50 protein-coding genes, 1 rRNA gene and 1 pseudogene (1 of these 52 only partly in view) are annotated in these 56,916 nt (G+C 67.6%); 24 read left to right on the top strand and 28 right to left on the bottom strand.

Going from position 1 to position 56,916, the window contains the following annotated elements; translation table 11 throughout:
• The 4 genes in view from VMT40_RS14835 to VMT40_RS14820 are tightly spaced (at most 20 nt apart) and all read left to right on the top strand, a layout consistent with a single transcriptional unit that may run on beyond the window.
• A protein-coding gene (locus VMT40_RS14835) for a sugar ABC transporter ATP-binding protein (RefSeq protein WP_326358689.1) crosses the window boundary here: on the top strand, positions 1 to 1,101 show its 3' portion. Its footprint begins 417 nt before the window's first position; only the last 1,101 of its 1,518 coding nucleotides appear in the window; its start codon lies beyond the left edge, outside the window; it ends in the stop codon at positions 1,099 to 1,101.
• 20 nt (positions 1,102 to 1,121) lie between these two features.
• Positions 1,122 to 2,162 carry an ABC transporter permease gene (locus VMT40_RS14830; RefSeq protein WP_326358688.1) on the top strand — a complete coding sequence of 347 codons (1,041 nt, stop codon included), beginning with the start codon at positions 1,122 to 1,124 and terminating at the stop codon, positions 2,160 to 2,162.
• Position 2,163: 1 nt separating this feature from the next.
• Positions 2,164 to 2,490: an L-rhamnose mutarotase gene (locus VMT40_RS14825; RefSeq protein WP_326358686.1), complete on the top strand. Its 327-nt coding sequence runs from the start codon at positions 2,164 to 2,166 to the stop codon at positions 2,488 to 2,490.
• Positions 2,471 to 3,439, top strand: a complete 969-nt coding sequence (locus VMT40_RS14820; RefSeq protein WP_326358685.1) for an aldo/keto reductase — start codon at positions 2,471 to 2,473, stop codon at positions 3,437 to 3,439. The genes VMT40_RS14825 and VMT40_RS14820 overlap by 20 nt, the downstream gene beginning before the upstream one ends.
• 134 nt (positions 3,440 to 3,573) lie before the next feature.
• Here VMT40_RS14820 and VMT40_RS14815 read toward each other — a convergent pair whose 3' ends face one another.
• Positions 3,574 to 4,245, bottom strand: a complete 672-nt coding sequence (locus VMT40_RS14815; protein WP_326358684.1) for a FadR/GntR family transcriptional regulator — start codon at positions 4,243 to 4,245, stop codon at positions 3,574 to 3,576.
• A 41-nt stretch (positions 4,246 to 4,286) separates the two neighbouring features.
• Here VMT40_RS14815 and VMT40_RS14810 point away from each other — a divergent pair, with 41 nt between their 5' ends.
• The 3 genes from VMT40_RS14810 (at position 4,287) to VMT40_RS14800 (ending at position 9,155) form a co-directional block, all read left to right on the top strand.
• A complete protein-coding gene (locus VMT40_RS14810) occupies positions 4,287 to 5,129 on the top strand; it encodes an amidohydrolase family protein (protein ID WP_326358683.1) in 843 nt (280 codons plus the stop codon).
• 27 nt (positions 5,130 to 5,156) lie between these two features.
• The gene (locus VMT40_RS14805) at positions 5,157 to 6,011 is read left to right on the top strand and encodes a fumarylacetoacetate hydrolase family protein (RefSeq protein WP_326358682.1); all 855 of its coding nucleotides are present in this window, start codon (positions 5,157 to 5,159) and stop codon (positions 6,009 to 6,011) included.
• A 129-nt stretch (positions 6,012 to 6,140) separates the two neighbouring features.
• Entirely contained in the window at positions 6,141 to 9,155 is a 3,015-nt protein-coding gene (locus VMT40_RS14800; protein WP_326358680.1) for a bifunctional [glutamine synthetase] adenylyltransferase/[glutamine synthetase]-adenylyl-L-tyrosine phosphorylase, read from the top strand.
• 10 nt (positions 9,156 to 9,165) lie between these two features.
• On the opposite strand, the gene VMT40_RS14795 is transcribed toward VMT40_RS14800, so the two are convergent.
• Both VMT40_RS14795 and VMT40_RS14790 read right to left on the bottom strand, forming a co-directional pair.
• On the bottom strand, positions 9,166 to 10,179 hold the full coding sequence (locus VMT40_RS14795) for a hypothetical protein (protein WP_326358679.1): 1,014 nt from the start codon (positions 10,177 to 10,179) through the stop codon (positions 9,166 to 9,168).
• Between the two features lie 298 nt (positions 10,180 to 10,477).
• Positions 10,478 to 11,302, bottom strand: a complete 825-nt coding sequence (locus VMT40_RS14790; RefSeq protein WP_326360191.1) for a class I SAM-dependent methyltransferase — start codon at positions 11,300 to 11,302, stop codon at positions 10,478 to 10,480.
• A gap of 99 nt (positions 11,303 to 11,401) precedes the next feature.
• Here VMT40_RS14790 and VMT40_RS14785 point away from each other — a divergent pair.
• A pseudogene (locus VMT40_RS14785) lies at positions 11,402 to 11,614 on the top strand (metallopeptidase); the annotation flags it as partial.
• A gap of 10 nt (positions 11,615 to 11,624) precedes the next feature.
• Here VMT40_RS14785 and VMT40_RS14780 read toward each other — a convergent pair.
• From VMT40_RS14780 to VMT40_RS14770, 3 genes are all read right to left on the bottom strand, one after another.
• Positions 11,625 to 12,461, bottom strand: a complete 837-nt coding sequence (locus tag VMT40_RS14780) for an alpha/beta hydrolase (RefSeq protein WP_326358678.1) — start codon at positions 12,459 to 12,461, stop codon at positions 11,625 to 11,627.
• A 156-nt stretch (positions 12,462 to 12,617) separates the two neighbouring features.
• On the bottom strand, positions 12,618 to 13,988 hold the full coding sequence (locus VMT40_RS14775) for a M20/M25/M40 family metallo-hydrolase (RefSeq protein WP_326358676.1): 1,371 nt from the start codon (positions 13,986 to 13,988) through the stop codon (positions 12,618 to 12,620).
• Between the two features lie 4 nt (positions 13,989 to 13,992).
• A complete protein-coding gene (locus tag VMT40_RS14770) occupies positions 13,993 to 15,651 on the bottom strand; it encodes a CocE/NonD family hydrolase (protein ID WP_326358675.1) in 1,659 nt (552 codons plus the stop codon).
• A 177-nt stretch (positions 15,652 to 15,828) separates the two neighbouring features.
• Here VMT40_RS14770 and VMT40_RS14765 point away from each other — a divergent pair, with 177 nt between their 5' ends.
• A complete protein-coding gene (locus VMT40_RS14765; protein ID WP_326358674.1) occupies positions 15,829 to 16,503 on the top strand; it encodes a GNAT family N-acetyltransferase in 675 nt (224 codons plus the stop codon).
• Here VMT40_RS14765 and VMT40_RS14760 read toward each other — a convergent pair whose 3' ends face one another.
• The 9 genes from VMT40_RS14760 to VMT40_RS14720 all read right to left on the bottom strand — a co-directional run bounded on the left by VMT40_RS14760 (position 16,504) and on the right by VMT40_RS14720 (position 26,205).
• A complete protein-coding gene (locus tag VMT40_RS14760; RefSeq protein WP_326358673.1) occupies positions 16,504 to 17,406 on the bottom strand; it encodes an oxygenase MpaB family protein in 903 nt (300 codons plus the stop codon).
• 301 nt (positions 17,407 to 17,707) lie between these two features.
• Positions 17,708 to 18,985, bottom strand: a complete 1,278-nt coding sequence (locus tag VMT40_RS14755; RefSeq protein ID WP_326358672.1) for a dihydrolipoamide acetyltransferase family protein — start codon at positions 18,983 to 18,985, stop codon at positions 17,708 to 17,710.
• Between the two features lie 15 nt (positions 18,986 to 19,000).
• Positions 19,001 to 19,984, bottom strand: coding sequence for an alpha-ketoacid dehydrogenase subunit beta (locus VMT40_RS14750; RefSeq protein ID WP_326307352.1), 984 nt, complete (start codon positions 19,982 to 19,984; stop codon positions 19,001 to 19,003).
• A gap of 19 nt (positions 19,985 to 20,003) precedes the next feature.
• Positions 20,004 to 21,125 carry a pyruvate dehydrogenase (acetyl-transferring) E1 component subunit alpha gene (gene pdhA / locus VMT40_RS14745; protein ID WP_326358671.1) on the bottom strand — a complete coding sequence of 374 codons (1,122 nt, stop codon included), beginning with the start codon at positions 21,123 to 21,125 and terminating at the stop codon, positions 20,004 to 20,006.
• Positions 21,126 to 21,136: 11 nt separating this feature from the next.
• Positions 21,137 to 22,594 carry a dihydrolipoyl dehydrogenase gene (gene lpdA, locus VMT40_RS14740; protein WP_326358669.1) on the bottom strand — a complete coding sequence of 486 codons (1,458 nt, stop codon included), beginning with the start codon at positions 22,592 to 22,594 and terminating at the stop codon, positions 21,137 to 21,139.
• Positions 22,595 to 22,772: 178 nt separating this feature from the next.
• On the bottom strand, positions 22,773 to 23,978 hold the full coding sequence (locus VMT40_RS14735; protein ID WP_326358668.1) for a PucR family transcriptional regulator: 1,206 nt from the start codon (positions 23,976 to 23,978) through the stop codon (positions 22,773 to 22,775).
• A 37-nt stretch (positions 23,979 to 24,015) separates the two neighbouring features.
• Entirely contained in the window at positions 24,016 to 24,486 is a 471-nt protein-coding gene (gene tsaA / locus VMT40_RS14730; protein WP_326358667.1) for a tRNA (N6-threonylcarbamoyladenosine(37)-N6)-methyltransferase TrmO, read from the bottom strand.
• A 10-nt stretch (positions 24,487 to 24,496) separates the two neighbouring features.
• Positions 24,497 to 25,267, bottom strand: a complete 771-nt coding sequence (locus VMT40_RS14725; RefSeq protein WP_326358666.1) for a helix-turn-helix domain-containing protein — start codon at positions 25,265 to 25,267, stop codon at positions 24,497 to 24,499.
• A 272-nt stretch (positions 25,268 to 25,539) separates the two neighbouring features.
• A complete protein-coding gene (locus VMT40_RS14720; RefSeq protein ID WP_326358664.1) occupies positions 25,540 to 26,205 on the bottom strand; it encodes a hypothetical protein in 666 nt (221 codons plus the stop codon).
• A 235-nt stretch (positions 26,206 to 26,440) separates the two neighbouring features.
• On the opposite strand from VMT40_RS14720, the gene VMT40_RS14715 reads away from it, so the two are divergent.
• Positions 26,441 to 26,569: a hypothetical protein gene (locus tag VMT40_RS14715; RefSeq protein ID WP_326358663.1), complete on the top strand. Its 129-nt coding sequence runs from the start codon at positions 26,441 to 26,443 to the stop codon at positions 26,567 to 26,569.
• A 163-nt stretch (positions 26,570 to 26,732) separates the two neighbouring features.
• Complete coding sequence (locus tag VMT40_RS14710; RefSeq protein ID WP_326358661.1) at positions 26,733 to 27,194, top strand: TY-Chap domain-containing protein; 462 nt, start codon at positions 26,733 to 26,735, stop codon at positions 27,192 to 27,194.
• A gap of 3 nt (positions 27,195 to 27,197) precedes the next feature.
• Here VMT40_RS14710 and VMT40_RS14705 read toward each other — a convergent pair whose 3' ends face one another.
• From VMT40_RS14705 to glnA, 3 genes are all read right to left on the bottom strand, one after another.
• Positions 27,198 to 28,058: a tyrosine-protein phosphatase gene (locus VMT40_RS14705; RefSeq protein WP_326358660.1), complete on the bottom strand. Its 861-nt coding sequence runs from the start codon at positions 28,056 to 28,058 to the stop codon at positions 27,198 to 27,200.
• Between the two features lie 85 nt (positions 28,059 to 28,143).
• The gene (locus VMT40_RS14700; RefSeq protein ID WP_326358658.1) at positions 28,144 to 29,205 is read right to left on the bottom strand and encodes a hypothetical protein; all 1,062 of its coding nucleotides are present in this window, start codon (positions 29,203 to 29,205) and stop codon (positions 28,144 to 28,146) included.
• A 169-nt stretch (positions 29,206 to 29,374) separates the two neighbouring features.
• On the bottom strand, positions 29,375 to 30,811 hold the full coding sequence (gene glnA / locus VMT40_RS14695) for a type I glutamate--ammonia ligase (RefSeq protein WP_326358657.1): 1,437 nt from the start codon (positions 30,809 to 30,811) through the stop codon (positions 29,375 to 29,377).
• A 795-nt stretch (positions 30,812 to 31,606) separates the two neighbouring features.
• Between glnA and VMT40_RS14690 the strand changes: the two genes are divergently transcribed.
• The 5 genes from VMT40_RS14690 to VMT40_RS14670 all read left to right on the top strand — a co-directional run bounded on the left by VMT40_RS14690 (position 31,607) and on the right by VMT40_RS14670 (position 35,175).
• A complete protein-coding gene (locus tag VMT40_RS14690; RefSeq protein ID WP_326358655.1) occupies positions 31,607 to 32,137 on the top strand; it encodes an RDD family protein in 531 nt (176 codons plus the stop codon).
• Between the two features lie 287 nt (positions 32,138 to 32,424).
• A complete protein-coding gene (locus VMT40_RS14685) occupies positions 32,425 to 33,339 on the top strand; it encodes an alpha/beta hydrolase (RefSeq protein WP_326358654.1) in 915 nt (304 codons plus the stop codon).
• A 146-nt stretch (positions 33,340 to 33,485) separates the two neighbouring features.
• The gene (locus tag VMT40_RS14680) at positions 33,486 to 34,085 is read left to right on the top strand and encodes a sulfite oxidase-like oxidoreductase (protein ID WP_326358652.1); all 600 of its coding nucleotides are present in this window, start codon (positions 33,486 to 33,488) and stop codon (positions 34,083 to 34,085) included.
• Entirely contained in the window at positions 34,085 to 34,873 is a 789-nt protein-coding gene (locus VMT40_RS14675) for a ferredoxin reductase (RefSeq protein WP_326358651.1), read from the top strand. The genes VMT40_RS14680 and VMT40_RS14675 overlap by 1 nt, the downstream gene beginning before the upstream one ends.
• A gap of 2 nt (positions 34,874 to 34,875) precedes the next feature.
• On the top strand, positions 34,876 to 35,175 hold the full coding sequence (locus tag VMT40_RS14670; protein ID WP_326358650.1) for a DUF6510 family protein: 300 nt from the start codon (positions 34,876 to 34,878) through the stop codon (positions 35,173 to 35,175).
• A gap of 61 nt (positions 35,176 to 35,236) precedes the next feature.
• Here VMT40_RS14670 and VMT40_RS14665 read toward each other — a convergent pair whose 3' ends face one another.
• Entirely contained in the window at positions 35,237 to 35,980 is a 744-nt protein-coding gene (locus tag VMT40_RS14665) for a DUF4191 domain-containing protein (protein WP_326358649.1), read from the bottom strand.
• A 199-nt stretch (positions 35,981 to 36,179) separates the two neighbouring features.
• Here VMT40_RS14665 and VMT40_RS14660 point away from each other — a divergent pair, with 199 nt between their 5' ends.
• Both VMT40_RS14660 and VMT40_RS14655 read left to right on the top strand, forming a co-directional pair.
• Complete coding sequence (locus VMT40_RS14660) at positions 36,180 to 36,968, top strand: HNH endonuclease family protein (RefSeq protein ID WP_326358647.1); 789 nt, start codon at positions 36,180 to 36,182, stop codon at positions 36,966 to 36,968.
• Positions 36,969 to 37,003: 35 nt separating this feature from the next.
• Positions 37,004 to 37,342 carry an excalibur calcium-binding domain-containing protein gene (locus tag VMT40_RS14655; RefSeq protein WP_326358645.1) on the top strand — a complete coding sequence of 113 codons (339 nt, stop codon included), beginning with the start codon at positions 37,004 to 37,006 and terminating at the stop codon, positions 37,340 to 37,342.
• 6 nt (positions 37,343 to 37,348) lie between these two features.
• Here the strand turns inward: VMT40_RS14655 and VMT40_RS14650 are convergent, their stop codons facing one another.
• From VMT40_RS14650 to sucB, 6 genes are all read right to left on the bottom strand, one after another.
• On the bottom strand, positions 37,349 to 39,544 hold the full coding sequence (locus tag VMT40_RS14650) for an elongation factor G-like protein EF-G2 (protein WP_326358644.1): 2,196 nt from the start codon (positions 39,542 to 39,544) through the stop codon (positions 37,349 to 37,351).
• Between the two features lie 198 nt (positions 39,545 to 39,742).
• Entirely contained in the window at positions 39,743 to 40,786 is a 1,044-nt protein-coding gene (gene lipA / locus VMT40_RS14645) for a lipoyl synthase (protein ID WP_326358643.1), read from the bottom strand.
• 10 nt (positions 40,787 to 40,796) lie between these two features.
• Positions 40,797 to 41,630, bottom strand: coding sequence for a lipoyl(octanoyl) transferase LipB (gene lipB / locus VMT40_RS14640; RefSeq protein WP_442790019.1), 834 nt, complete (start codon positions 41,628 to 41,630; stop codon positions 40,797 to 40,799).
• Complete coding sequence (locus VMT40_RS14635) at positions 41,624 to 42,136, bottom strand: GNAT family N-acetyltransferase (protein WP_326360189.1); 513 nt, start codon at positions 42,134 to 42,136, stop codon at positions 41,624 to 41,626. Before VMT40_RS14635 ends, lipB begins: the two co-directional genes overlap by 7 nt.
• Positions 42,137 to 42,283: 147 nt before the next feature.
• Complete coding sequence (locus tag VMT40_RS14630; RefSeq protein WP_326358641.1) at positions 42,284 to 43,183, bottom strand: TIGR01777 family oxidoreductase; 900 nt, start codon at positions 43,181 to 43,183, stop codon at positions 42,284 to 42,286.
• 24 nt (positions 43,184 to 43,207) lie between these two features.
• The gene (sucB, locus tag VMT40_RS14625) at positions 43,208 to 44,965 is read right to left on the bottom strand and encodes a 2-oxoglutarate dehydrogenase, E2 component, dihydrolipoamide succinyltransferase (RefSeq protein ID WP_326358639.1); all 1,758 of its coding nucleotides are present in this window, start codon (positions 44,963 to 44,965) and stop codon (positions 43,208 to 43,210) included.
• A gap of 485 nt (positions 44,966 to 45,450) precedes the next feature.
• Here sucB and VMT40_RS14620 point away from each other — a divergent pair, with 485 nt between their 5' ends.
• Positions 45,451 to 45,807, top strand: coding sequence for an oxidoreductase (locus VMT40_RS14620; RefSeq protein WP_326358638.1), 357 nt, complete (start codon positions 45,451 to 45,453; stop codon positions 45,805 to 45,807).
• Positions 45,808 to 46,024: 217 nt separating this feature from the next.
• On the opposite strand, the gene VMT40_RS14615 is transcribed toward VMT40_RS14620, so the two are convergent.
• The gene (locus VMT40_RS14615; RefSeq protein ID WP_326358637.1) at positions 46,025 to 47,530 is read right to left on the bottom strand and encodes a leucyl aminopeptidase; all 1,506 of its coding nucleotides are present in this window, start codon (positions 47,528 to 47,530) and stop codon (positions 46,025 to 46,027) included.
• 172 nt (positions 47,531 to 47,702) lie between these two features.
• Between VMT40_RS14615 and VMT40_RS14610 the strand changes: the two genes are divergently transcribed.
• Positions 47,703 to 48,338 (top strand): hypothetical protein, encoded by a 636-nt coding sequence (locus tag VMT40_RS14610; RefSeq protein WP_326358636.1) that lies wholly within the window; start codon positions 47,703 to 47,705, stop codon positions 48,336 to 48,338.
• 313 nt (positions 48,339 to 48,651) lie between these two features.
• Positions 48,652 to 49,848 (top strand): elongation factor Tu, encoded by a 1,197-nt coding sequence (gene tuf / locus VMT40_RS14605; RefSeq protein ID WP_326307378.1) that lies wholly within the window; start codon positions 48,652 to 48,654, stop codon positions 49,846 to 49,848.
• A 3-nt stretch (positions 49,849 to 49,851) separates the two neighbouring features.
• On the opposite strand, the gene VMT40_RS14600 is transcribed toward tuf, so the two are convergent.
• Both VMT40_RS14600 and VMT40_RS14595 read right to left on the bottom strand, forming a co-directional pair.
• Positions 49,852 to 51,279, bottom strand: a complete 1,428-nt coding sequence (locus VMT40_RS14600; protein WP_326358635.1) for a sugar porter family MFS transporter — start codon at positions 51,277 to 51,279, stop codon at positions 49,852 to 49,854.
• 202 nt (positions 51,280 to 51,481) lie between these two features.
• On the bottom strand, positions 51,482 to 52,087 hold the full coding sequence (locus VMT40_RS14595; RefSeq protein ID WP_326358634.1) for a restriction endonuclease: 606 nt from the start codon (positions 52,085 to 52,087) through the stop codon (positions 51,482 to 51,484).
• 112 nt (positions 52,088 to 52,199) lie between these two features.
• Between VMT40_RS14595 and VMT40_RS14590 the strand changes: the two genes are divergently transcribed.
• The 3 genes from VMT40_RS14590 to VMT40_RS14580 all read left to right on the top strand — a co-directional run.
• Positions 52,200 to 52,670, top strand: coding sequence for an effector-associated constant component EACC1 (locus VMT40_RS14590; protein ID WP_326358633.1), 471 nt, complete (start codon positions 52,200 to 52,202; stop codon positions 52,668 to 52,670).
• Positions 52,667 to 56,338 (top strand): caspase, EACC1-associated type, encoded by a 3,672-nt coding sequence (locus VMT40_RS14585; RefSeq protein ID WP_326358631.1) that lies wholly within the window; start codon positions 52,667 to 52,669, stop codon positions 56,336 to 56,338. Before VMT40_RS14590 ends, VMT40_RS14585 begins: the two co-directional genes overlap by 4 nt.
• A 458-nt stretch (positions 56,339 to 56,796) precedes the next feature.
• Positions 56,797 to 56,916 (top strand): 16S ribosomal RNA (locus VMT40_RS14580); the annotation flags it as partial.

Here is a 56,916-nt window from a genome sequence, read left to right as displayed (position 1 = left end):
GTGCCGATCGCGGAGGACACACCCGCTCGCGACCTGTCGGTGGAGCACCGGCAGCTGGTGGAGATCGCGCGCTCGCTGTCCTACGGGGCGCGGTTCATCATTCTGGACGAGCCGACCGCGCAATTGGACGGTCCGGCCATCCGCAGGCTCTTCGAGCGCATGCGGGATCTGCAGCACCAGGGCGTGACGTTCCTGTTCATCTCGCATCACCTGGACGAAACCTACGAAATCTGTTCCGACGTCACGGTTTTCCGGGACGCGCGGCACATTGTCACCGCGCCGGTGGCCGAGCTCGGCAAGCGGGAATTGATCGCCGCCATGACCGGCGAATCGGCGGAGCTGGATCGGGCGGTCCCGCGCTCGCCCGCGGATACGGCCGCACCGCTGGTGCTGGCAGTCGAAAAGCTCACCCGGCCCGGCGAATTCGCCGATGTCAGCTTCGAGGTGCGGCCGGGGGAGATGGTCGGCCTAGCGGGCGGCGGTTCCAGCGGGCGCGTCGAGGTCGCGGAGACCATCGTCGGATTGCGTCCCGCCACCGCCGGTTCCGTGCGCTCCGGCGGGCGCACGCTGCGTCGTGGCGGAGTTCCGGCCGCCCTGGCCGCGGGCATCGGCTTCGTGCCCCGCGACCGCCACGACGAGGGCCTGGTCCTGTCGATGAGCGTGGCCGACAACGCCACCCTCACCGTGCCGCGCCGCCTGGGCCGCCTCGGTCTGCTGTCCCGGCGCACCCGAGACACGCTGGTACGCACCGCGATAGCCGATCTCGACATCAAAGCCGACAGCCCCGGACAGGGCATCGCCGAACTCTCCGGCGGCAACCAGCAGAAGGTGGTCTTCGCCCGCGCCCTCGCCACCACCCCGAAGGTGCTGGTCCTCATCACCCCCACCGCCGGAGTGGACGTGCGCTCCAAACAAACACTGCGTGCGGTCGTCCGAGCCGCCGCCGACCGCGGCACCGCCATCCTCGTGGTGTCCGACGAGCTCGACGACCTACGTGACTGCGACCGCGTGCTGGTCATGGTGCAGGGCACCGTGACCGGCGAATTCGGAAAAGGCTGGAGCGACAGGGAACTCGTCGCAGCCATGGAGGGATTGATGTGAGCGCGAGCAGACCTGAATCAATGACCGACACCCCGGCCCCCGCCGTCAATACCCCGCCTGCCCAGACCACCGCCGGGTCGACCATGAGGACGCGAAGGGTGGTGCGGTGGAGTGCGTTTCGCGATTTGTTGCTGGTGCCGCCGATTCTGTTGGTGCTGGTGGTCGGGTATTTCATCAACCACAGCTTCGTGTCGCACGACAACCTGGTGAATGTGCTGACCACCATGAGTGGGATCTCGCTGCTGGTGCTGGCCGAGGTGTTGGTGTTGGTGGTGGGGCGGATGGATCTGTCGCTGGAGTCGACCTTTGGGCTCGCGCCGGGCGTGGCTATTTGGGTGACCATGGGCACTTCCAAAGTTGGTGCGTTCACGTGGGCTTCGCCGTGGATGACCATTCCGCTCGCGCTGCTCACGGGACTGGCGGTGGGTGTGGTCAACGGGCTGCTCATCGTGCGGTTCGGGCTCAATGGATTCATCGTGACGCTGGCCATGTTGATCGCGCTGCGCGGGCTGCTCACCTTCCTCACGGGCGGGTTTACGCTCACCAAGATTCCGGATTCGGTGGAGTGGCTGGGCAATACGCGGGTGGCCGGGGTGCCGGTGAACATCGTCGTGTGCCTGTTGCTGTTCGCGATCGGGTATCTGGTGCTGAATTACACGACCGCTGGCCGGGCGCTGTACGCCGTGGGCGGTAACGAGGCGGCGGCGCGGGCGGCGGGCATCCGCACCGACCGTGTCGTCATCGCGGTGCTGGTGATCGCGAGCGGGCTGGCCGCGATCGGCGGGCTGATCTACACCGGGCAGTTCGCCAGCGTCCAGGTCAGCCAGGGCGACGGCATGATCTTCAATGTCTTCGCCGCCTGCGTGATCGGCGGGGTGTCGCTCAATGGCGGGCGCGGATCGGTGCTGGGCGCGTTCTTCGGCATCACCATTCTCACCCTCATCCAGAAGCTGCTGTCCTACGGCGGGGTCAGCGCGGACTCGCTGAAGTTCATCAATGGCGCGCTCATCCTGGTGGCGCTCGTCATCACCCGGATCGCCGGTGGGCGCCGACAGGAGTGATATGCGAATCGCCTTGCACACCAGGCTGAAACCCGGCAGCGAAGCCGAGTACGAGGCCGCGCACCGGGCGGTGCCCGCGGAACTCGTGGCCGCCATCCGCGCGGCCGGTGCCACCGAGTGGACGATCTGGCGCAGCGGGACGGACCTGTTCCACGTCATCGACTGCGAGAGCTACGACAAACTGCTCGGCGAGCTCGCCGGACTGCCGGTGAACATCGAGTGGCAGCGACACATGGCGACGTTTCTCGCTGTGCCGCACGACTATTCGGACGGTGACGCCGGACTTCCGGTGGTCTGGGAGCTCGCGCATGAGCCGGGCGATGCGTAGCCGGTTCGCCGCCCGGTCCGCGACCATCACGATTCCCGGTCTGCCCGGCATCGTGCTCGGCGGGGCGGGATACGCGGGATTGTTCCGGCCGGTGCCGACGGCCGCCGCGCGCGCGGCGCTGAACACCGCCTGGCAGACGGGAATTCGCGCGTTCGATACCGCGCCGCACTACGGGGCGGGGTTGGGGGAGGAGCGGCTGCGGCCGTTCCTCCGCGGCCGGGAGCGGTCCGACTACTGGGTGTGCACCAAGGTCGGTCGGCTGCTGAGTGAGGATCCACGAGCCGTGGACGGCACGGACGGGTTCTACGGGGCTCCGAAACGGTCACGGCGACGGGACTATTCGGCCTGCGGCGTGCGGGCGTCGCTGACGGATTCACTGCTGCGGCTGGGCCTCGACCACGTGGACATGCTGCTCGTGCACGACCCCGAGGACCATCTGGAACAGGCGCTGAAATCGGCCGTGCCGGAAATGATCCGGATGCGTGAGCAGGGACTGACCGCCGGAATCGGCGTGGGTGTCAATACGGTCGACACCGCGCTGCGCTTCGTGCGCGAGGCCCCGATCGACTGTGTGCTCATCGCCGGTCGCTACACCCTGCTCGACCGGCGCGCCGAGGCCGAACTGCTGCCCGAATGCGCGCGCCGCGGCATCGCGGTGCTGGTCGGCGGCGTCCTCAACAGCGGAATTCTCGCGGATCCCCTGCGCCACACCACCTTCGACTACCGCGACGCCGACGAACCGGTCCTCGCCCGCGCCCGGGCCATGGCCCGGCTCTGCGCCGAGCACGGCGTTCCGCTGCGGGCCGCCGCCCTGCAGTTCCCCCGCCGCCACCCCGCGGTCACCGCCACCGTCCTGGGCGCGGGCACCGCCGCCGAGATCACCGACAGCATCACGATGCTGAATACGCCCGTGCCCGAACAACTCTGGCGCGACCTGGGATGCGCGTGACCGCAGGCCGGGATGCGCCCGGCAGCGCCTACCCGCGCCCAACCGGCCGTGTCCACTCGCGCCCAACCGGTAGGGTCGGTCGGAGCCGAATCGGCTGTGTCCGCCCGAGCTCGATCGGTAAGTTCGGTCAGCGTTCAACCGGCCGCGCGCGCAAGCCATTCCATGACCCCCGCCACGTGGGCGAGGGCGCGGGCGTGCGCGAGATCCGGATCGTGGGCGGCGATGGCATCGCAGATGGCGCGGTGTTCGGCGACGGTGCGCTCGAACGCGCCCTCCTCGGTGATGCCGCGCCAGATGCGGGCGCGGGTGGTGGGCATGGACAGCGAATCCAGCAGGGAGGCAAGGACCTTGTTGCCGGAGGCGGTGGCGATGGCCGCGTGGAAGCTCAGGTCCAGCGCCAGCAGATCGGTGACCGAGGAACTGGGCGGCGGCTCGGCCAGCGCCCGCAGATGCTCGATCTCGGCCTCGGACATGCGCTGTGCGGCCAGGGCCGTCGCGGCGGGTTCCAGGATGCGGCGCACCCCGAGGATGTCGAGCACCGAATCGTCCTGATGGAATTCCAGCAGGAAGCTCATGGCGTCCAGCAGCGAATTCGGTTCCAGGCTGGCCACATACGTGCCGTCGCCCTGGCGCACGTCCAGGATGCGCACCAGCGACAGCGCGCGCACCGCCTCCCGCAGCGAATTGCGCGAGACCCCCAGTTCGGCGGCGAGATCGGCCTCCCGGGGCAGCCGCGAACCCGGCCGCAGATCGCCCGAGACGATCATGGCCTTGATTCGCGCTATCGCATCGTCGGTGACCGACAAGACCGATTCCCCACTCTCCAGGATGAGACTGTATGCCTCCGATGACTGTAGACGCTCACGTTCATATTTGGGACATCGAAGGCGGGAAGTTCGACGTCGACTACGACTGGCTCGATGAAACATCGGATGTCTTGTATCGGACCTACACCCTCGACGATCTGAAGCCGCAGCTGTCGGAGTTCGACGTCGGTGCGCTCGTGCTGGTGCAGGCCGCCGACTCGCTCGCCGAGACCCGCACCCTGCTCGATGCCGCCGAGCGCGCGCCACTGCCGACCGTCGTCGTCGGCTGGCTGCCGCTGGTCGATCCGGCCCGCACCGCCGTGGAACTGGCCCGGCCGCCGCATCCGGCACTGGTCGGCGTCCGGCACCTGATCCATCGCGACCCCGACCCGACATGGCTGCTGCGCCCATCGGTTTCGGAAAGCCTGGCGCTGCTTGCCGCCGCCGGGTTGAGCTTCGACGCGGTCGCCGAACGGCCCGATCTGGTGGCGCAGGTGCCGGTGATCGCGGCGGCCCACCCGACGCTCACCATCGTCCTCGACCATTTGGGCAAGCCGCCGATCGCCGAGCGGGGCTGGCAGCCGTGGGCCGATCGGCTGGCGGAGGCCGCGGCCTATCCGAATGTGGTGGCCAAACTCTCCGGCCTGGCCACCGTCTCCGCGCCGGGGTTCAGCGCCGCGGACTGGCAGCCCTACGTGGATCACGCGCTATCGGTGTTCGGGCCGGAGCGCGTCCTCACCGGCGGCGACTGGCCGTTCACGCTCACCGCCGCGTCCTATCGCACGGTGTGGCGGACCACGCTCGACACCCTGACCGCACTGTCTCCCGCCGAACGCGCCGCGGTGCTGTCGGACAATGCCCGCCGGATCTACCGGCTGCCCTGATCGACCCGAGAGAATCCGAGGACCCGAATGAAACTGCAGCGCGTGGGCGAGCCCGGCCGGGAGCGGCCGATCCTTCTCGACGCGGACGGCCAGGCCCACGACCTGACGCCGCTGACCCACGATATCGACGGCGACTTCCTCGCCGCCGACGGAATCGCCAGGGCCGCAACCGCGCTCGCGGACGGACGGCTGCCCCGCATCGATGTGACGGGCCGCCGGATCGGCGCACCGATCGCGCGGCCGGGGGCGGTGTGGTGCATCGGCATGAACTACGCCGCGCACGCCGCCGAATCCGGGTCCGCGCCACCCGAGCAGCCCGTGGTGTTCTTCAAGACGCCGAACACGGTCGTGGGTCCCTACGACGACGTCCGCATCCCGCGCGGGTCGGATCGCACCGACTGGGAAGTGGAACTCGCGGTGGTGATCGGCGCTCGCGCCCGGTACCTCGACTCACCGGAGGACGCCTGGCGCTGCGTCGCGGGCTACACCATTTCCAACGATGTCTCCGAGCGCCGCTTCCAACTCGAGGAGTCCGGCGGGCAGTGGTCCAAGGGCAAGTGCTGCGAGACCTTCAACCCGCTCGGCCCGACCCTGGTCCCGGCCTCCGAACTCGATGCCAAGGATTTGCGGCTGCGGTCCTTCGTCAATGGCGAGCCACGGCAGGACTCCAGCACCGTCGATCTGATCTTCGACGTCGGGTATCTGATCTGGCATCTGTCCCAGTTCGCGGTCCTCGAACCCGGTGACCTGCTCAATACCGGCACCCCGGAGGGTGTCGCCCTGTCCGGCCGCTTCCCCTACCTGCGGCCCGGCGATGTGGTCGAGCTCGAGATCGAGGGGATCGGCCGGATGCGGCAGCGGATAGCGGCGTCGGACGGGTGAGCGCCGCGGACGGTGGCGGGCGAATCGGCGGGATCGCGCAGGAATCGGTGTGGTGGCGGGCAGGCAACGATGTCTTGTTTGGGAGGGTTGGGCGGCATGTCGGGTCGACGTGACATGTAATTTGGGGGCATGGTTCGGCCACCGACTGCGCGTTCCGCTGTGCCGGGTGTTGGGCGGCTCGGGTTGCTCGAGCCCTCGGCTGCCGCCTCTCTGCGAGAGTTGGCCTGGGACAATGTGGACAGCGTTCCGCTGCTCTGGGCGCTGTCGCGTTCGCCCGACGCCGATTTGGCGTTGCTCACGCTCATCCGTTTGCGTGAGCAGCTCGGGAGCGACTGGGCCGCTTTGGATTCGGAATTGCGGCGCAATACCTCGCTGCGTGGGCGGCTGTTCGCGCTGATCGGGTCGTCGAGCGCGTTCGCCGATCATCTGGTGGCCGATCCGCTGGCCTGGCAGTTGTTGAAGCGGCCCAGGCTGCCCGGGCGCGACGAGTTGCTCGCGAGTCTGCTCGAGGTGGTGAAGGCCGAACCGGAGATCGGGCCGCACGGCGGGCCCATGCTGTTCCGCGCGCAGGTGGCGGGGCCGGAGGCGATCGCCCTGCTGCGCAAGCGGTATCGCGATCAGCTCATGCTGCTGGCCGCCATCGACCTGGCCGCCACCGTCGAGAACGAGCCGGTGCTGCCGTATCAGGAGGTGGGGCAGCATCTCACCGATCTGGCCGATGCGGCGTTGACCGCGGCGCTGTCGGTGGCGGTGGCGCGAGTGTGCGTCGATCGCGAGGTGCCGGTCCGGCTGGCCGTCATCGCCATGGGCAAATGCGGTGCGCGGGAACTCAATTACGTCTCCGACGTGGATGTCATCTTCGTCGCCGAACCGGCCGACACCACCGCCACCCGGCTGGCCGCCGAGATGATGAGCGTGGGCAGCGCGGCCTTCTTCGAGATCGACGCGGCGCTGCGGCCGGAGGGCAAGGCGGGTGCGCTGGTGCGCACCCTGGACTCGCATATCGCCTACTACAAGCGGTGGGCGCGCACCTGGGAATTCCAGGCGCTGCTCAAGATGCGGCCCGCCACCGGCGATCTGGAACTGGGTAGGCAGTACCGTGACGCGCTCATGCCCATGGTGTGGGCGGCCTCCGAGCGACCGGACTTCGTGGCCGATGTGCAGGCCATGCGGCGGCGGGTGGAGGATCTGGTGCCCGCGGACCTGCGCGAACGCGAGCTGAAGCTGGGGCACGGCAGTCTGCGCGATGTCGAATTCGCCGTCCAGCTGCTGCAATTGGTGCACGGCAAGGCCGATGAGTCGCTGCATGTGCAGGGGACCGTCGAGGCATTGACCGCGCTGGCGGCGGGTGGGTACGTGGGTCGCGACGACGCCGCGAATCTCACCGCCTCCTACGAGTTCCTGCGACTGCTCGAACACCGTTTGCAGCTGCAGAAACTCAAGCGCACTCACACTCTGCCCGCCCCCGAGGACGAGGAGGGCATGCGGTGGCTGGCGCGGGCCGCGCACATGCGGCCCGATGGGCGGCAGGACGCGGTCGGGGTGTTGACCAGCGAGATCAAGCGCAATGCCGTGCGGGTGCGGCGCTTGCACGCCAAGCTGTTCTATCGGCCGCTGCTGGAATCGGTGGCGCGCATCGACGCCGACAATCTGCGGCTGTCCCCGCAGGCGGCGGTGCGGCAGCTGGCCGCGCTCGGCTACGGTGCGCCGGAGAACGCGCTCGGACACCTGAAGGCGCTCACCGGGGAGGTCGGGCGCAAGGGGCGGATTCAGGCGCTGCTGCTGCCGACGCTGCTCGAATGGCTCGGCGAGACACCGAATCCCGATGCCGGACTGCTCGCGTATCGGCGGGTCTCGGAGGGGCTCGACAATGAGATCTGGTTCCTGCGCGAACTGCGTGACGAGGGGGCCATCGCGCAGCGGCTGATGATCGTGCTCGGGTCCTCGGCGTATCTGCCGGATCTGCTGATCAACGCGCCCGAGACCATTCGCATGTACGCCGACGGGCCGGATGGCCCGCTGCTGCTGGCCACCCAGCCGTCCGATGTGGCGCGTGGAATCCTTTCCGGGGCTGGACGTTACGACGATCCCCGGCGGGCCGTCGCCACCGCCCGCTCGCTGCGCCGTCACGAGCTGGCCCGCGTGGCCTCGGCCGATGTGCTCGGCATGCTCGATGTGCCGCAGGTGTGCGAGGCGCTGTCCTCGGTGTGGATCGCGACGCTGGAAGCCGCGCTGCAGGCCGTGATTCGCGCCAGCGAGGCCGAACTCGGCAGGCCCGCGCCCGCCGACTTCGCGGTCATCGGGATGGGTCGACTCGGCGGCATGGAGCTCGGCTACGGCTCCGACGCCGATGTGCTGTTCGTCTGCGATCCGCGTCCCGGCGCGGACGAGACGGTCGCGGTGAAATGGGCCATCGGCATTGCCGAACAGGTGCAGCGGCTGCTCGGCGCGCCCAGCACCGACCCGCCGCTGCAGGTCGACGCCGGGCTGCGTCCCGAGGGGCGCAATGGGGCACTGGTCCGCACGCTCGCCGCGTACTCGGCCTACTACGAGCAGTGGGCGCAGCCGTGGGAGGTACAGGCCCTGCTGCGCGCCCACCAGGTGGCGGGCGACCGCGAGCTGGGAATCCGCTTCCTGCGCACCATCGATCCCATCCGCTACCCCGAGGGCGGCATGTCCCCCGAGGGTGTCCGCGAGATCCGCCGCATCAAGGCCCGCGTCGACTCCGAACGCCTCCCGCGCGGCGCGAACCCGGCCACCCACACCAAACTCGGTCGCGGCGGCCTCGCCGACATCGAATGGACCGTCCAACTCCTGCAACTCCTGCACGCCCATGAGGTGCCCGAACTCCACAACACCTCCACCCTGGAATCCCTGGACGCCATCGAACGAGCCGAACTCATCGACTCCGCCGACGCCGCCCTCCTCCGCGACGCCTGGCTCACCGCCACCAAGGCCCGCAACGCCCTGGTCCTCGTCCGCGGCAAACCCGCCGACCAACTCCCCGGCCCCGGCACCCTCCTCTCCGCCATAGCCCGCGTAGCAGGCTGGCCCACCGACGACGGCAGCGAATTCCTCGACCACTACATGCGCGTCACCCGCCGCGCGAAAACGGTGGTGGAGCGCGTCTTCGGCGGCGAATGACAGATCGCCTTCACGCGAGATCGTCCTCGGAGAACGCGAGATCGTTTCGGGCGGCCAGGATTTCGGCTCCAATGGTTTGCGGGACGTAAGGGAGGGGATCGCCGAGCAGTTCGTCTTGGCGGTCCCGAATGAGCCAGTCCGGGGTGCGGTGAGTTGATTCGTCATCCCGGTTGGCTCGACCGCCCGGGGCGACCATGCCGGGCAGCATTCCCGTGCTGGGTGTCGGCGGGATCGGGGAGCCGGGAATCCGTGATTGGGAGGGGTTTTCGGGGCTCGCCGGTCCCGGGTAGCTGCGGCCAGGATCGGGTGCCGTCGGAAAGGCGCGTGGCCGGTTCGGGTTGCCGGTGGGTGTCGGTGCCCCACTCGGGAGGGTGGGGGCCAGTGGATCGCCACCGGGGTCGACCGTGGCTGGCTTGGTGACGATATCGGCGTCGGGTTCGGCGGAGGGGGTGAGCCTGCCAGTGTCTGCGGTGGAGGCACTGTTCGGGAGGGTCTGCGAGCTCCGCGGATTCGCGGAATCGGGTGTGAATCCGACGGATTGCGTCTCCACACCACGGGGATCGCTCCGATCGGCTTCATGATCGGGTGTGGCCGAGCCGATCCGGGAACTGCCGCCCATGAATGCGGTCGGAGCGGAATCCCCTGTACCGCTGTCACTCCGGCCGAGGCCTTCCCCGTCCGCCACCCCATCACCCGGCGTCATCACAGTGAAGAAGGCCGGAATCCCCGCTCCAGCAGGCGGGTATATCGGCGTGTAATTGGCATCCAGCGCGGCGACGGCAATGAGCCGTTGCTCCTCCCGAGCATTCGGCGACCCGTGGATCATGGGTGGCGGCACGGTCTTTCGGACAGCCTCGGCCCCGTAGGCGGCCGCGGTCATACGTCGTCCGGTGCTATGGATGATCTCAGCGGTGTCGGTGGCGTCGGCCACGAACCGACGCGCGGCGACCTCGGCCGCATCCGCGATGTGCCCCGCCATCCCATCCGCCAGCGCCCCCTGCACCGCAGCATGTAACACGGTCAACGCGCCAAACATCCCATCCGCGATACTCACCCAAGTCGCCGCAGCCCGATGCATCTCCCCGGGATCCATTGCCTGGGCATGCCGATAAATCCGCTCATGCGAAAACCCCTCGAACCGCTCGACCTCCCGAATGTAATCCGGGTCGACGCCCCGCACGGTCATGCGTGTCTGCTGATGGTCAGCATCCGCTTGATTCAAACGAGCCCTGCGGCGCAAGGCTTCCGGTTCCATTCCGACCTCCTGTCGACCACCCTTCGACCGCTTGGACGCGGCGGGCGGGCGACAGGTTCCACCGACTTCAGGACTTGCGGGCCTGGAGGGTGTAGGTGAGGGGGAGGCGCTCGCGGTGTTCGGTTAGGCGCCATTCGCCGTTGGGGTCGCAGGTCATGCGGCCGGGGAGGGCTTCCCAGGGGACGGTGTCGTGTTCGAGGAGTTGGGTGAGGGTCAGGTCGGATTGGAGGAGGGCTTCTACTATTTCGCCGAGGCCGTGGTTCCACTCGTGGGTGGTGGGGTGGGCTACGACGGAATCGGTTGTTACGTAGGTGGTTTCGTCGGTGAATTCGGTGGGGTCGGGGGTTTCGAAGTAGGGGTAGCCGATGGTGAGGGCGTCGGTGCGGGTTTCGTCGATGGACCAGAGGACGGGGTGGCCGTCGCGGATAAAGAGGCGGCCGCCGGGGCGGAGGAGGGCGGCGACCGTGTCGGCCCAGCGGCGGATGTCGGGGAGCCAGCAGAGGGCGCCGATTCCCGTGTAGACGAGGTCGAATTGGGCTGGGCCGAGGAGGGTTACGGCGTCGTAGACGTCGCCCTCGACGAAATCGATTGGGGTGGAGGTGGCTTCGGCCAGTTTGCGGGCCTCGGAGAGGGAGGCGGGGGAGAAGTCCAGGCCGGTCATGGTGGCGCCGAGGCGGGCCAGGGAGAGAGTGTCGGTGCCGATGTGGCATTGCAGGTGGACTGCGCGGAGGCCGCGGATGTCGCCGAGGCGGGGAAGATCGAAGCGGACCACCTGGCTCAGGTAGGACGGGTCGGTCCGGAAGGCGTCCAGGGCGTAGTCGGTGGAACCGGCGTGCAGGGGAGCTCGGTCGTCCCAGTTGGCGCGATTGAGGCGGCGGTAGTCGCTCATGATGCTCGACTGTGCCACGACCGCGCGGGTGGGTTCAGCTGATTTTCCGGCTGCGTGTCGCGGGCGGCACGCCGAGGACTTGGCGTTTCGCGCGTGCCGTCGTCCGGCGCGTACAGCACCGAACTCAGCCTCCACGGCACCGAAATCCAGCTCTCCGCAACCGATCTCGACGCCGCCATCTCCGGCCTCCTCTCCGACGGACTAGCCGCCGCCGACCTCAACGGCGCGGTCGTCCCCAGCGGCTTCGTCCGCCTGGAAGCCTTCCGCACCGGCGTCCTCGACGGCGACACCGCGTGCCTCACCACCTATAAGTGACAGGTCGCGGTCAGCTCGGCAGGTGGGCTTCGAGCCAGTGGGTGAGGTCGGAGAGGACCTTGTCTTGTTCGGGCTCGTTGTAGATCTCGTGGAAGAGGCCGTCGTAGCGGATGACCGTTTTGTCGTCTGCGGCGGCTTGCTTTTCGAGGATGTCGGAGCCGGTGGGGGAGGCGAGGCCGTCGGCGGTGCCGTGTTGGACCAGCAGGGGTGAGGTCAGGCGGTCGAGGTGGGATTTCACGTATTCGCCCGCGCGGAGCATTTCACCGGCGGTGCGGGCGGGGACGCCGCCGTGGTGGACCAGCGGGTCCTCGTCGTAGGCGCGGACCACCTCCGGATCGCGGCTGACCAGCGTCGAATCCAGTTTCACCACAGGAAGATTCGGGAGGTACTTCGAGACCAGGGGAGCGGCGGCGCGCTGGATCGCATTGCCCGCCTCGATATCGATGGCCGGACCGGACAGGACGATGCCGGTCACCTCGGGCTGGTCGCGGACGGCGAAGTAGGCGACGGTGAGGCCGCCCATGCTGTGGCCGATGAGGAAACTCGGCAGGCCGGGGTGACGGCCGGTCGCCGTCGCGAGCATGGTGCGGACATTGTCGGCGGCGGTGTCGAGGGAGCCGATATTCGCCCGCGCGCCCTCCGACTTGCCGTGCCCGGTGTGGTCCAGCGCGTGCACCGCGAACCCGGATTCGGTCAGCCGCCGCGCCACATGCGCGTACCGACCCGAATGCTCGGCATACCCGTGCACGATCACGGCGACGGCACGCGGGTCGCCGTCCGGCAGCCACGCCTGCCAGAACACGCGGCCGCCCGCCCCCTGGAATTCGCCGGTCTCGTTGCGGGTCATCGCCGCTCCCTTCGGATCGAGGTGCTCACGCTGCCGGGATGCTGCGGCCATCGCGGCGTCCGCCCGAATTGTCGCGTACCGGCGCGGTCATTCTCGCGCATCCGCCGCGCGGCGGGGCGGATCGATCCGAAATCGCGTCCCGGGCGGGACATCGGCTCAGAAGCGAGCGACTCGATCGAGGAGCAAACGATTGAAGCGGATCAATCGGGCGTAGTCGGCGCGGGAGATGCGTTCGTCGGTGCCGTGGATGCGTTCCAGGTCGGCGGCGGTGAGGACGATGGGGGCGAAATTGCAGCGGGTGGCGGCCAGGTCGTCGTAGTAGCGGGAGTCGGTGGCGCCGGGGACGACGCCCACCGTGACGGCGATGCCCGGCACCACCTCGCGCGCGATATCGGCGACCAGCTCGAAGTCCGGGCCCGCGGCGGGATTGTCCGAGGGCTCGGAGGTGGTGCCGTCGAGTTCGATGGTCACACCCTTGTCGCGCACCACTTTTCGACAGTGCTTCACCACATCGGCGACCGAATCCCCGGGCAGGATACGGAAGTTCACGAACGCCTCGGCCTTCTGCGGCAGCACATTGGGTTTCACGCCGCCCCGGATCACGGTCGGCGCGGTCGTGGTGCGCACCAGGGCCTCGGTCTGCGGCCGGGCCGCCAGCACCCGCGCCACCACCGGGCCCGCCGAATTCACCAGTCCGACCAGCGTTCGCCGCGGTTCGGACATGAATTGCCGTACCCGCATCAGCATGTCGATGCCCACCGGCGTCAGCCGCAACGGGAACGGATTGTCCTGAATCCGCGCCACCGCCCGCGCCAGCCGACCGACCGCCGTCTGGCGTCCCGGCATGGAGGAGTGCCCGCCGATGTCCGACACCGACAGCCGCACGGTGGCGAATCCCTTCTCGCCCACCATGATCGTGGCCACCGGCACATTGATGCCGTCGGCGACCCCGGTGGTGATCACACCGCCCTCGTCCAGCAGCAGCCGCGCCCGCACCCCGACGGCCCCCAGCCGCGCGGCCATCCGGCCCGCGCCCTGGGAACCGAAGACTTCCTCGTCGTGACCGAAGGCGAGATACACGGTCCGCGCGGGTTGCACACCCTCGGCCAGCGCCTGCTCGACGGCCTCGAGGATGGCCAGCACCCGGCTCTTGTCGTCGATCGCCCCGCGCCCCCAAATGAATTCCGCGTCCACCACACCGTCGAACGGCGGATGCGTCCACCCGTCGAGGTCGTCGACCGGCACGACATCCAGGTGCGCCAGCAGAATCGCCGCGCTCTCGGAGTCGTCCTGCCCCGCGCTGCCCGCCCACCGATACAGCCGACTGTGCCCGAAGGTCTCCACCGCCAGATGCTTGTGCACCAGCGGAAACGACCGCTCCAGGTGTTCGGCGAGCCGATCGAATTCCGCGGGCTCGATCCGCTCGCGGTCCTCGTACGACACGGTCCGGCAGCGCAGCGCCACGGCCAGGCGCTCGGCGGTGACTTCGTCGACGGTCGGCTCGTCGGTCGGTGCGGTCCTGGTCATGGGCCTAACCACCGGTCCGGGCAGGGAATTTGATGGTCACAGTGGCATTGTTCACCACATCGGGGTCCAGCGAGACGGTCTTCCTGTTTCGCCACTTGACCAGGGACTCGCCCGTGTCGCCGGGCAGGTCGGGGGTGCGGATCGTGCCGAGCAGGGGCAGGTGCAGTTGGGCCGCGGTGACCGTGACGGGAGCGAAGGCGGGGCTGTGCGCCCACACGTCGTCGACGACATCGGTCACGCGAATGCCGAGGCGGTGTCCGGCCGCTAGCGGCCAGTCCTGGCCGAGCAGCCGAACCTGCGCGGTCGGGGTGACCGGGGCGATGCCGCGGGTGATGACCGTGGCGCGATTGTCCGGCGCGATGTCGTAGACCTCGACGGTGACGCTGGCCGTGGCGGGACCGTCCAGGTCGAGAGTGGCCGTGGCCGTGCCGGAGATGTGCTGGTCCTGCTCCAAAGGCTGGGAGACGGTCCAGATCTCACGATCCGAGCCGGGAATCAGTCCCCGGTCGTTGTAGCGGCCGGGCCGCAGATCGATATCGAAGGCCCGGCTGTCGGCGGGCGGCCACGCGGCCTCCGACCGCCAGCGGCCGTCGAACTGCCCGACCGTGACGCGCGGGCCGGGCACCGTCACGTCCTTGCCCGCCACATGCTTGTCGAAGAAACCGAGAAGCTCCGAAGTGAATTGCGGCGCACCGCATTTCTCGGTGCAGTCCTGGTGCCCCCATTGGCCGAACCAGGCCTTGTGCTCGCCGGGGCCGAGCGAATTCCACAGCTGGAACACACGATCGGCCTTGGTGTTGTAGTCGACGAACCCTTGGCCCAGGAACAGCGGAATCGTATTGCCGCGCAGTCTCTCCACGAGATCCCGGTCCCGCCACCACGCGGAATTCGCGTCATGGTTGGAGGTTTCGGCGAGGTAATGCGAATAGCAGGCCGGATCGATGCTGGAGGCATTCGCCTTGTATTCGTCCGAATCGGTCGGATACGGCGGCGTGGAGGCGATCAGCAAATGCTCGAATCCCGCGAAATCTCCCGGCCGGAAACCGTTTTCGCTGATCGGCTTGAGCGAGAACTTCCACGCGATGCCCTGCATGTAGAGGTATGCGTTGGGATCCACGACCGGTTCGAACGAGGCCACCGCGGCCAGCCCCGCGGGCTTCTCGGCCAGGCCCATCAGCCCGGTCCAGGCCTCGTAGGAGACACCATTCAGCCCGACCTTCCCGGTCGACCAGGGCTGTCCCGCAGCCCATTCCACCGCCGCCTTCACATCCGAGCGCTCACCCGCCCCACCGAAATCCGGGCAGCCGTTCGAGCCGCCGAACCCGCGCAGATCCACGATCACATAGGTGTACCCGGCCTGCAGGAACGTCGACACGGGCAGGTCATCGGTGGACGGCCCACCCTTGGGCCGCGGCTCACTCAACCGCATGAGATGCGCCCGATACGGACTGACGGTCATGATCACCGGCGTGCGCACATCATCGGCCAGCCCCACCGGCCGCAACACATCCGCGTGCAACCGCGTCCCATCCGCCGAGGTAATGAACTCCTCGTGCCACTGATACGCCGCCTCCGCCGCCGCGCGCCCCGGCACCGCCACCGCCCCCACCACCAGGAGCACGCCGATCAGCGCGCGCCACACCACCATCCGCATGATCACCATTTGACCTTGGTGGTTGCGCCCGCCGCGAACCAGCCCCAGGAACCGGGGTGCACGTCACCCGCGAGCACTTCAAGATCAAGGAGCTCTCAATGCGGAATATTGTCCGATTCCCCACCACCACAGCTCCCTGATCTTGGTTCGTGCAGAATTCGAGGGAGCGTAGGAGGGGAGTGGGAGATGTCGGAGCGGTTTCAGGTGGTGTCCGACCCTCGGCCGGAGGATGTCGTGTGGCCGGAGATGGTGTGGCCGGTGCCCGAGAATACGGTGCTGACGGGGAAGTTCGTGGAGTTGACCGCGACCGATCCGGAGCGGGACGCCGACGAGCTGTTCCGTGCCCTCGATCATGCGCGGGTATGGGCGCATGTCCCCGGGCGGCCCGGAGACGCCGGGGAATTCGCGGAGACGCTGCGTCAGCGCGCGGCGCTGGCAGATTGGCAGGTGTGGACCGTCCGCACCCGGCAGGAGATCGGCGGGAATCCGCCGGGAGCGATCGTGGGCGTGTCGGCCTACCTCGACGCCCGTCCACGCGACGCCGCGATGGAGATCGGATTCACGGTGTACACCCCGTCGGCCTGGGGTGGCACGGTGAATCCGGAAACCAAACTGCTCCTGCTCGAGTACGCCTTCGAATCCCTGAATGTCGGCCGAGTGCAACTCAAGACCGATGTCCGCAACCACCGCTCCCAGCAAGCGATCGCCCGCCTCGGCGCGAAATACGAAGGCGCCCTGCGGCGTCAGTTCCGCCGCGCCGACGGCACCGTGCGCGACAGCGTGCTGTTCTCGATCACCGCCGAGGACTGGCCGGTGGTTCGAGAAGGGCTCACGAACCGTCTCGGCCAGTCGGCGAAGTAATCACATCGGGCGCAGGTTGATCATCTTCCGGAGCCGAGCGCGGTCGCGTTCGAGCTTGCGGGCCTCGTAGGCGATCGGGAAGTAGCGGATGCGCTCGGGCAGCATCGGTATGGTGCGGCCGATGAGCCAGCCCAGGACGCGTAGGGTGCGTTCGTCGTTGGCGGTCCATTCCAGGCCGAGCTTGTCGCGCACGATGTTCGGGGTGGTGCCGACGGTGAAGAAGTACTGGAGGCGGCCGACCGGGGTGGTGGCGGCTCGCCAGAGCGGGTGTAGGGGGCGGGGGATCTGCTTGGGCGGGGCGATCTTTCGGATCACCTTCAGGTAGTCGTAGGCGACGGTTGTGACCTCGAGGTGGTTTTCGACCTGCTGCCAGAACCACGGCTCCCACTCGGCGTAGGTGGCTGGAATCTCCTTGGGGGCCACCGAGAAATTGCGCATGAGTTGGACGGTTTCCTGGTAGTACGCCTCTTTGTCGGCGTCGGTGAGCTTGTCGGCCGAGAAGTACTTGTTGCCCTCGGTGAAGGCGAACACCCCGGTGTGCAACACCCACGCCCACGGCCCCGACGACAGCGCCTGATGCTTGCGTCCGTGCGCGTCGGTGGTGTTCAGGCTGGCATGCATTTTCCGCAGCCGATCGGCCTCGGCCAGCGCCTCGTCACCGCCGTAGACCCACATCATCACCGAGGCCAGACTCCGCATGGCCCGACCCATCGGATCGGTGCGGAAGGTCGAGTGCTCGTCCACCACCGCGGCGATCGTCGGTTCCATGGTCTGCAACAGGAACGCCGAACCGGCCGTGAGGGAGAAGGTGATCAGGCCGATGTCTTCCCAGAGGCGGGTGTCCGGGCCGAAGGGGCGGCGTTCGGGGCGGGCCGACTGCTCGAGCTTGATGGCGGCGGTCATGGTGGATCTCCTTTGATCAACCGTTCCTGCCAACTGCCACTCGCCGACAGGATGAGAGACTTACTACCGAATATTCTCATCATGTCGGCCGAGTGGCAACCGTCACGTCGCCCGGAAACGCGAAAAGCCGGATGACGGGACCGGCCGGGTAACCCGGTCCACGCCATCCGGCGTTTCTACCCGCCGCCGGGTGAGTTCGGCTTCCGGCTGCGCGGCGTGGCATGGGTTGCCGCGCGGGCCGGGTGGCGGGCTGCGTCGTCCGATCCTGGATCAAAAAATCGGACGGCGGTCTGGGGTGTGACTAGGTCACGATGCGCAGCGGGTGCTCGATGAGCTCCTTGAGCTGCTGGAGGAAGCGAGCCGCGACGGCACCGTCGATGGACCGGTGATCGGCCGACAGCGTGACGCGCAGGATCTTGCGCGACACCACCTTCTCGCCATCCAGCTTCAGCTCGTCCTGGGCCGCGCCGACCGCGAGAATCGCCGACTCCGGCGGGTTGATGACGGCGGTGAACTGCTCGATGCCGAACATGCCCAGGTTGGAGATGGTGAAGGTGCCGCCGGACATGTCCTCGCCCTTGAGCTTTCGATCGCGGGCGCGACCGGCCTTCTCCTTGCCCTCCGCCGCGATGGCGGACACGGACTTGCGGTCGGCGTCGTGGATGACGGGGACGAACAGGCCCGCGTCGGTGGCCACGGCAATGCCGATATTGATCGCCTTGTGCCGCAACAGCTTGTCGCCCGCGAAGGAGACGTTCACGGCCGGGTCCAGGCGCAGCGCGGTGGCGACCGCCTTGACCAGCAGGTCGTTCACGCTGACCTTGCCGGAGCCGGTCTCCTCCAGGGTCTTGTTGATCTGCGCGCGGAAGACGAGCAGCTCGGTCACATCGATCGCACTGGTGAGATAGATGTGCGGGGCCTGCTGCTTGGACTCGGTCAGGCGCTGGGCCGAGACACGCTGGATGTTGGTCAGCGGGATCTCGTCGTAGTCGCCGGTCGCGGGCGCAACGGCGGGCGCGGCGGCCGGAGCAGCCGGCGCGGCCACCGGAGCGGCTGTGCTGCCCGCGGTTTCGACATCCTGCTTGGTGACGCGGCCGCCGGGGCCGGTGCCGGTCACGGCATTGATGTCGACGCCGAGCTCCTTGGCGACCTTGCGGGCCAGCGGCGAGGACTTCTTGCGATCACCGGATTCGACAGGGGCGCTGCCGTTTCCGGCGGCCGGAGCCGAAACCGCCTGCGCGCCAGTGGCGGGAGCGGCCGGAGCCGGGGCGGGCGCGGCGGCCGGAGCGGCAGCGGCGGGCGCCGGAGCAGCGGCAGCCGGAGCGGCCGGAGCCGCAGCCCCACTACCGTCACCGAGCAGCGCGATCGGCTCACCGATCGCGACGGTGGTACCCGGCTCGGCGAGGATCTGCTCGAGGACCCCGTCCTCGTACGCCTCGAGCTCCATGAGCGCCTTGTCGGTCTCGATTTCGGCGAGAATCTCACCGGCCTTGACCTGATCGCCGACCTGCTTGAGCCAGGCCGAGACGATGCCCTCCTCCATGGTGTCGGAGAGCCGGGGCATGGTTACTTCGGACATGTTTCCTTCCGGGTCTCAGCGACGCTTGCCCACGGCGGCAAGGGTTTCCAGGGCGGCCTTGTACAGCGAATCCGGCGACGGGAGCGCCAGCTTCTCGAGCGGCTTGGCGTAGGGCAGCGGCACCTCGGCCATGGCCACGCGGCGCACGGGGGCGTCGAGGTAGTCGAACGCGCCGTCGGAGATCGACGCCGCGACCTCCGCGCCGATGCCGTAGGTCAGCCAGTCGTCCTCGCCGATCACGACGGCGCCGGTCTTCTTGGCCGAGGCCACGATGGTGTCGCGGTCCAGCGGGCGCAGGCTGCGCAGGTCCACGACCTCGGCCGAAATGCCCTCGGCGGCCAGCTTTTCCGCGACCTGGGTGCACACGGTCGCCATGCGCGAGTAGCCGATCAACGTGATGTCGGTGCCCTCGCGGGTGACCGCGGCCTTGCCCAGCTCGGCGGCCGGAAGATCGTCCGGCACTTCGCCCTTGGTGTTGTAGAGCGAGAGGTTCTCGAGGAACAGCACCGGATCGTCATCGTCGATGGCGGCCTTGAGCAGCGCCTTGGCATCGGCCGGGGTGCTCGGCGCGACGACCTTGAGGCCGGGCACGAACGCGTAGTACAGCTCGATGTTCTGCGAGTGCGTCGCACCCAGCTGCTGGCCACCGCCGCCGGGCGTGCGGATGACCATCGGCACCGACGTCTGACCGCCGAACATGCCGTAGATCTTGGCGGCGTGGTTGACGATCTGGTCCAGCGCCAGCAGCGAGAAGTTGATCGTCATGAGTTCGACGACCGGGCGCAGGCCCAGCATGGCGGCGCCGATGGCCGCGCCGACGAAACCCTCTTCGGCGATCGGGGTGTCGCGCACCCGCTTCTCACCGAATTCGGCCAGCAGGCCCGCGGTGATCTTGTAGGAGCCCTCGAAGACGCCGATCTCCTCACCGATCAGGAAGATGTCGTCGTCGCGCTGCATCTCCTCGCGGAGGGTCTCGCGCAGCGCTTCACGGTAGGTCATGACAGCCACGGTGATGTCCTTAGAAGGTGAAGAGCGGATCGCCGGGCAGGCGACGGGAATCGCCCGCGACCGGGGTCGCGTAGTTGTAATCGAACAGGGTGGCCGGGTCCGGGTGCGGGGACGAGTCGGCGAAATCGACGGCCGCGCGCACGCGCTCCTTGACGTCGGCCTCGATGGCGGCGGCCGAATCCTCGCTCAGCACACCGGCTTCGAGCAGTCGGTCGTGCCACAGCAGGATCGGGTCGTGCCCGACGGCGATGGAGACGGCCTCCTCGGTGCGGTACTTGGCCGGGTCGACCACCGAGTGGCCCTTGAGCCGGTAGGAGACGGCCTCGAGCAGGGCGGGCTTGCCCTCGCGGCGCGCGGTCTCGATGAGATCGGAGGCGACCTCGCGCACGGCCAGCACATCGGTGCCGTCCACGCGCTCACCGCGCATGCGGTAGGAGGAGGCGCGCTTCCACAGATCCGGTTCGGCAGAGGACTTCTCGACGGTGGTGCCCATGCCGGTCTGGTTGTTGATCACCAGGAACACGACGGGCAGATTCCACAGCGCCGCGATGTTCAGCGACTCGTGGAAGGCACCGATATTCGTGGTGCCCTCACCCATCTGGCACACCACGACGTCGTCGCCGCCGCGGTAGTCGATGGCCAGCGCCGCGCCGATTGCTAGCGGAACCTGGCCGCCGACAATGGCGTAACCGCCGAGCAGTCGGGTGGCGGTGTCGTACATGTGCATCGACCCGCCCCAGCCCTTGGAGGTGCCGGTGGAGCGGCCGTACAGCTCGGCCATGACGCGGCCGGGTTCGATGCCCTTGGCCAGCGCGTAGCCGTGCTCGCGGTAGTTGGTGAACAGGTAGTCGGTGGGGCGCATGGCCTTGCCGACGCCGACGACGGTGGCTTCCTCACCCAGGTTCAGGTGGCAGTAGCCGCCGATCTTGGCCTGCTGGTACGCCTGCGCGGTCCGCTCCTCGAAGCGGCGGATGAACAGCATGTCGGTGTAGAGCTCGAGCAGGTCGTTGGCGTCCGCGCCGCCGAAATCGGCTCCGCCGAGCAGCTTTTCGGCGGTATCGGGTAGGGATACGTCAGCGGCCTTGCTGGCCTTGCGCGCCGACTTGCGCGGCGCGGCGGTGGTGGTGGTCATGAGCGAACTCCTCAACGCTTCCGGGGCGGCGCGACGTGAACCGGCAGGCCCAGCCCGACCAGGGCGGCCTCCATGCCGATCTCGCCGAGGGTGGGGTGGGCGTGAATGGTCTCGGCCAGCTCGTCGAGGGTCGCCTCCAGCGAGATCGCCAGGGCCCCTTCGATAATCAGATCCGAGGCCGACGGGCCGATGATGTGCACGCCGAGGACTTCCTTGTGCTTGGCACCGGCGACGATCTTGAGGAAGCCCTCCTGATCGCCGAAGGACTTGGCCCGGCCCAGCGCCGCGAACGGGAACTTGGCGACGATGACGTCGTGGCCCGCGGCCTTGGCGGCGTCCTCGGTGAGGCCGACGCTGGCGATCTCCGGGTGGGTGAAGGTCGCGGCCGGAATGACGTTGTAGTCGATGTGGGCTTCGTGGCCCGCGATGGTGTCGGACGCGACCAGGCCCTGATGCGAGGCGACGTGCGCGAGCAGCGCCTTGCCGGTGACATCGCCGATGGCGTACACGTGCTCGACACCGGTGCGCAGGTGCTCGTCGACGGGGATGAAACCGCGTGCGTCCGTTTCGATTCCGGCGACATCGAGGCCCAGCTGCGCGGTGTTCGGGCGGCGACCCACGCCGACCAGCACCACGTCCGCGGGCAGTTCCTGCGGCTTCGCGCCGCCGACGGTGACGGTCAGACCGTTAGCGGCTTCGGCGATGGCCGTGACGGTCGCGCCGGTCAGCACCTTGATGCCGCGCTTGGTGAACGAGCGCACCAGGGCGGTGCCGATCTCCTTGTCCTCCAACGGAACCAGGCGATCCTGCATCTCCACCACGGTGACGTCCGCGCCGAACTCGTGGAACAGGTTGGCCCACTCCGCGCCGACCGCGCTGCCGCCGATGACGACCAGTCGCTTGGGGACCTCGGTCAGACCGAACGCGCCGTCGGAGGTGATCACGCCGGGCAGGTCCGCGCCCGGAATCGGGAGGACGGCCGGGACCGAACCGGTCGCGATGATGACGTCCTTCGCGCTCACGGTCCGGACCGCGTTGGCGGTCGGGGCGGCGGCGTAGCGCGGGCCACCCTCGAAGATCGGCGACGGACCGGCCTCGACAACCTCGACAGTGGTCGGGCCGGTGAACCGCGCGTGGCCCTCGATGACCGTCACGCCATTGGCCTTGAGCAGACCCGCGACACCGTCGGTCAGTTCCTTGACGATGCCGTCCTTGCGCTGCCGCACCGCGGCGTAGTCGAAGCGCAGGTTGTCGGCGTAGATGCCGAAGTCGGCGGCGTGCGCGATGGTGTGGAAGACCTCGGCCGAGCGCAGCATGGCCTTGGTCGGGATGCAGCCCCAGTTCAGGCAGACCCCGCCCGGGCGTTCCTTCTCCACCAGGCCAACATTCAGGCCCCGCTGAGCGGCGCGGATCGCGGCCACATAACCGCCCGGGCCGCCGCCGATCACCAGAAGATCGAATTCCGGCACTCGTGGTGCTCCTCATCTCGATGTACTCACAGACCCGCCATCGGTTGTGATGCGGGTCATTCCGATCGAGTCTGTCGGTCACCAAATGCACAAACAAGGCTCTAGCAGCCCATATATAACGGGAATCGACTGTGCTGAGAGCACAATTCGTACCCGTCGGTAGCGGGCTTTTCGCGGCTCAGGAATTGGGCGTGCCGGACAGGTCCAGGGCGGCCAACGCGAGGGAAAGTTCCAGGTTGGACCGTTGGCCTTCCAACGGACGACCCAGCAGATGGGTGATGCGCTGCAGGCGATTGATGACCGTATTGCGATGGCAGTGGAGCTTGGGCGCGGCATTGGCGGCCGAGCAGTTCTCGGCCAGCCACACCGCGAGGGTCTGGAGCAGAATGTCGCGTTCCTTCGGCGGCAGTTCCAGCACCGGGCCGAGGGTGCGGGTCACCAGGAGCTCGGTGAGATCGGGGGAGCGCAGCAGCAGCGCCTCGGGATAGCGCTCGTCCAGCGAGACCAGCAGACCCGGAGTGTCCGCATCGGGGACCGTCTCCAGGGCGAGCACCGCCAGCCCGTGCCCGGTATCGACGCTCGCCAGCCCGGCGACCGCGGGCGAGACCCCCGCCCGCCCGCGAATCAACGGCCGAAGTTGTTGCAGCACAGCCGAACTGTCGCGATGTTCGAGGGAAACCAGGCCGACCGTCGAATCCACCCGGTCGTGCCACACCGACCGAATGCCCGAAACCCCCAGCGCCGTCTCGGCTCCCATGTGCAGCGGCGGCCCGCTCTCACCCCGGGCCACCACCACGAGATAGGCCCCGGTCGGCGGCAGATTGAGCTCGCGCCCGGCCCGCGCGGCGAAGGTCGCGTCGTGCGCGCGCCCGGCCAGGAGATCCTCCATGAGCGAATGCCTGCGCCGCTCATCGCTGCGCACCCGATCCAGCTCGGTATTGCGGTAGGAGGTGACCAGCGCCGACGACATTCCGTCGACCACCGCCCACATCACCGACCCCACCTGCCGGATCTCGCTCGGCCCGATGTCATCGGCCTTGTCCAGCAAGGCTTCCCACACGATCTGACCGCCCAGCCGGAAGGTCCGCAGCATGGCCTCCAGCGGCACACCCTGTTCCGCGCGCCGCCTGCCGATGGCCGCGGCCACGTCATCGCCCTCCGGATCCGGTTCCTGTCCACCCAACAGCTCCAGAATCCGCGTCAGATACCGCTTACACCCGTCCCGTAGATCCGCGCGAGGCACGGCCGTGTAGTCGGTCCACTCCGGGTTGTCGGTGAAAATGGCCGCCATCAGCCGTTTGGTCAGTTCCGGCACCTCGGCCTGGCAGGCGGCGGCCAGACGCTGGGTACCGAGCGTCGGTGCCGGATGCCTGGGAGCCGCCATGCGGTCAAACTTACGCCCGCGGGGGTGGGTGATCCGGTCAGCGGGTCTCGATCGCGCCCAGGACCGGCTTGATGTCGACGATGGGCGTGCCGTCGATGGCCTCCAGCCCGGCCACGTCGAAACCGGCGTCGCCGACCGCGGTGATGGTGACCTCGTGCAGGCCGATCGGGTTGGGGCGGTCGGGGGAGCGGGTGGCGAAGACGCCGGTGGCCGGGCGGGCGCGGTCGCCGCGCGGATGCACCGCGAGGGTGTCGCGGCGGGCGGCGTGCAGCCAGGTCAGCAGGACGACGCGCATGCCGGGGCGCAGATCGGCCGCGGCGGTGGCGAATTCGGGATCGAGGCGGATGGTGGCGGGTGGCGCGTCCTCGTCGGGCTGGCGGGGTGCGCCGGTGCGGTCGGTGAGCGGGGAGCTGACCCGGCCCACCGGGCGCAGCTCGAATCGGTCGGCGCTCTCGAAATGGTCGACGCCCTTGTCTCGGTCGACGCTGTCGAAATCGTTGGCGGACATGCGGTTCCTTCTAGGGGATCGGGGTCAGTGTCAGTAGGTCCCACGCCTCCGGGAACTGCCATTTCTGGCCCAGCACCTTCACGGTGTGGGGGCGGCGCTCACCGTCCGGACACAGGATCGTCCAGGTGGTCGTCTCCGTGAAGTGGGATTCCCCCGGGATCGTGATCAGGTATTCGTCGAAATCGGGATTGCCCTTCCGGCATTGCTCGAAGAGCATTCCGATCTCCTGTTTCGGCACCTTGTGCGCGCCGAACAGCACCAGGTGCTGCACCGCCCACCGGCAGGCTTCGCGCCAGGAATCGCCGAAGGTGTGCGGTGCGCCGGGGTTGCACAGAATCTCCACGATGAGATTGGGCCGGGCGTCCGCGGTCGGTTCGGGCATCCACGGGAAGTAGGCCTTCCAGGCCTCGTTGACGGCCATCGGATACAGCTGCGGCCCCGCGAAATACGCCGCCGGGTTGCCGATCGACCGCAGCAGCTCGAGATCGCCCTTGCTCCAGGTCGGCGGAAAGCTCCCGGTCTCGACCACCACCAGCCACGGCATGAGGGCACCGGCGACATTGGGGCCGAACACCTTCGGCAGGTTCAGCACCTCGCACATCGTGTCGATCTGCTCGGGCGTCGCCTGCCGCTCCATCCGAAAGTACTTGGTGACGCTGGCCACCGACTGATTCAGCGCCCGCGCGAAGTCCTCCCGGGTCACCCCGGCCGCCCGCGCGGTCGCGTCCAAGGCGTCCATCAACGACTGTTTCCGACCGAAGGGGTCCTCGATCCGGTCCATGGGCGGATATGTCCGGTTGCGGCGAGATCCGCCCGGCTGCGAACCGACCCTCCGTGGCCGCGAAGCCTTTTCGGCCATGTCGCTCCTCGCTGTGTGCCCTACCGACTTGCCCAAAATGGGTATATAGGATTCCGACACCCCGCAGCTAACCTCGGCTCGGGTCGTCGATGCCGCTGCGAAGGGGGCATCGGCATCGACGACTCCGTCACCGGCATCGTGCGAGATAGCAGCTCAGCGCGGTGCGGCCGCAGGCCTGCCGCAGGATCGAGCGCTCACCGCAGGTTGGCGAAGAGATCGGCGCCAACGGCTTTCACCGTCGCCTCGATATCGCCGACGTTCGCCCAGTCGGCGAAGGTGATGTCGGCGACCACGTTGCCCGACCAGAACACCAGGCGTGCTTCGGAGCGCCCGGGAATGGCCAGGGAAGCGCCGCTGATCAGAAAGGCGTCCCGCACCCGCGCCCCGAGATCGGCCGGTGCGACGGCGGCGATGTTCGGCGCGGTGAGCTGGGCCGTGTAGCTCTGCGCGAGGGACGATTTCGCGTGGGCGTAGGACTTCGACGCGGTGGACGTCAGGCGCAGCGTCACCTGGATGCTGGTGGGGCGAGTGAACGATTCGACCGTCCAGCTCGGTGTGTGGACGATCTCGTCCGGGTTGAACGGATTCGTCGGGCTGCGTTTACAGAGGGCGCCCGGAGCGAGCTTGGTGACCGTGGCGGCCGAAATGAGCGCGCACTCGTCGGCCGGGTCGTGGTAGATCGGTCCCTCGGCGGCGTCGGATGATTTACCGTGCACCACAAGGACCGCCGCGATCGCGATCAACGCGACGAGCACCGCGACTCCCGCGAGCCAAGCCCAGGTTCGGCGGCCGCGCGTCGGTTCGCCCGCACGCTGCCGGGACGCAGAACCCGTGCCGTCCATGTCTTCGACTCCGATCATCCGCTGTGTCGATCGGGGAACCCTATCGCACGCGCTGGTCAGCGGGTGAATCCGGCGGGCTCGAAAAGGCAAGGCGATCAACCGAATCGACCTTCGCGCGGACTTCGACCGCACCGCGGCGGCTCGGTTGAATTTCACGAAAGATTAACGGCCACACCATCGCCCGCTTGGCAGAATGATTTGCCGAGCGGAAAGGACAAAACCGATCCGCCCGGGATGTCGGAAAGGGAGTGGAATGAGCAAACTGCGCTGGCGGCGCTTTTTCACCGCCGATGTACGGGCCCTGCCGTCGGGTGACGCGCGAATGATCGCCCGCACGCCGCTCGCAATACTCGGCCCCGCCGCGAACCCCCGGCGGCGGTAGTCGATCATCCGGAAACCGCGGCGGTCCCAGTCGACACCGCCGCGGTTTCCGTTGCCGCCCTTGCGCGGATTTCGCGAGGGCATCAGTGCGATTTCCGCAGATCGGACTGTGCGCCAAAATATTTCGGGTCCGACCCGGATTTGACGGCGTATGATCGGCGACGATGGGCACCGGGAGTCGAAACGAGCAGGCGACAACCGACTGGGACGTGTTCGTTCACGCACTGGCCGATTGCCTCGCGAAACTGCCCTCCCGCGCGACTCTGATCTTGGCCGCCAGCGGCAACCGCTACGTCCAGATCCAGCAGTTCGACATCAAACTCACCGCCGAACTGACCGGCAATTACTATCTGGCCGAACCCATTTCCGCCGCCGCCGACCGCCGATTACGCGAGCTGGGCTGGACGGCACCCGTCCCCCAGCACGACATCGAGAACTGGCAGCGCACCCTGCTCTGGCATTCCCGCAGCGGCCTGGAAGACCTGGCCCGTTCCGTCGCCCTCGGCCTGCACGAGGCCCTCGGCGTCGCCACGCCCGACGATCTGCGCGCCACCGGGTGGTCCGACATGTCTCGCGGACTGGACCTCACCGCCCTGTCCGCGATCAAATCGGCTGGGGCGTCCTGAGGGTCAGCCCACCAGGTTCTCGTGCAGGCGCAGGATGGTTCCGGCGTCCAGGCCGAGACCCTTGGTCAGATACTTGCCGAAATCGCCGTACTGCTGCTTCATCTGATCGACGGCCACATTCAGATAGTCGTCGCTGACGATCTGCAACGGGATGAGCAGGTCCGGATTCTGCATGATCCCGGCCGCTTTCAGCTGCGCCCGCAGGGCGGCGTCCGCGGCGGCCCGATACTGGTTCGACAGCAGGTAGTCCTGGCGCGCGACGCTCTCGGGCACGCCCGCCGCCTGCAACAGCACGTACGTCATCCAGCCGGTGCGGTCCTTGCCCGAGGTGCAGTGGTACAGGATCGCCCCCGGCGTGGCCGCCACCTCCTTGATGGTCTGCCCGAACTTCGCCGTCGCGTCGGCGCTCAAGAAGTTGGTGTAGGCGTTCCGCATGATCTGCTCGGCCTTGCCGTCGCCGAGCAACGCCTGCTGCTGCACCGGATCCTTGGACGCGATCGCCTGCGCCGTCTTCAAATAGATGCCCCCGTCATCGATGGGCCGAGACACGGCACTCAACCCGGCGGGCAACCTGTCCGCCCCCATGCCCTGCACCTCGGCCGCCGTCCGGAAATCGACCACGCTCGTGATCCCCAACGTCCCGAGCTTCTGCACATCGGCATCGGTCAACTTGCCCAGCGCATCGGACCGAATCACCTTCCCGGACTTGGTCGGATCGCCCGTGTAGGTGATGTAGCCGCCCACATCGCGCACATTCACGGCCCCCTGCAACGTGATCTGCGTGGCCTCCTGCCGCATGGGCACGGGCGCTGCCAGCGACGGCACCGCCGCCACCCCGAGTACGGTGACGGCCGCGGCGGTCACGGCGAGAACTGAAATACGAAGTCGTGCAAAACGATTAATTTTCACAGCCCGGGACGCTAGGGCGGCTTACGCGTCGCCCCGACCCTTACCCATGGACTCGCCCGCCCAGCGGAACTCCGACCCCACTCACCGGGACATCCACTCGCGATCCGAGACCTCGCCGGGCCGAGGCCTTTTCCGGGTGCGGGGTGCCGCATTCGGCGCTGGAGAGACTTCCGGCCGTGGCGGGCAGGCCTTCGCAGCCCGCGGACCAGGCCGCCAAACGGTCGGCGAGCTTGTCGGAGAGTTGATCCAGGAACCCGTCGGGACCGGTGTGCGCGCTGGCGGCGGCCGCGTCGAGTTGCGCCAAGCGGACCTCGCGATTGCCCTGCAGAAAGTCGCTGTATCCGAGATGGTCCAGGCGAGTCTGCAACGCGCTCAACAGCTTTGCGATGCATCCGCGGGTGCGCGGGCACTCCGATTCGGCCTCCCAGAACGCGTACAGCCGGACCGCGACGGCCCGAATAGCGCCCTCGTTGGCGGGCGCGGCCAGCGTCATCGTGACCAAGGCCTCCACGATCAACAGCTTGGTCCGCCTGCTGAACCGGGGATTCCACGTCCCCTCCAGCGCACTCGGCCAGTGCAGCGACTGACAGGGATCGAGCCTTTCCGCATTGCGGCACAGCAGCTCGGCCCCCACCAACTGCACGGTGTGCTCATCGCTGCGCAGGGCCTTGTCGATGACGAGAACCGCTGTCTCCGAAGACACCTGCGAATTGTGCTGCTTCCACAGATCGACCAGCAGCGTCACCGCCAGCAGCTCCTGCCCGAGGTTCGTCAGCGCGAGCAGGCCCGACGCCACCACCGCCGGTGTCGTCTGCGACCCCTCGGCGGCGAGCAGTGCCCCCGCCCGCATGGCCGCGTCCAGCCGCAGCCGATCCCGCTTCTCCTGACTCCCGCGCTCGAGCCGTTTGTCCGCCTGCCGCTTGAAGATATGACCGATCAAGGCCACCGAGGACGTCAGCACCGCACCGGAAAAGGTGACCAGCGCCGCGACCAAGGTCTCGCTCGTCGGCCGCACGGGCCCAACGAAAATGACCCACCCGGCCGCCAGAATCACCAGCGGCATACCGCCCGACACGACCACCAGCTTCTTGTCGTCGGACATGGAACCGCACCTCGTTCGCCCCGCTCGTCACCGCTGGTCCCCATTGTCCCCGCGATCCCACCGAACCCGACCAACCAGCCGGTAACAGCTAGAGCGCAGCCCGAAAACGGGCGGAGCCCCACCCGCCGAGGCGGATGGGGCTCCACGAGATCGCTTGCGCGCCTTCGATTTAGACGTCGAAGTAGAGCTCGAACTCGTACGGGTGCGGACGCAGGTTGACCGGGGCGATCTCCTGGGTGCGCTTGATGTCGATCCAGGTCTCGATCAGGTCCTCGGTGAACACGCCACCCTCGGTGAGGTAGTCGTGGTCTTCCTCGAGCTTGTCGATGACCGACGCCAGCGAGGTGGGGGCCTGCGGGATGTTCTTGGCCTCCTCCGGCGGGAGCTCGTAGAGGTCCTTGTCGACCGGGGCCAGCGGCTCGATCTTGCGCTTGATGCCGTCGATACCGGCCATCAGCATGGCGGCGAAGGCCAGGTACGGGTTGCCCGAGGAGTCCGGCGCGCGGAACTCGATGCGCTTGGCCTTCGGGTTGGAACCGGTCACCGGGATACGCACGGCGGCAGAGCGGTTGCGCTGCGAGTACACCAGGTTGATGGGGGCCTCGTAGCCCGGCACCAGACGGTGGTAGGAGTTCACGGTCGGGTTGGTGAACGCCAGCAGCGACGGGGCGTGGTGCAGGATGCCGCCGATGTAGTGACGCGCCAGATCCGACAGGCCCGCGTAACCGGCCTCGTCGTGGAACAGCGGCTTGCCGTCCTTCCACAGCGACTGGTGGGCGTGCATGCCCGAACCGTTGTCGCCGAACAGCGGCTTCGGCATGAAGGTAACGGTCTTACCCTCGGCCCACGCGGTGTTCTTCACGATGTACTTGAACAGCTGCAGGTCGTCAGCGGCGCCCAGCAGGGTGTTGAAGCGGTAGTTGATCTCGGCCTGACCGGCGGTGCCGACCTCGTGGTGGCCGCGCTCGAGCTCGAAGCCCGCGTTCTGCAGGTTGGTCGAGATCTTGTCGCGCAGGTCGACGTAGTGGTCGTACGGGGCGACGGGGAAGTAGCCACCCTTGTTGCGCACCTTGTAGCCACGGTTCGGGGTGCCGTCGGCGTTGTACTCCGCGCCGGTGTTCCAGGAGCCCGAGATCGAATCGATCTCGTAGAAGGCGCCGTTCATGGCCGAGTCGTAGCGGATCGAGTCGAAGATGTAGAACTCGGCCTCGGCACCGAAGTACGCGGTGTCGGCGATGCCGGTCGACTTCAAGTACTCCTCCGCCTTGCGCGCGATATTGCGCGGGTCGCGGGAGTAGGCCTCACGGGTGAACGGGTCGTGCACGAAGAAGTTCAGGTTCAGCGTCTTCGCGGCACGGAACGGATCGATCCGCGCGGTGCTGAAGTCGGGGAGCAGCAGCATGTCCGACTCGTCGATCGACTGGAAGCCGCGCACCGACGAACCGTCGAAGGCGAGGCCCTCCTCGGCGAGATCAGCGGTGAACGCCTTCGCCGGGATCGAGAAGTGCTGCTGCACACCGGGGAGGTCGGTGAACCGAACGTCGACGTATTCGACCTCCTCCTCCTTGATGTACTTGATGACCTCGTCGGCCGTGCTGAACGCCACTTAGTACTCCTTACGGATCGGTTCCCAGCCAGTGGTGACTGCATGGGTTCGTCGCGACCACACGGTATGGATGCGGTGTTTCCCTGCAATCAAGGCTGTGTTTCGCCAGTGTTACACGCACAGCTGGCCGGGGGTTCGGCGGTGCCCCCGGGTTCGTGTGGACGCCGCAGCGGTCGCCGAGCAATGCTCGACCAGCACCGACATCCTGCCATTGAGCTGGCGGAAGCGGCTGTTAAGACTCTGAAAAGTTAGGGGGCTTACCGCGACTCGCCCGGTCACGGTGAGAATCCTCACCGCCGGGCATACGTCCAGCTAATCGAATGCGGGAGGGTTGCCAGACGGACTGGGCACTGGGTCGCACCCATATATGGTGTCGTCCTCACACCAGTGTCCGCGGTGCCTGGCAGCGGCCGTTTCCGGCGTCGTTCATCCCTAGTGCACCCGGCCATAGCCGACTATGATCTCTAACCGGGTCTCGTCCCGAAATTCGAAGCGATCCGGTTTCCACGAGCTTCCCATTGTCGGCGCGAGGCCATCCGCAGCCCGCGAATACCGCGAGTTGTCCCCGATCAGCCGCGGCATTCTCGGGCGTTGACCGAAGTTGCTGTGCGACAGGCGCGATCACGCTATTCGCTCGTCGTCTCGGCCCTGAAACATGGCAGCACAACTGCTTGCGGGGTCGGCGTCTGCGCGAATTCGACGTTATCGCAGAGCCGTTGTCGTTCGTGTTCGAAGCCGCAGTCGGTCTGTCGACCGACTGCGGCGGCAACACTGTCGGCGCATAAGCTGGGGCGCATGGCACGCATCACCGGCTCATGGCTGTCCGGACCGAACGCCGAATCCGGAGACAACCCGCCCGGTGAGTATCAGGGCAAGGAACTCGGTCTGCCTCAGTCCGGGCCCGGGGCGCTCGCGCCGTTCACGCGGCGGGTGCTCGCGCTGCTCGTCGACTGGTTCATCGCTATGGGGTTGGCGGCGATCATCGTGCGGCCCAATGCCGAGCACATCATTTCGAAGATGACGATTCCCAAGGGGCAGCAGCCGCCCTCACACTTCGAGGTGATCACCCAGGCGCTGTCGACGCCGACGCTGCTGGTCTGGTTCGTGCTGGGTATCGCGGCGGTCACCCTGTTCGGGTTCACGCCGGGCCAATACTTCCTGAAGCTGCGCGTGAGTCGCGTGGACGCCGACGCACCGGTCGGGTTCGTTCGCGCGCTGGTGCGCCAGCTCATTCTCGTGTTCGTCATCCCCGCGCTGTTCACCGACTCCGACGGTCGCGGCATGCACGACCGGGCCACCGGCACCGGGCTCGTCTACAGCCGCTGACGCCTCACGAAATCCTCACGACGGCGATGTGACCATGGTTGCGCGCTGCCGGAACCGCGCGCTCATGTCACGAATTTTCGCTCGAGACGATTCGATTACGTGAGCCTGCGCCGAGTTGGCGCGAATTTCGCCCGTTACCTGCGATGCTGTTGGGGAACTGTGTGGTGAGACGTTGCCGAATGTTCACCGCAGTTTGCTTTCAATCGGTATGGTGGCGGCGATTTGCCGTGACACACCGCTAGGTCGGTTCCACGGCAGGTAGCTATGTAAGTGCTGATGGAGGATCGATGGTCGAGGACTACAGGGCGGCCGCGCGGAGATTCAGCCGACGGTCCCTGTTCGCGACCACGGGTCTGATCGGTCTGGCGGCGGCGGGTGCCGCCGTGAGCGCGGGGGTGAACGCGTCGGCCGACGCCGACGACGTCAAGCGCACCCTGCACGCGGACGAGATCGGGCAGACCGTGCTCGGTATCAACCCCGTAATACGCACCGAACGCGTGTACTCGCAGGCCCGCGGGCGCGACGTGGACTTGGTCACCATCCTGCCGCCGGGCGTCCCCACCGAGAACCTGCCCATGTCGCTGCTGCTGCACGGTCTGCACGGCACCGCCCGCACCGCGGCCGTCGGCAATATCGCGAACATCCTCGCCGCCGGTGTGGCCTCGCGACTGTGCCCGGCCTTCGGCTTCGTCGCCCTCGACGGCGGCGACAACTACTGGCACGACCACGGCACCGGCGACGATCCGATGTCCATGCTGCTCAACGAGGTTCCCGGCTGGCTGGCCCAGCGCCGCCTGGGCGCGCCCGGCGGGATGCCGTTCGCGGTGACCGGCACCTCGATGGGCGGATTCGGGGCGTTCGTGTACGCGCGCCGCCGCTTCGAACAGGGCCGTCCGGTGAACGCGGTGGCCACCATGTCGCCGGGGCTGCTCACCTCGTGGACCGAAATGGCCAAGCGCAAGGCCTTCCTCAATGCCGACCAGTGGGCCGCGCTCGACCCGCTGCGCAATCTCGACAAGCTCGGCCCGGCCCCAATCGGCCTGTGGTGCGGGGATCGTGACCGGTTCATCGAGGGCTGCCGCAAATTCATCGCCGCCGCCAAGCCCGAAGTCGGCCTGATCACGCCCGGCGCGCACACCGACGAATACTGGAGCACCGTCACCCCCGACGTGGTCCGCTTCCTTTCGCGCCACGTCGGCTGACCCGCTGCCACATTGCGGTCCCGGCAGGCTTGTGGCCGGGCTCTACCCTCGAGGAACCCGTGCCCGAAAGGACCGGTTCGGCGGTATTGCGCGCGTAGGCTGACCACCAGTGCGTTCGTGGCCGACGCAGCGAAGGGAGTGGTCCGATGACCGGCTTCTCGCCCGGATTCCAGGGACGCCCGCGTCCCCAGAGCGATCGACTACCGCCGGGGCAGTACCTCGTCGAGGACTTCCCGGTGCTGTCGGCGGGACCGACCCCGCGGGTGGATCTCGATCGCTGGCAGTTCACCATCACCAATGAGACCGGCCGCCAGTGGAGTTGGAGCTGGCCGCAGCTCATGTCGCTCCCGCAGGAGCGCCCGCACGTCGACATCCACTGCGTCACCCGCTGGTCCAAACTCGACACCGACTGGCAGGGCATCTCCCTGGACCGCCTGCTCGAAAACGTCGAAACCCAGGCCGAATACGCGCTGATCTCCAGTTACGGCGGCTACACCACCAACCTTCCGCTCGAAGACCTGATGGACGGCCAGGCTTGGATCGTCCACACCTTCGACGGCCAGGATCTGCATCCCGAACACGGTGGGCCCGCGCGACTGCTGGTTCCGCATCTGTACTTATGGAAATCGGCCAAGTGGGTCAAGGGAATCCGGCTCCTCGACCTCGACGAACCCGGCTTCTGGGAGGCCGCGGGCTATCACAGCTACGGCGACCCCTGGCGCGAACAGCGCTACCAGGACGACTGATGCGCTGGCAGCCCGCCGAACTCCTCGCCACCCGCGCCGAATCGCCCTCGGCGCGCACCCTGATCCTGCGCGTCCCCGCCTGGCCCGGCCATCGACCCGGCCAGCACATCGACGTCCGCCTCACCGCACCCGACGGCTACCACGCCGAACGCAGCTACTCCCTGGCCGCGCCCGCCGACGGCGACCACATCGAAATCACCGTCCAGCGCGTCGAAGACGGGGAGGTCTCGTCGTATCTGGTCGACACGCTCCCGGTCGGTGCGTTCATCGAAGTGCGCGGACCGGTCGGCGGCTGGTTCGTGTGGAACCCGGAGAACGGGGGAGCGGCCGTGCTCGTCGCGGGCGGCTCCGGCATCGTGCCGCTGGCCGCCATGCTCCGCGCCCGCCGGAAATCGGCCGACCTGAGCCCTTTCCGCCTGCTGTACTCGGTGCGCACACCCGCCGATCTGCTGTATGCCGACGAGCTCGCCGAGCTGCGCCGCGCCGCGCTCGCCCCGCCGGAAGACCCGGTCGGGCAGGTCTGTTACCTCGGCGCGGGTGGCGGGGCCGACGACGATATCGAGGTCTTTCTCGCCTACACCCGCACCGCGCCCGCCGACGACCCGAGGCCACCCGGCCGCCTCACCCGCGCCGAGATCGCCCGCCTCGCCCTTCCGCCGTCACCGGCGGTGACCTGCTATGTCTGCGGCCCGACGGCCTTCGTCGAATTCGCCGCCGACGCTTTGGTTTCCGCCGGACACGACCCGGCCATGATTCGCACCGAACGCTTCGGGCCGACGGGGAGGTAACCATGACGATCCCGTACACCTACGCCACGGCGGGCCCGGACGACCGCTACGTGGATGGCAACGCCCTCGCCGGTCTGCTCTCGGAGATCTTCTCCGGCGACCCGACCCTCCACGAATGCCGCTGCGCCGCCTGCCATTCCACCGAACCCCTGGCCCGAGCCCTCGTCTACATGGACGGCCCCGGCACGGTCATCCGCTGCGCGCACTGCGCGGCCGTCATGCTCCGGCTGACCACCACCCCCACCGGCACCCACCTCACCGTCACCGCCGAAACCACCCTCCACTTCGCACCCCAGCCCTGACCACCCGACGAAAACGACGAGGCCCGCGTCGGGGACGCGGGCCTCGGGGGAGCGGGGTGGGTCAGCGGCGACGGATGCTGCGCTGAACGCCGCGCATTTTCGCGCCGGAGGGCAGGGGGCCCTTCGGCAGTGCCGGGCCGCCGCGGGTGGCGAGGGCCGAGAGACGGCCCTCGATGAGGTCCATGCGCTTGGCGTCGATATTGCGGGGGAGCTTGGTGAGGTAGCGCTGCAGGTCCTTGATGGCGACCTGGTCCTTCTCGTTGCCGATCACGATGTCGTAGATCGGGGTGTCGCCGACCAGCCGGGAGACCTTCTTCTTCTCCTGGGCCAGTAGCGACTTCACGCGCTGGGGCGAGCCCTCGGCGACCAGGATCACGCCCGGCAGGCCGACCACGCGGTGCACGGCGTCGAGCTGGGTGGTGGCGGCGACACCCGGGGTGACACGCCACTTGCCCTGGAGGTTGTCGAGCACCCAGGCGGCCGCACCGGCCTGACCCTCGGCCTTGGCGTAGACGTTCTTCTGCACGCGGCGGCCGAAGATGATGAAGGCGGCGAGCGCGCCCAGCAGCAGACCGATCGGCAGCAGGAACCACTGCATGCCGAAGAGGAACCCGATCACCAGGAACACCACGGTCACGCCGACGAAGGCGCCGATCATCAGCGGCAGCAGGAGTTTGTCTTCCTTGCGCTGCATCTGGAACGCCTGCCAAAGCTGTTGGCGACGCTCCTTCGACGCCTGCTTGCGCGCCGCCTTCGCCGCGGCCTTCGCTTCCTTCGACGGATTACCGCCCTTGCCTGCTGCCATGCCGTCCAGCTTAATGGCCGGGTACGCCCGGTTCGCGACGGGATCCCGGCAGCCTGAGCGGCTACTCGCCGAAGCGGGTCACAGTCCGGCATTGCTGCGGTACCTGTCACGAATACCGTCGCCCGTTTTGTGCAAGCCCGCTTGAAATCTGCTGTGCTCGACCCTTCACTACCGGCAAGCGAAGGGACCACGGAAGGACATGCGGTCGACAGACCACACGCCCGCCACCGCGCGTCCCCGCCATCGGCTGCCGGGTGTCGCCGCGCTGGTCGCGGGCCTGCTCGCACTCACCGCCTGCACGGTCGCGGGCCACGAATCCACCGCGGCGCTGACGGCGGCGCCGACCTCGACCGCGACACAAAAGCTTTCGCGCTCGGACGCGCTCCTGTTCTCCGGGGCCACCGGCACGACCCCGCCCGAGGCACTCGCCATCCTCGACAAGCTGCCGGTGAAGGGCCGCGCCCCCAAAACCGGCTACGCGCGAAACCAGTTCGGCGACAACTGGACCGACGACGTCGACGTCGCGGGCGGCCACAACGGCTGCGACACCCGCAACGACATCCTGGGCCGCGACCTCACCGACCCGGCATTCAAGCCCGACACCCACGACTGCGTGGTCCTCTCCGGCACCCTGAACGACCCCTACACCGGCAAGACCATCGAATTCGTGCGCGGCCCCGGCACCTCGAACGCCGTCCAGATCGACCACGTGGTCGCCCTGGCCGACGCCTGGCAAAAAGGCGCACAGCAACTCACCCCGCGCGAACGCGCCAACCTCGCCAACGACCCCCGCAATCTGCTCGCCGTCGACGGCCCCACCAACCAGCAGAAGGGCGCGGGCGACGCCGCCACCTGGCTCCCGCCCAACAAGGACTTCCGCTGCACCTACGTGACCAAGCAGATCGAAGTGAAATCCGCCTACTCCCTCTGGGTTACGCAGGCAGAGAAGGACGCCATGACCCGAGTCCTGAACGCCTGCACCCCTTGACGAACATCCACACCGAAAGAAATGGAGTGATCTAGATGAACAAGGCCCTGGCCACCCTCGGCCTGACCGCCACCACCGCCGCACTGCTCGCGGTGACAACCGGCCCCGCGACCGCGGAAACCCTGGCCGCCCCCGCCATCCCGTCCCAGTTCCACGCCGCCCCAGCCGAACTCCCGGCCGAAATCCCTGCGGTCCCGGCAACAACCACCGCCCGCGACCTCCTCGACACCACCGGCCTCGTGGTCCGCGCCGACGACGTCTACTACAAGAACTGCACCGAGGCCCGCAAGGCCGGTGCCGCCCCCATCAAGAAGGGCGAGCCCGGCTACCGCCCGGCCCTCGACCGCGACAACGACGGCGTGGCCTGCGAGTAGCTGAGGTCAGCTGGAGGACTTGGCCTTTTCCTGGATCGTGCTGGCTATTTGGGTGGGCATGGGTTCGTGGCGGGCGTAGGTGCGGGTGAAGGTGGCTGCGCCATGGGCCAGGGAGCGGAGGTCTACGGCGTAGCGGGAGAGTTCCAGTTCGGGGACTTCGGCTCGGATGGTGGTGCGGCCCAGGCCCGCTGGCTCGGTGCCGAGGACGCGGCCGCGGCGGCTGGAGAGGTCGCCGAGGACGGGGCCCACGTAGTCGTCGGAGACGACCACTCGGACTTCGGAGATCGGCTCGAGGAGGTTGATGCGGGCGGATCCGGCCGCCTCGCGCAGGGCCAGGGCTCCGGCCATTTGGAAGGCGGCGTCGGAGGAGTCGACCGAGTGGGCCTTGCCGTCGAAGAGGGTCACCCGCACGTCCACGAGGGGGTATCCGGCGGCGACGCCCTTGACCGCCTGCGCGCGCACGCCCTTCTCGACCGAGGGAATGAATTGGCGCGGAACGACTCCGCCCACCACCTTGTCGACGAATTCGATGCCGGATCCCTCGGGCAGCGGCGCGACTTCGATCTCACAGATGGCGTACTGGCCGTGTCCGCCGGACTGCTTCACATGCCGACCCTTCCCGGTGGCCGTGTTGGCGAAGGTTTCGCGCAGCGCCACCTTGTGGTCGATCACATCCACCTGCACCCCGAACCGGGACCGCAGCCGCTCCAGCGCCACCTCCCGGTGCGCCTCGCCCAGACACCACAGCACCAGCTGGTGGGTGTCGGGATTCTGCTCCAGGCGCACCGTCGGATCCTCGGCGACCAGCCGTGACAAACCCTGCGACAGCTTGTCCTCATCGGCCTTGCTGTGCGCCTTGATCGCCACCGGCAGCAGCGGATCCGGCATCGACCAGGGTTCGATAATGAGCGGACAGTCCTTGGCGGACAACGTATCCCCGGTCTCGGCCCGCGTCAGCTTGGTCACGCACACGATGTCCCCGGCGATCGCCTGCGGCAGCGGCCGCTGCTGCTTGCCGAACGGCGCCGACACCCCGCCGACCCGTTCGTCCGCATCGTGGGTATCGGTCTCGCTGGGCCCGTGCCCGCACACGTGCACGGTGTCGTCGGCGTGCAGCGTCCCGGAGAACACCCGCACCAACGACATTCGCCCCACATACGGGTCGGAGGCGGTGCGAATCACCTCGGCGGCCAGCGGCGCACCCGGATCGCAAGCCAGCGCGGACGCCTTCCCGCCCGAACCGGTCGCCGACACGGGATGCTCTGCGGGCGTGGGGAATCCGCGTGTGATCAGATCCAGGATCTCCACGGTCCCCAGCCCCTGCCGCGCCCCTTCCGGCGGCGGCGCGGCGATCAGCACCGGATGGAAACTGCCACGCGCCACGGCCTTTTCGAGATCGCGCACCAGATCCGCGAGGTCGATCTCCTCGCCGCTGATGTAGCGATCCATCAGCGTCTCGTCCTCGCTCTCGGCAATGATCCCCTCGATGAGCCGATTGCGCGCCTCCTCCATCTGCTCCCGCTGTTCCTCGGAGGCAGGCGTTTCCGTACGCTCCCCGGTCGCGTAGTCGTAGACGTGCTGGGTGAGCAGATCGATGAGCCCGATCACCGGCCGATGCCCGTCCGCGCCCTTCTCCCCGTACACCGGAAGATGCAGCGGCAGCATGCTTTCCGACCGCCCGCCGCCGAGAATCTCCCGGCAGGTGTCGGTCATATCGTCGAAATCCGCACGCGCGGTATCCAAATGGGTGAGCACAATGGCGCGCGGCATGCCGACGCTCGCACATTCCTCCCACAATGCCAAGGTCGGCCCGCTCACGCCTTCGACTCCCGCGGCGGCCGAGAGCACGAAAAGGGCCGCGTCCGCTGCTCGCAGACCGGCCCTGAGCTCTCCGACGAAATCCGCGTATCCGGGGGTGTCGAGGAGATTGACCTTGATGTGGTCCCATCCCATCGGCACCACCGACAGTTGCACCGACCGGTGTTGCCGCTGCTCGATATCGTCGTAGTCGGAGACCGAGGTGCCGTCCTCCACGCGCCCACATCGCGGCACCGCACCGGCGGCCACGGCCAGGGCCTCGACCAGCGTGGTCTTACCCGACCCGCTGTGCCCCACCAGCACCACATTCCGTATGTCGTCCGGCCTTTCGGCCACGACTACCCTGCCGTTGACACCTTGCGACGTCGTCGTTCGCTCGACCATGGCTCGCTCCGGGGGTCGAATTGTGCGGTCCTTCGAGCTTCCCACCAGCGGGGCGATCACGTCCACGATTCGCGCGATAACCCGTCTACGGGCGTTTCGATACCGGTCGCGCGCCATTCATTCGCATGCCATCGAGCGCAGAATACGACCGCGCGCCGCACTCCGAATGGGAATGCGGCGCGCGGCGAATTCGATTGGCTACGAACCGAAACGGGCCAACACGCTGGTGGCCTCCTGGGCCGCGCTGCCCTCGTCGGCCAGGTGCGCCATCTCCGGCGAGATCTCCCGCCCGTGGTGCCGCATGGCCTGCGCGTAGAGCCGACCCGCGCGGTAGGACGAGCGCACCAGCGGCCCCGCCATCACCCCGGCGAAGCCCATCTCCTCGGCCGCCTTGGAGTGGGCGACGAACTCCTCGGGCTTCACCCACCGGTCGACCGGGTGGTGCCGCGGCGAGGGCCGCAGGTACTGGGTGATGGTGATGATGTCGGTCCCGGCCTCGTGCAGATCACGCAGCGCCTGGGTGACTTCCTCGGGGGTCTCGCCCATGCCCAGGATCAGGTTCGACTTGGTGACCAGCCCGGCCTCACGCGCCGCGGTGATGACCGCCAGCGAGCGCTCGTAGCGGAACGCGGGACGGATGCGCTTGAAGATGCGCGGCACCGTCTCCAGGTTGTGCGCCAAAACCTCGGGCCGCGAATCGAACACCTCGGCCAGCTGCTCGGGGACGGCGTTGAAGTCCGGGATCAGCAGCTCGACGCCGGTGTGCGGGTTGAGCCGCTTGATGGCGCGCACGGTCTCGGCGTACAGCCACGCGCCGCCGTCCTCGAGATCATCGCGGGCGACACCGGTGACGGTGGAGTACCGCAGCCCCATGGCCTGCACCGACTCGGCCACGCGCCGCGGCTCGTCGCGGTCGAGGGCGGCGGGCTTGCCGGTGTCGATCTGGCAGAAGTCACAGCGCCGCGTGCACTGCTCGCCGCCGATGAGGAAGGTGGCCTCGCGGTCTTCCCAACACTCGAAGATGTTCGGACATCCGGCTTCCTCGCAGACCGTGTGCAGCCCTTCGCGTTTCACCAGGCCCTTGAGTTCGGTGTACTCGGGGCCCATGGTCGCGCGGGTGCGGATCCAGGAGGGCTTGCGCTCGATCGGGGTCTCGGCATTGCGGGCCTCGATGCGCAGCAGCTTGCGGCCGTTGGGTGCGGCCGGTCCATTCGGGGGTGTCGGGGTATCGACGGAGGTCACTTGGTCCACCCTACGCTCGTGATCGTTTCGCCTCGGCGGGCACGGCTGTGGGCACCACCGGGAACTGATCGGTTGTTGACGCGGGAATCGGCTCGGGGCATTCGGCGGCGGCCTTCGCGCAGCGGGCCACGATGTGCGGGGTCACCTTCAACTCGCCGTCGAGGGCCCGCGCGATGGCGTCGGCCACCAGCGGCCGCACCTCGTCCACGGTCACCTCCCGACCGAGCTCACGGCTCAACGTGGTGACACCGGCGTCGCGAATCCCGCACGGCACGATCGCGTCGAACCCGTCCAGGCTGGAATTGCAGTTCAGCGAGATCCCGTGCAGGGTGACCCCGCGCTGAACACGCACGCCGATGGCCGCGACCTTGCGCTCGGGCAGCGTCTCCGACTCCGGAACCCACACGCCCGAACGGCCTTCCACGCGACCGGCTTCCAGCCCCAGCCGGGCGCACACCTCGATGAGCGCTTCCTCGAGCCGACGCACGTAGGCGACCACGTCGACGGGTTCGACGAGCCGCACGATCGGATAGCCGACGAGTTGCCCCGGCCCGTGCCAGGTGATCTTGCCGCCGCGATCCACCTCGATCACCGGGCTGCCGTCGACCGGCAGATCCTGCGGCTCGGTGCGGCGGCCCGCGGTGAAGACGAAGGGGTGTTCCAGCAGGAGCAGCCGGTCCTGACCGATGTTGTCGGCGCGCTCGTCGGCGATTTTCCGCTGCAGATCCCAGGCTTCCTGGTAATCGATGAGGCCCAGATTCTCGACGACGAGGGGTGTGCCGTCGAAGCGGGCGGATACCGCACAGGGTAACGGTGCGGTGGCCGTACTGCTCTCACTCACGATTGCGACGTTACCCCTTCGGCGAAGGTCAGTTGCATGAGCGTCAGGTCCAGCCAGCGGCCGAATTTGAGGCCGACTTCCGGCAGCTGTCCCACGATCGTGAACCCGAATTTCTCGTGCAGGGCGATCGACGTGCGGTTACTCGACTCGATCGCGGCGATCATGGCGTGCACCTCGCCCCGGCGCGCCCGCTCCAGCAGCTCGCTCATCAAAGCCGTGGCGACTCCGCGCCGCTGGAATATATCTGTCACGTACACCGAATTCTCGATCGAGAAGCGGTAGCCGGACTTGGGCCGGAACTGCCCGTAGCTGGCGTAGCCCGCCACCTGGCCGTCGATCTCGGCCACCAGCACCGGATGCCCGGCCCCGGTCCGCGTCGCGAACCACGCCTTGCGCTCGTCCAGGTCGGCGGGCTCGGTATCCCAGATGGCAGTGGTCTCGGCGATGGCGTTGTTGTGGATCACCAGGATCTCCGGCAGATCGCTCTCGCGCGCGTCCCGGACCAGCAGCTCGGACGAATGATTGGTCACATCGACACGGTATCGACGCGGGTGCTGTGACGTGCGCCGCGCCCGCGGTTTCGGCCGCGTACGGTGCGGGACCGCGACCCGAATGGCCGAGAGCGGGATGCCCTCCGGCGCACGGGGTTCGCCTGACTAGTCGGAACGACCCAGCGTTGCGGTCAACGCCGCCCCGACGGTGGGGTGCTGGAATTGATATCCGGCCGCTTCCAGAACGGCGGGAATCGCCCTGGGGCCGTGCAGAATTCCCTCGTCCGCGAATTCGCCGACGGCAAGTCGCAGCGCGAAGGCGGGGACCATCAGGGGAGTGGGCCGGTGCATGACACGGCCGATGGCGCGGGTGAACTCGGCATTGGTGACCGGCGCGGGACCCACCATATTGACCGGGCCGGAAAGGTTTTCGTGCGTGAGCGCGTAAATGATCGCGCCGACCTCGTCGTCGAGGGAGATCCACGGCACGTACTGTCGTCCGCTGCCCAATCGCCCGCCGAGCCCGAGAAAATACAGCGGATAGAGCATCCCGAGCATGCCGCCGTGCCGCGCCAACACCACGGCCGAGCGCAGCAGCACCGTGCGCACACCCGCGTCGCTGGCCTGCTCGGTGGCCGCCTCCCAGTCCGCGCACAGTCCGGCCAGGAAACCCGTTCCGGCGGGGGAGGTTTCGGTGACGACCCGGTCCCCGCTGTCACCGCCGTAGTAGTGCACGCCGCTGGCATTGATCAGCGTCGGCACCCCCGCCGCGGCGACCGCGGAGGCCAGCACATCGGTCGGCACGATGCGGCTGTCGCGCAATTCCTGTTTGTAGCTGCCGTTCCAACGCCGCCGCCCGATACCGGCGCCGCACAGGTTCACCACGGCGTCGGCATCGCGCAGCGCGCGTTCGTCCAGATGCGATCGGGCCGGGTCCCAGGTGAATTCGTCGCGGGCGTGGACGGGACGGCGTACCAGGCGGGTGACCTGGTGCCCGTCGCGGCGCAATGCCGCGACGAGCGCCGTCCCGATCAGACCGGAGGACCCGGCGACCACGACCTTCATCCGATCAGCCCCACCGCATCCGCCTTACAGGCCGAGGTCGCCTTCGAAGGCCGCTTCCTCGAGCCGGTGCTTGACGGTGGTCAGGAAGCGACCCGCGTCGGCGCCGTCGATGAGGCGGTGATCGTAGGTGAGCGGCAGGTAGGCCATCGAACGGATGCCGATGAACTCGTTGCCGTCGTCGCTGATCACCATGGGGCGCTTGACGATCGCGCCGGTGCCCAGCTCGGCGGCCTGCGGCGGCACCAGGATCGGGGTGTCGAACAGCGCGCCGTTCGAGCCGATATTGGTGATGGTGAAGGTGCCGTTGGCCAGCTCGTCCGGCTTCAGGCCGCCGTTGCGCGCCCGGTTGGCGATATCGGCGATGGCCCGGGCCAGTCCGGCCAGCGACAGGTCGTTGGCATTGTGGATGACCGGCGAGAGCAGGCCCTGCTCGGTGTCGACCGCGATACCCAGGTTGACCACCGAGTGGTAGGTGATCTCCTTGGTCTCGGAGTTGTAGGAGGCGTTGATGTTCGGGTGCACGGCCAGCGCCTCGATGACGGCCTTGGCGTAGAACGGCAGGAACGTGAGGTTCACGCCCTCACGCTGCTTGAACGCGGCCTTGGCGCGGTTGCGCAGGGACGCGATCTTGGTCATGTCGACCTCGTGCACCTGGGTCAGCTGCGCGGTGGTCTGCAGCGACTCGAGGGTCTTGGTCGCGGTGATCTGCCGGATGCGGCTGGCCTTCTGGACCGTGCCGGGCAGATGCGACAGCGACGGACGCGATGCGGCGGCGGCCGGGGCGGCCTTCGCGGCGGCGGGCGCGGGCGCGGCGGCCGGGGCCGGAGCCTTCTTGGCCTCCGCGGCGGCCAGCACATCCTGCTTGCGGATGCGGCCGCCGACACCGGAACCGGTGATCGAGGCGAGGTCGACGTTGTTCTCCGCGGCCAGCTTTCGCACCAGCGGGGTCACGTAGGGGCCGCCGTTGGAGGAGGGCTCCTCGGCCGGGGTGGCCGCGGCCGGGATCACGGCGGGCTTGGGGGCCGGGGCCGGAGTGGGGGCCGGGGCGGGCGCGGGAGCCGCGGCGGCCGGAGCCGGAGCAGGCGCGGGCGCGGGAGCCGGGGCAGGTTCGGGAGCCGGAGCCGGGGCAGGCGCGGGCGCGGCGGCGGGCGAGCCGCTGCCGATGACACCCAGCTGACCGCCGACGGCGACCACATCGTCCTCGTTCGCGGAGATCTCGAGCAGCGTGCCCGCGACCGGCGACGGGATCTCGGTGTCGACCTTGTCGGTGGACACCTCCAGCAGTGGCTCGTCGACGGCGACCTGATCGCCGACCTGCTTGAGCCAGCGGGTGACAGTGCCCTCGGTGACGGACTCACCGAGTTCCGGCATCTTGACCGGGGTTCCGGAGGCGGCGGCCGGAGCGGGCGCGGCGGCGGGAGCCTGCGCGGCGGGCTGCGGGGCCGGGGCGGCTTCCTGCGCGGGGGCCGGGGCGGGAGCGGGTGCGGCCTCGGGAGCGGGTGCGGCCTCGGGGGCCGGGGCGGAGGCCGGGGCCGGAGCGGATCCGGCATCACCGATCACGCCGAGCTCGCCACCGACCTCGATCACGTCGTCCTCCTGGGCGACGATCTTCACGAGAACGCCTGCGGCCGGGGACGGGATCTCGGTGTCGACCTTGTCGGTGGAGACCTCGAGCAGCGGCTCGTCGACCTCGACCGTGTCTCCTTCCTTCTTCAGCCACCTGGTCACAGTGCCCTCGGTGACGCTCTCACCAAGAGCTGGCATCTGGACGGAGAAGGTCATGTCCGTTGACTCCTCTGACTGCTCGTCGGGTTAAACAGTTCGTCTCTCAGCGGGCATGGCACCGCGGGTCGCGATGTCGTCCCGACGGCCACCGAACGCTCGATGGCACCGGAGATCCGTATTGGTTCTTGTTCCAACCACCCATCCTTGCACTTGTCTGGGTGCGGCGTGTCACAGGGCGGCCGTTGCACCGACCTCCCCGTGTCGCCACCCCCACCGAGAGCACGGAATCTCCCTGGCATGACCCGGGATTGACGGGATCCCATGACACGTATCACGTCCACTCGCCGAGTGGCACATCCTGGCGGGGATTTGTTCGGAATCGCCGCCGGGCTGTGCCACTCGGCGGGGTGGGCTGAGGTGGGGCTGAAGGGATTCTGTGGGGGTGCTTAGGAGTTGGGGGGTGGGGTGGCGGAGGGGGTGTGAGCTGGGCAGTATCGAAGTATCCGGCGGTGTGTAGTCCGCTTCGGAGAGGAGGTTTCGGGATGGCTTTCCTGGATCTGTTCGGGCGCGGCGGGACGGCTCGTCGCGGTGACATCGACCCCGAGGCGATGGCGCATCTGACCGCGTGGACGCGAAACCATTACGGCGTCGAGGCTTTCGTCGAACCGCGCACCACGGTCTCCGACGTCTCCGTCATGCTGGTCGCCCACGACGGCGAATGGACCCGCCGCGTGGTCGGCGAACGCGGCGCCCAACGCCTCTCCGCCGCCCTCGGTATCCCCGTCTACGACGCCCGCCGCGTCGGCTACCCCCAACGCATGCGCGACTACGAATCCCGCCGCCGCATCCTCGAACGCCGCGCCGCCGAATGGGAACTGTCCGACGACACCCGCCCCTGACCCCGGCCCTTCACCACCGGCTTCGCCAGCCGCCCAGACCCTCTGACGACGGACGCCCACCACAGCCGCGAGCGTGGCGGGCGTTCGGTCATTCTCCGGCTGCCTCACACCACCGAGTGCCAAGACGGCGATAGGCCGGGGACCGGACCGGCCGCCCTGACGACGGACGCCCGCCACCGTGCGTGAGCGGAGGCGGGCGTCCATGAGGGCTACCCGATTACTCGGCGGCGATGTCCTCGAGGGTGCTGATCAGGGTGCGGACCGGGACGCCGGTGCCGCCCTTGCCGATGTAGCCGAAGGGTCCGCCGGTGTTGTAGGCCGGTCCGGCGACGTCGAGGTGGGCCCACTGGACCGACTCCGGCACGAACTCCTTCAGGAACAGACCGGCCGAGAGCATCCCGCCCCACCGGTGCGACGCGACGTTCGCCAGGTCGGCGATCTTGGAGTTGATGTCGGCGCGCAGTTCCGCGGGAAGCGGCATGGGCCAGGCGTTCTCGCCGATCTCCTGGGAGATGCGCGCGACCCGGTCGCGGAAGGCGTCGGTACCCATGACGCCCGGGGTGCGGGTGCCCAGCGCCACCATCTGCGCGCCGGTGAGGGTCGCGACATCGATGAGGTAGTCGGGCTCGTCCTCGCCCGCGCGCACGATGGCGTCGGCGAGGATCAGGCGGCCCTCGGCATCGGTATTGATGACCTCGACGGTGGTGCCGCCGTACTGGGTGAGCACGTCACCGGGCCGCTGCGCGGTGGCCGAGGGCATGTTCTCGGCCATGGGCACGGTCGCGATCACGGTGAGCGGCAGGCTCAGTCGCGCCGCCAGCAGGGTGGTGGCGATGACCGCCGCCGCGCCGCCCATATCGGAGGTCATGTTCTCCATGGACTGCGCGGGCTTGATGGAGATGCCGCCGGTGTCGAAGGTGATGCCCTTGCCGATCAGCGCCACCTTCGGGTCGCCGCCCGCGTAGGTGATGCGGATCAGCCGCGGCGGCCGCGAGGAGCCCTTGCCGACGCCGAGAATGCCGCCGTAGCCCTGGGTTTCGAGTTCCTTCTCGTCGAGGATCTCCACCTGCAGTCCGGCCGCCTTGGCCAATTCGGCTGCGCGATTGGCGAATTCGGCGGGGAACAGATCATTGGGCGGGGTATTGACGAAATCCCGTGCGGTGGCGACGGCTTCGGCGACCGCCTGCGCCCGGAACAGCTCCTCTTCCCCGAATCCCGGTTCGGCGACCAGCAATTCGACCCGCTTGACCGGCTGCTCCTCCGGCTTCGGCGCGGACTTGGCCGACTTGAACGCGGTGAACTGGTACGCGCCCAGGTAAAACCCCTCGGCCGCGGCACCCAGATCCAGCCCCGACAGCGTGGTGACCGCGGTCGCGACCCCGGTCAGCGCCCGGCCGGCCGCACCGGCCGACTTGCGCACCTGCTCGGCATCGATCTTGTCGGCCGCGCCCAGCCCGACCGCCAGCACGAAATCCACACCCAGCCCGGCCGGAGCCGGAACCCGGGTGACCTCCTCGGCCTTGCCCTTGGCCCCGACCGCGCGTAGCGCCGTCTGCAACGCCGCCCGCGTGTCTGGATCCAGCACGTCCTCGAACGCGTCGGCGGGCGCGATAACCGGCCCGTCGTCCGACGTGGTGAGTCCAATCACGAGAACATCGGCCTCCCCGATGCCCTCGGTACGCACTAGTTCCGGCCCGAGCGAACGATCTGCAACAGCTGTCATAACTGCCCACGTTACTGCGCCGGTGCGACGGCAGCGGTTTGGGCGTGAACCGGGATTCGACCCCGGCCACCCTCGCGATTGCTATTAGATTGCTGTTTGTGTGTGTCGCCGGTGGGTATTTGCCCTCCGGCAGGGCTTTCCCGAATCGCTCCGGCATGAAAGGGACACGACAATGGCGTCACCCGAATCCGGCCAGAACGGCACACCTCCTGGTAGCGGCGGTAACAAGGCGCGCACCATCGCCATCGCCGCGGTCGCCATCGCGGCCCTGGCCATCGCATTCGCGGTGGGTGTGCTGGTCAATCGCAAGGACGACAAGTCCGGCACCACACCCAGCACCACCTCGTCCGCCGTCACCTCGAAGCCATCGTCGGCGAATCCCCTCCCGCCCACTACCGGACCCAAGTTCGTCGTCCCGCCCACGACGACCACCGCCGCCCAGCCCGCCCGCAAAATCGGCGACGACTGCTCGCACGACAACATCGTCGCCCAGTGGAATCAACGCAACGGCCAATGGGTGTGCGAACCCCAGGGCCAGGGCCGCGACCCGCATCAGGTGGGTGACGACTGCTCCCATGACGGCATCGTCGCCCAGTGGGGTCTGTCCCCGACCGGTGCGTGGATCTGCATTCCTCAGGAGCAGGGCCGGGATCCGCACAAGGTCGGCGACGACTGCTCGCACGACGGCATCATCGCCCAGTGGGGTCTGACCGGCGACGGCGAATGGGTGTGCATCCCCGCGGTCCAGGGCAATCCGGCCGAGCCCTATTCGCCGGTGCCGCCCGCGGGCGAGCCCGGCGCGAACTGACCGGAAGCCGCTGAGTGGCACACGGTTCGAGGGATCCGCCCCCCGAACCGCCCGAGCCGTGTGCCACTCGGCGACCTCCGACCGTCCCGTCGGCGTCGGGGCAACTGTCGGCCCGGACGCCAATGGCGAACCAATGGAAAACCAATGGCCCGAGCCGAATTCGTCAACCGCCCTCTACGGGTGTTTCACCCGTTTCCCGACCTTTCCGGACCCTCCCGGAAATACCCTGGATTCCGACACCGCCGTCGGGCATGACTTCGCGGTGTCCCCACCCTCCGGTGCCCGCAATCGCACGGCGCACAGGAGGTCTCCAGTGGCGAAGGCGAAGTTTCAGCGGACGAAGCCGCATGTCAACGTGGGCACCATCGGCCACATCGACCACGGCAAAACCACACTCACGGCGGCGATCACCCGGGTCCTGCACGAGAAACATCCGGACCTGAACCCCTTCACCCCGTTCGAGGCCATCGACAAGGCTCCCGAGGAGCGTCAGCGCGGCATCACGATCTCCATCGCGCATGTCGAATACCAAACGGAGAAGCGGCATTACGCGCATGTCGACTGCCCGGGGCACGCGGACTACATCAAGAACATGATCACCGGCGCGGCGCAGATGGACGGCGCGATCCTGGTGGTCGCCGCCACCGACGGGCCGATGCCGCAAACCAAGGAGCACGTGATCCTGGCGCGGCAGGTCGGCGTGCCGAAAATGGTTGTGGCACTGAACAAGTGCGACATGGTCGAGGACGAGGAGATCCTGGAGCTGGTCGAGCTCGAGGTGAGCGATCTGCTCAACGAGTACGAGTTCGACGGGGACAACACGCCGATCGTGCGGGTCTCGGCGTTCCAGGCGCTGGAGAATCCGACCGGTGAGTGGGGCGAGACCATCACCGAACTCCTGGCCGCGGTCGACGATTGGATCGATACCCCCACGCGCGAGGTGGAGAAACCGTTCCTCATGCCCATCGAGGACGTCTTCACTATCACCGGGCGCGGCACCGTGGTCACCGGGCGCATCGAGCGCGGCGTGCTGAAGGTGAATGCCGAGGTCGAGATCGTCGGCATTCGCCCGAAGACCACCAAGACCACCGTCACCGGCATCGAAATGTTCCGGAAGCTGTTGGACGAGGGCCAGGCCGGGGAGAACGTGGGCCTGCTGCTGCGCGGCATCAAGCGCGAGGATGTGGAGCGCGGCCAGTGCGTCATCAAGCCGGGGTCGGTCACCCCGCACACCCAGTTCGAGGGTCAGGCCTACATCCTGTCGAAGGAGGAGGGCGGCCGTCACACGCCGTTCTTCAACAACTACCGGCCCCAGTTCTACTTCCGCACAACCGATGTCACCGGGGTGGTGACGCTCCCGAAGGAGGTCGAGATGGTCCTCCCCGGTGACAACGTGTCGATGGAAGTGGTGCTGATCCAACCCATCGCCATGGAGCTCGGCCTCAAGTTCGCGATTCGCGAGGGCGGGCGGACCGTCGGCGCGGGTCAAATCACCAAGATCATCAAATAGGGCTCAGCCCATCTCTTCGAGCGCCTTGCCCTTGGTCTCGGGAACCCACTTGAGCACGAACGGGATCGAGAGCACGGCGAAGGCGGTGTAGATGACGTAGGTACCCGACAGGTTCCAATCCGCCAGGCTGGGGAAGCTGGCGGTGATGACCCAGTTGGCGATCCACTGCGCGGACGCGGCCACACCGAGGGCGGCGGCACGCAGCCGGTTGGGGAACATCTCGCCGAGCAGCACCCACACGACGACGCCCCAGGAGAGGGCGAAGAACAGCACGAAGGTGTGCGCGGAGACCAGCGCCACGATGCCCTGCGCGTGGGGGAGGCTCACGTTGTCGCCGGAGCCGGTCTTGTACGAGAACGCCCACGCTTCCAGGCCCAGCGAGATCGCCATGCCCGTGGATCCGATGAGCGCCAACGGTTTCCGGCCGATCCGGTCGACCAGCACCATGGCGATCACGGTGCCCACGATATTGATGATCGAGGTCGTGAAGGAGTAGAAGAACGAGCTCGACGGGTCGATGCCGACCGACTGCCACAGGGTGGCGGAGTAGTAGAAGACGACATTGATGCCGACCAGCTGCTGGAACACCGACAGCCCGATACCGATCCACACGATCGGCAGGAAGCCGAGCTTGCCGCCGAGCAGATCCTTGAAGGTGGACCGGGTCTCGGTGTGCATGGCCAGCTTGATCTCCGCGACGCGCTGGTCGAGATTGCTGCTGCCGCCCTCGACCTCGGAGAGCACCTCCTTGGCCTTGTCGACCTTGCCGACGGAGATGAGGTAGCGCGGCGACTCCGGAATGGTGAAGGAGAACAGGAAGTACAGCGCCGCGGGCACCACCATGACGCCGAGCATCCACTGCCAGGCCTCGAGTCCGCCGAGGTGTCCGCGTTGCTCGCTGCCCGCCATCTTCAGGATCGCGAAGTTCACCAGCTGCGAGGTTGCGATGCCGACCACGATGGCCGCCTGCTGGAACGACGCCAGCCGACCGCGATACGCGGGCGGCGACACCTCCGCGATGTAGGCGGGCCCGATCACCGAGGCCATGCCGATGCCGATGCCGCCGATCACGCGCCACATGGCCAGATCCCACAGCGCGAACGGCAGTGCCGACCCGATGGCACTACAGGTGAACAGTGCCGCGGCGATCCGCATGACCCAGGTGCGTCCGATCCGGTCCGCGATCCGCCCCGCGATCGCGGCCCCGACCGCGCACCCGATCAATGCGATGGCGACAACCTGGGCGAGCGTCGCCGACCCGATGTCGTACCGATCCCGGATGGCCTCGACCGCGCCGTTGATGACCGAGCTGTCGTATCCGAAGAGGAACCCGCCCATCGCGGCCGCGGCGGTAATGAACACGACGTAGACGAGTGCGTCCGCCCCTTCCCGCTGATCGCCGGGTGTTCGCGCTCCTACCGTTGAACTCACGAAGACTCCTTCGTCTCGCCCCGTATTCCCTTTTCGACCCGCGTTTCGACCATTGTTGCCGCCCGAGTGCTTGTCAACGGGCAGGCAACGCCGTGTGGCTACTCGCCATCGGTCGGTTCTCCTGGCCGTACCCACAATGCGCAGCTCACAACGATCTGCGCTGCGCTCGACGTGAGCGAGGGGCGAATCCTCACGGCGACGCTCAGCGCCACGGCGGCGGGCCCGATTCGTCCTTCCACGCGGCCAAGGCCTTGTTGTCGACCAGCGCGATGCCCTTGAGCTGGGCAATCTTCCGCGCCTCCCGAGTGAAATACGAGGTGGTGACGATCGCCGCGAATTCCGCCCCGAGGATGTCGAAGCAGGTGCCGCCGAACTTCTGGACGTGCTCGCTCCCGACAGGTCTGTTGATGCGGTACCGCTTCGCCTGAATGACCATTCGCCGCCCATCCGGAATCCGCCCGACAACATCGGCCCCGCGGTCGTTCGCGCCCCCGGTAACCTCGGCCTTCGGGCATCCGTCTCGTCGACACAGTGCCGCGATGGCGTGCTCGAATTGCGAATAGTCCATTTCATGAAACGGCAGCACGCTGAGGAATCGGGCCTGTGCAAGGTGCCGCCTGCGTCGAGTCAGATAGCCGCGCAAGAGGAACGGTCCCGCGACGAGGACCACAACCGCAGCCGCGGCGACGGCCATGAGCACGGGATTGTCCGAGGCGAACCGCATGATTCGAGCCAGAATGAGCGCACCGGCAATGGCGAATACGAAGAACAACGCGGCGCCATCCGCTGGTCGGCGTCTTCTGGCCATGTGCTGCCCCCTCCGATCGGAGTCGCGCATTCACCATATCGTGAGGAACATGCGCATTCCGGTTGAATGGCCAAGTACGCCAACGTAATTCGGACCAACTAGTCGTCTTTCTGTGGATTCGCTGCGTCACAGCGGCACTGCGGCGCATACTGACCGTGGAGCAAGATCGCCAAGGAGGGGTGGCATGGATCAGCGCTGGCAAATCGAGGTGGGCAAAGGTACCGATTCGCTCCGAATCGAGCGAATGACCCGGAGTTTGAACGATGCGATCGCCGATATCGCGGGCGTGCGGGTCGAATTCGTCGAGCACGCCGTCGTCGCCGAACCGGGCAGCAAGGGCGGCGTCGCTGACTTCGGTATGTGGATCAGCCTGAGCAGTACGGCAGCACCCGTCCTCATCGCTGCAATCAAGGAGTGGTGCGGCCGCGATCGGCATCGACGAGTTGAATTGTCCCGAAAGGGTGATTCGACCACCGTGACCATCACCGGTGATCTCACCGACGCCCAGGAGCGGGTCATCGACCATTTTCTCGGCGCCCCACCGGGACCGGCAATCGACGGTGAGAATGGCGAGCTGCCATGAGCCGCCCGCTCCGTCGCCGCGCACTGCTGATCGGCACGGAGATCTACGCCGACGGCCGTTTCGAGCCGCTGCCGTCGGTCGGTGCGGACACCTGGCTGCTGGAACAGGTCTTGAAGCACCGCCAGATCGGTCAATTCTGGCCAATCCGTCGGGTGGCCGACCTGACGACCGCGCGGATGCGGGAGGAGATCGCGCAGTTCTTTCAGGAGAGCGAGGAGGACGAGCTCGCCTTCCTCTACCTGTCCGGGCACGGCGTCCGGGATCCGAGGACCAGCGAATTCTATTTCGTCACAACGGATACCGATCGAGACCGCGTTGCGGAGACCGCCCTCCCAGCAGGGGATGTCAACGGCCTGGTGGAAGGCTGCGTGGCAGATCAGAAGATCGTCATGATCGACTGTTGCAAGAGCGGAGGATTCGCGGTCGGATTCCGTACTTCCGACCGTCCGCCGAAGGGAACGTCCGAGGCACCGGAACAGGCAGTTCTGGACAGCAGCAGTCGCGGTGTCTACATCCTGTCGTCCTCCCGGGCCGGGCAGGACTCCTTCGGTGGCTCGGTTACCGAGCACGGGATTCAGCCTTCGGTGTTCACTGGCGAGGTCATCGAGGCGCTGCGCACCGGCAAGGCCGCCCTGGACGGCAGCGGATTGGTGCCGGTGGACCACCTTTTCAAGTATGTGAACGAGCGAATGCGGGCGGCTGGCCGTCAGGTTCCCGTCAAATCCGGCATCGTCGACGACGCCATCATCATCGCCTCGTGCCCGCAGGGCGTCGAACCCCAACTGGCACCTTTGAAACCCAGGCCAGCAGGCAGGGCGCGCACCGCTCCATCGCCCGGCCGCAAGTCTGTGACCACCCCGGGCTGGCCGGAACTTATTGCGTACTACCGCAACTGCGTAGAAGCGGCGGCGTTGCAAGCGGCGCTATTGAGCGTCGAGAAGCGTGACGACTACGTGTGCCTTCCGGGTGTCGAGCGGTTCCTGTCGGGCGACCTGGACATGGACGACTGTGTGGCGGTCCCGGACGCCGCGACCGATTTGATCGCTCGCCTACAGGACGAGGGCGGCGAACTATGGACCGGCTATCCCGCGGTCTACTTCGATTCCTACCCTCATAGTCGAGATCGGAAGGTGTTCGCGCCCTTGCTTATTCGTCGTGTCGAGGTTGTCGTCCTCGGCGACGAGACGAGGTTGCGTCCGACGGGTCCGGTCCTCCCGCACCCCCGCCTCGCCGCCGACTTCCTCGGCGGTGAGCAGGCCGAATACTTCGTCGAGACCTATCAGCCGACCTGGCATGCCGGACAGCACGACAAAATGGCCCGGGACATCCGCTACGTGCTGATGCAGGACTTCGGGCTCGCTCAGGTCCAGGAGTTGCATCCGGATCGGCTGGCGCCCGCGATCGATACCCGCACCCTCCCGCACGGCGCCCGGAATGTCGCGGTCCTGTACCTGGCCGAGCTGGCCAAGGGGCCGACGACGGAGCTGTTGAAGGACCTCGCCGAGATCGAAGAATCCCCGGGACGCATCGAGGCGACGGCCCTCGCGGCCCTGGCGCCCAGTTTGGAGATGGTGTCCGCGCCCGCTCCGGAGTGCGATCCCCAATCGATTCGGCTGGTCACGCCGATGCCCTGCAATGATGCTCAGGAATCTGTAATCCGCTCCGCAATGGCGCACCGGCTGACCGTGGCCACCGGTCCGCCAGGTACGGGTAAGAGTCAACTGGTCGTGAATCTCGTTGCCACCGCGGTGGCCTCCGGGCAAAAAGTGCTCGTGGCATCCACCAATAACACTGCGGTGGACGAGGTTTGGGGCCGCTGCGACGAATTGGTAGAGGGCTCCGTGGTGCGCACGGGTTCCTGGGCCAACCGCGGGAAGGAAGCCGATCTGCTCGGCGTGCTTCGCGTGCTGGACGGACCCGAGACCACCGCGGAAACCGCGAGCGCGGAGCTCGACTGGGCCAATTTTCAGCTGGCTCAATGGCAGCAGAGCCTGTCCGAGGTCGCCGGATGCGAGCAGGCGCTGCTGTGGGCTGGACAGGAACGCGAGCGATCGGCGGGACAGCTGGGGCTGTCCGTCACCGAGGTGTTGCAACGACTCGGAGAAACCGAACTCGACGACGTGGTCGCCAAGGCGGGCGGCCTGGCGGTGACGAAATACTTCCCGAAGTGGCGTCGGAAGTGGTACCTACGAGGCTTCGGTTTCGAGGACTCGTCCGCTGAAATGTGCACAGCCCTGGCGGGTTTCGCTCGTGCCGAGGGCACTTGGCGCTCGGCGGAGCGCCGCCGAGCCGAACTGCCCCTCGATTCGGCATTGCACCAAAGTCTCGATTCCGCCGAGGCTGCGGTGCGAGCCGCGTCCGCGGCACTTCTCGACCGCAGCGTGCGCACCGCCATCCGCGCCGGGCAACCCTTCATCGCCGAACTGCACGAAAAGCTCCGTACCACCAGCGAGTGGAAGGCCACGCGCAATGCGTTGCCCTATCTACGTGCGTGGGCTGTGACTTGCCTCAAAGCTCGCAGGTTCCCGCCGGACGCGGGTCTATTCGACCTCGTAGTCATCGACGAGGCCAGCCAATGCGCGATTCCGTACGTCCTGCCTCTACTCTTCCGGGCCAGGCGCGCGCTGATCATCGGTGACCCAATGCAGTTGCAGCACATCCCTGGCATCGACGCGAATCAGGAGGGACGGGCCATACAGGAATCGGGCCTGTCTGATTCATGGTTGGACAACCGCCGCCTCTCTTACCTCCGTGACTCCAGCTTCCACGCCGCCCAGCAGGCCATCGGCGGACATCTGTTGCTGGATGAGCATTTCCGATGTCACCCCGACATTGCCGATGTGGCGAACCGTCTCTTCTATGGCGGGCAGCTGACCGTTCTCACCGATATGCGCGGTCGTCCCCGCCTGCGAGGTGAAGGTGCGATCGAGTGGAGGTCGGTGTCCGGTCATGCCGAACAAGACAGTCGTGGTTCATGGATCAACGAGGCCGAGGTCTCGGAGGTGGTCGAAACGGTCGGGCGTCTACTGGCCGCAGACCTGTTGCCACCCACCGCGACCATCGGGGTGGTGACGCCGTTCCGTGCCCAAGCGGAGGCGATTGGTCGCAAGCTCAACGGGCATCGGGATCGGGTGCGAGTGGGCACGGTGCATATTTTCCAGGGCGGTGAGTGCGACATCATGCTGTTCTCGCTGGTCGCCACCCGTACCATGGCGATTCGCTCCATCGACTGGATCGACAAGCAGCTGAATCTGTGGAACGTCGCCATCACACGCGCTCGGTGTCATCTATTGGTCATCGGGGACCCGGGGGTATGGGAGAACCGCCGAGTCACGCGAGCCCTCATCACCGCCGGTGCGGGAGAAGCGGCGGTTGCCAGTGGGCGCGGTGACGAACTCCTGACTCGTCTCTACCGCGCAGAACGTGTACAGCCCGGCGCGGCGACCGTGCAACTCGCCGCACCCGTACTCGGTCATCGCGCCGACATCCGCATCGATTGGAACGACGAAAGCGTCACGGCTCTCCTGCTGGATCGGGGGAGTGCGCCCGGCGTCGATCCGGCCCGGCACGTCCGGATGATGCTGCGCCGCTGTGAACTCCTGAACGATCTCGCCGACCGAACGGACGCACGCCGTGTCCCGGCATGGGAGCTGTATCGACCGCAATGAGTCAACGTACCGGGAAAAGTGCAGGTAGAGAGGCGATTTGACTTTGGTTCACCGCAACCCGTAACTTATTCCAGGTCAGAGCGACACGGACACCGACCCGGAGCCCCAAGGGCCTGGGAAACGAGGTTGGACGAGGAGCGCCTGACGATCACACTAGTTCGAGCTGACCAGCGGATTTGGATCCGCTGAGAGGCGCGAGCTAAGCTTGAAAAGTTGCCTAGCCGATCGAACGGGCTGACCGTCCGGGAGATGGCTTGTGCGTGTGTTCTTTGAGAACTCAATAGTGTGTCGATGAATGTCAGTGCCAAATATTTTATTTGGTTCCAATCATTCTCCCCCCGTGAGGGTGGTTGGACATTTTTAGTCAGCTTAATTTCCGAGCTGGCGTTTTCTTGCCAAGGTTTTCGGACTCTGGTTAATTCTTCCGATTCCGCTCTTCGGGGCGTAATTGAGAGTCTTCAACGGAGAGTTTGATCCTGGCTCAGGACGAACGCTGGCGGCGTGCTTAACACATGCAAGTCGAGCGGTAAGGCCCTTCGGGGTACACGAGCGGCGAACGGGTGAGTAACACGTGGGTG

The organism is Nocardia sp. CDC160, assembly GCF_035818795.1.
Classification (GTDB): Bacteria; Actinomycetota; Actinomycetes; order Mycobacteriales; family Mycobacteriaceae; genus Nocardia.
Note: the sequence above shows the minus strand (reverse complement) of the source record. Positions and strands in the feature narration are given on the sequence as shown.

What these genes read in the sequence shown, in the direction of transcription:
- pdhA (WP_326358671.1), bottom strand. Translation starts at nt 21,125, where the DNA reads ATGACCACCACCACCGCCGCGCCGCGCAAGTCGGCGCGCAAGGCCAGC.
- VMT40_RS14660 (WP_326358647.1), top strand. Translation starts at nt 36,180, where the DNA reads ATGCGGTCGACAGACCACACGCCCGCCACCGCGCGTCCCCGCCATCGG.
- VMT40_RS14800 (WP_326358680.1), top strand. Translation starts at nt 6,141, where the DNA reads ATGGTTCGGCCACCGACTGCGCGTTCCGCTGTGCCGGGTGTTGGGCGG.
- VMT40_RS14735 (WP_326358668.1), bottom strand. Translation starts at nt 23,978, where the DNA reads ATGGCGGCTCCCAGGCATCCGGCACCGACGCTCGGTACCCAGCGTCTG.
- tsaA (WP_326358667.1), bottom strand. Translation starts at nt 24,486, where the DNA reads ATGTCCGCCAACGATTTCGACAGCGTCGACCGAGACAAGGGCGTCGAC.
- VMT40_RS14620 (WP_326358638.1), top strand. Translation starts at nt 45,451, where the DNA reads ATGGCTTTCCTGGATCTGTTCGGGCGCGGCGGGACGGCTCGTCGCGGT.
- VMT40_RS14615 (WP_326358637.1), bottom strand. Translation starts at nt 47,530, where the DNA reads ATGACAGCTGTTGCAGATCGTTCGCTCGGGCCGGAACTAGTGCGTACC.
- VMT40_RS14765 (WP_326358674.1), top strand. Translation starts at nt 15,829, where the DNA reads ATGTCGGAGCGGTTTCAGGTGGTGTCCGACCCTCGGCCGGAGGATGTC.
- VMT40_RS14725 (WP_326358666.1), bottom strand. Translation starts at nt 25,267, where the DNA reads ATGGACCGGATCGAGGACCCCTTCGGTCGGAAACAGTCGTTGATGGAC.
- VMT40_RS14770 (WP_326358675.1), bottom strand. Translation starts at nt 15,651, where the DNA reads ATGGTGATCATGCGGATGGTGGTGTGGCGCGCGCTGATCGGCGTGCTC.
- VMT40_RS14595 (WP_326358634.1), bottom strand. Translation starts at nt 52,087, where the DNA reads ATGGCCAGAAGACGCCGACCAGCGGATGGCGCCGCGTTGTTCTTCGTA.
- VMT40_RS14680 (WP_326358652.1), top strand. Translation starts at nt 33,486, where the DNA reads ATGACCGGCTTCTCGCCCGGATTCCAGGGACGCCCGCGTCCCCAGAGC.
- VMT40_RS14690 (WP_326358655.1), top strand. Translation starts at nt 31,607, where the DNA reads ATGGCACGCATCACCGGCTCATGGCTGTCCGGACCGAACGCCGAATCC.
- VMT40_RS14780 (WP_326358678.1), bottom strand. Translation starts at nt 12,461, where the DNA reads ATGACCCGCAACGAGACCGGCGAATTCCAGGGGGCGGGCGGCCGCGTG.
- VMT40_RS14710 (WP_326358661.1), top strand. Translation starts at nt 26,733, where the DNA reads ATGGGCACCGGGAGTCGAAACGAGCAGGCGACAACCGACTGGGACGTG.
- VMT40_RS14810 (WP_326358683.1), top strand. Translation starts at nt 4,287, where the DNA reads ATGACTGTAGACGCTCACGTTCATATTTGGGACATCGAAGGCGGGAAG.
- VMT40_RS14805 (WP_326358682.1), top strand. Translation starts at nt 5,157, where the DNA reads ATGAAACTGCAGCGCGTGGGCGAGCCCGGCCGGGAGCGGCCGATCCTT.
- VMT40_RS14585 (WP_326358631.1), top strand. Translation starts at nt 52,667, where the DNA reads ATGAGCCGCCCGCTCCGTCGCCGCGCACTGCTGATCGGCACGGAGATC.
- VMT40_RS14685 (WP_326358654.1), top strand. Translation starts at nt 32,425, where the DNA reads ATGGTCGAGGACTACAGGGCGGCCGCGCGGAGATTCAGCCGACGGTCC.
- VMT40_RS14610 (WP_326358636.1), top strand. Translation starts at nt 47,703, where the DNA reads ATGGCGTCACCCGAATCCGGCCAGAACGGCACACCTCCTGGTAGCGGC.
- VMT40_RS14670 (WP_326358650.1), top strand. Translation starts at nt 34,876, where the DNA reads ATGACGATCCCGTACACCTACGCCACGGCGGGCCCGGACGACCGCTAC.
- VMT40_RS14750 (WP_326307352.1), bottom strand. Translation starts at nt 19,984, where the DNA reads ATGACCTACCGTGAAGCGCTGCGCGAGACCCTCCGCGAGGAGATGCAG.
- VMT40_RS14755 (WP_326358672.1), bottom strand. Translation starts at nt 18,985, where the DNA reads ATGTCCGAAGTAACCATGCCCCGGCTCTCCGACACCATGGAGGAGGGC.
- sucB (WP_326358639.1), bottom strand. Translation starts at nt 44,965, where the DNA reads ATGACCTTCTCCGTCCAGATGCCAGCTCTTGGTGAGAGCGTCACCGAG.
- VMT40_RS14830 (WP_326358688.1), top strand. Translation starts at nt 1,122, where the DNA reads ATGACCGACACCCCGGCCCCCGCCGTCAATACCCCGCCTGCCCAGACC.
- VMT40_RS14665 (WP_326358649.1), bottom strand. Translation starts at nt 35,980, where the DNA reads ATGGCAGCAGGCAAGGGCGGTAATCCGTCGAAGGAAGCGAAGGCCGCG.
- VMT40_RS14655 (WP_326358645.1), top strand. Translation starts at nt 37,004, where the DNA reads ATGAACAAGGCCCTGGCCACCCTCGGCCTGACCGCCACCACCGCCGCA.
- VMT40_RS14700 (WP_326358658.1), bottom strand. Translation starts at nt 29,205, where the DNA reads ATGTCCGACGACAAGAAGCTGGTGGTCGTGTCGGGCGGTATGCCGCTG.
- VMT40_RS14715 (WP_326358663.1), top strand. Translation starts at nt 26,441, where the DNA reads ATGAGCAAACTGCGCTGGCGGCGCTTTTTCACCGCCGATGTACGGGCC.
- VMT40_RS14675 (WP_326358651.1), top strand. Translation starts at nt 34,085, where the DNA reads ATGCGCTGGCAGCCCGCCGAACTCCTCGCCACCCGCGCCGAATCGCCC.
- VMT40_RS14720 (WP_326358664.1), bottom strand. Translation starts at nt 26,205, where the DNA reads ATGATCGGAGTCGAAGACATGGACGGCACGGGTTCTGCGTCCCGGCAG.
- VMT40_RS14825 (WP_326358686.1), top strand. Translation starts at nt 2,164, where the DNA reads ATGCGAATCGCCTTGCACACCAGGCTGAAACCCGGCAGCGAAGCCGAG.
- VMT40_RS14820 (WP_326358685.1), top strand. Translation starts at nt 2,471, where the DNA reads ATGAGCCGGGCGATGCGTAGCCGGTTCGCCGCCCGGTCCGCGACCATC.
- VMT40_RS14630 (WP_326358641.1), bottom strand. Translation starts at nt 43,183, where the DNA reads ATGAAGGTCGTGGTCGCCGGGTCCTCCGGTCTGATCGGGACGGCGCTC.
- VMT40_RS14760 (WP_326358673.1), bottom strand. Translation starts at nt 17,406, where the DNA reads ATGACCGCCGCCATCAAGCTCGAGCAGTCGGCCCGCCCCGAACGCCGC.
- VMT40_RS14775 (WP_326358676.1), bottom strand. Translation starts at nt 13,988, where the DNA reads ATGACCAGGACCGCACCGACCGACGAGCCGACCGTCGACGAAGTCACC.
- VMT40_RS14650 (WP_326358644.1), bottom strand. Translation starts at nt 39,544, where the DNA reads ATGGTCGAGCGAACGACGACGTCGCAAGGTGTCAACGGCAGGGTAGTC.